This is a genomic window from Nocardia coffeae, from assembly GCF_019890715.1.
Lineage (GTDB): Bacteria > Actinomycetota > Actinomycetes > Mycobacteriales > Mycobacteriaceae > Nocardia > Nocardia jiangxiensis.
Window position 1 is genome coordinate 1 of sequence record NZ_JAINZY010000015.1, and the last position, 57,198, is coordinate 57,198.

The 57,198-nt window shown below is 65.8% G+C and carries 55 protein-coding genes and 4 pseudogenes (1 of these 59 only partly in view); 22 read left to right on the forward strand and 37 right to left on the reverse strand.

Annotated elements, in window-relative coordinates; genetic code table 11:
* Positions 1-1,431 (reverse strand): thiamine pyrophosphate-requiring protein (locus K7711_RS37525; RefSeq protein ID WP_222975962.1); only part of this gene is annotated, 1,431 nt, incomplete at its 3' end.
* A gap of 432 nt (positions 1,432-1,863) precedes the next feature.
* On the opposite strand from K7711_RS37525, the gene K7711_RS37530 reads away from it, so the two are divergent.
* Complete coding sequence (locus tag K7711_RS37530; RefSeq protein ID WP_222975964.1) at positions 1,864-2,817, forward strand: TIGR03557 family F420-dependent LLM class oxidoreductase; 954 nt, start codon at positions 1,864-1,866, stop codon at positions 2,815-2,817.
* 426 nt (positions 2,818-3,243) lie between these two features.
* Here K7711_RS37530 and K7711_RS37535 read toward each other — a convergent pair whose 3' ends face one another.
* Positions 3,244-4,428 (reverse strand): AI-2E family transporter, encoded by a 1,185-nt coding sequence (locus tag K7711_RS37535; protein WP_222975967.1) that lies wholly within the window; start codon positions 4,426-4,428, stop codon positions 3,244-3,246.
* 460 nt (positions 4,429-4,888) lie between these two features.
* Here K7711_RS37535 and K7711_RS37540 point away from each other — a divergent pair, with 460 nt between their 5' ends.
* The gene (locus K7711_RS37540; protein ID WP_222975969.1) at positions 4,889-5,251 is read left to right on the forward strand and encodes a hypothetical protein; all 363 of its coding nucleotides are present in this window, start codon (positions 4,889-4,891) and stop codon (positions 5,249-5,251) included.
* Between the two features lie 939 nt (positions 5,252-6,190).
* Here K7711_RS37540 and K7711_RS37545 read toward each other — a convergent pair.
* The 5 genes and pseudogenes from K7711_RS37545 to K7711_RS37565 all read right to left on the reverse strand — a co-directional run bounded on the left by K7711_RS37545 (position 6,191) and on the right by K7711_RS37565 (position 9,514).
* Positions 6,191-6,610, reverse strand: a complete 420-nt coding sequence (locus tag K7711_RS37545) for a hypothetical protein (protein ID WP_222975971.1) — start codon at positions 6,608-6,610, stop codon at positions 6,191-6,193.
* A 172-nt stretch (positions 6,611-6,782) separates the two neighbouring features.
* Positions 6,783-7,187 (reverse strand): DUF3592 domain-containing protein, encoded by a 405-nt coding sequence (locus K7711_RS37550; RefSeq protein WP_222975974.1) that lies wholly within the window; start codon positions 7,185-7,187, stop codon positions 6,783-6,785.
* Between the two features lie 475 nt (positions 7,188-7,662).
* A pseudogene (locus K7711_RS49410) lies at positions 7,663-7,878 on the reverse strand (alpha/beta fold hydrolase); the annotation flags it as partial.
* 101 nt (positions 7,879-7,979) lie between these two features.
* On the reverse strand, positions 7,980-8,630 hold the full coding sequence (locus K7711_RS37560; RefSeq protein ID WP_222975976.1) for a hemerythrin domain-containing protein: 651 nt from the start codon (positions 8,628-8,630) through the stop codon (positions 7,980-7,982).
* Positions 8,627-9,514, reverse strand: coding sequence for an NmrA family NAD(P)-binding protein (locus K7711_RS37565; RefSeq protein ID WP_222975977.1), 888 nt, complete (start codon positions 9,512-9,514; stop codon positions 8,627-8,629). Before K7711_RS37565 ends, K7711_RS37560 begins: the two co-directional genes overlap by 4 nt.
* A gap of 352 nt (positions 9,515-9,866) precedes the next feature.
* Here K7711_RS37565 and K7711_RS37570 point away from each other — a divergent pair, with 352 nt between their 5' ends.
* The 3 genes from K7711_RS37570 (at position 9,867) to K7711_RS48665 (ending at position 11,405) form a co-directional block, all read left to right on the forward strand.
* On the forward strand, positions 9,867-10,310 hold the full coding sequence (locus tag K7711_RS37570; protein ID WP_222975979.1) for a MarR family winged helix-turn-helix transcriptional regulator: 444 nt from the start codon (positions 9,867-9,869) through the stop codon (positions 10,308-10,310).
* Between the two features lie 314 nt (positions 10,311-10,624).
* Positions 10,625-11,257, forward strand: a complete 633-nt coding sequence (locus K7711_RS37575; RefSeq protein WP_222975981.1) for an NAD(P)-dependent oxidoreductase — start codon at positions 10,625-10,627, stop codon at positions 11,255-11,257.
* Positions 11,258-11,270: 13 nt separating this feature from the next.
* Complete coding sequence (locus K7711_RS48665) at positions 11,271-11,405, forward strand: hypothetical protein (RefSeq protein WP_268929637.1); 135 nt, start codon at positions 11,271-11,273, stop codon at positions 11,403-11,405.
* A gap of 130 nt (positions 11,406-11,535) precedes the next feature.
* On the opposite strand, the gene K7711_RS37580 is transcribed toward K7711_RS48665, so the two are convergent.
* Both K7711_RS37580 and K7711_RS37585 read right to left on the reverse strand, forming a co-directional pair.
* Positions 11,536-12,018 (reverse strand): SRPBCC family protein, encoded by a 483-nt coding sequence (locus K7711_RS37580; RefSeq protein WP_222975982.1) that lies wholly within the window; start codon positions 12,016-12,018, stop codon positions 11,536-11,538.
* The gene (locus K7711_RS37585) at positions 12,015-12,350 is read right to left on the reverse strand and encodes an ArsR/SmtB family transcription factor (protein ID WP_222975984.1); all 336 of its coding nucleotides are present in this window, start codon (positions 12,348-12,350) and stop codon (positions 12,015-12,017) included. The genes K7711_RS37580 and K7711_RS37585 overlap by 4 nt, the downstream gene beginning before the upstream one ends.
* Positions 12,351-12,503: 153 nt before the next feature.
* Between K7711_RS37585 and K7711_RS37590 the strand changes: the two genes are divergently transcribed.
* Positions 12,504-13,091: an alpha/beta hydrolase fold domain-containing protein gene (locus K7711_RS37590; protein ID WP_235748421.1), complete on the forward strand. Its 588-nt coding sequence runs from the start codon at positions 12,504-12,506 to the stop codon at positions 13,089-13,091.
* 262 nt (positions 13,092-13,353) lie between these two features.
* Here the strand turns inward: K7711_RS37590 and K7711_RS37595 are convergent, their stop codons facing one another.
* Positions 13,354-14,085 (reverse strand): TetR/AcrR family transcriptional regulator C-terminal domain-containing protein, encoded by a 732-nt coding sequence (locus K7711_RS37595; protein ID WP_222975986.1) that lies wholly within the window; start codon positions 14,083-14,085, stop codon positions 13,354-13,356.
* A gap of 92 nt (positions 14,086-14,177) precedes the next feature.
* Here K7711_RS37595 and K7711_RS37600 point away from each other — a divergent pair, with 92 nt between their 5' ends.
* Positions 14,178-15,707 carry an FAD-dependent monooxygenase gene (locus K7711_RS37600; protein WP_222975989.1) on the forward strand — a complete coding sequence of 510 codons (1,530 nt, stop codon included), beginning with the start codon at positions 14,178-14,180 and terminating at the stop codon, positions 15,705-15,707.
* A gap of 498 nt (positions 15,708-16,205) precedes the next feature.
* Here the strand turns inward: K7711_RS37600 and K7711_RS37605 are convergent, their stop codons facing one another.
* The 12 genes from K7711_RS37605 to K7711_RS49120 all read right to left on the reverse strand — a co-directional run bounded on the left by K7711_RS37605 (position 16,206) and on the right by K7711_RS49120 (position 29,590).
* On the reverse strand, positions 16,206-17,882 hold the full coding sequence (locus K7711_RS37605; protein WP_222975991.1) for a PucR family transcriptional regulator: 1,677 nt from the start codon (positions 17,880-17,882) through the stop codon (positions 16,206-16,208).
* A 222-nt stretch (positions 17,883-18,104) separates the two neighbouring features.
* Positions 18,105-18,545, reverse strand: coding sequence for a DUF1931 family protein (locus tag K7711_RS37610; protein ID WP_222976360.1), 441 nt, complete (start codon positions 18,543-18,545; stop codon positions 18,105-18,107).
* A 14-nt stretch (positions 18,546-18,559) separates the two neighbouring features.
* Complete coding sequence (locus K7711_RS37615) at positions 18,560-20,209, reverse strand: FAD-dependent oxidoreductase (RefSeq protein WP_222975993.1); 1,650 nt, start codon at positions 20,207-20,209, stop codon at positions 18,560-18,562.
* Positions 20,209-20,475: a UBP-type zinc finger domain-containing protein gene (locus K7711_RS37620; RefSeq protein WP_040828714.1), complete on the reverse strand. Its 267-nt coding sequence runs from the start codon at positions 20,473-20,475 to the stop codon at positions 20,209-20,211. The genes K7711_RS37615 and K7711_RS37620 overlap by 1 nt, the downstream gene beginning before the upstream one ends.
* Positions 20,472-20,924, reverse strand: a complete 453-nt coding sequence (locus tag K7711_RS37625; RefSeq protein WP_222975995.1) for a thioredoxin family protein — start codon at positions 20,922-20,924, stop codon at positions 20,472-20,474. Before K7711_RS37625 ends, K7711_RS37620 begins: the two co-directional genes overlap by 4 nt.
* A gap of 15 nt (positions 20,925-20,939) precedes the next feature.
* Entirely contained in the window at positions 20,940-23,570 is a 2,631-nt protein-coding gene (gene clpB, locus K7711_RS37630; protein WP_222975997.1) for an ATP-dependent chaperone ClpB, read from the reverse strand.
* Complete coding sequence (locus K7711_RS37635; RefSeq protein WP_222975999.1) at positions 23,552-23,872, reverse strand: chaperone modulator CbpM; 321 nt, start codon at positions 23,870-23,872, stop codon at positions 23,552-23,554. Before K7711_RS37635 ends, clpB begins: the two co-directional genes overlap by 19 nt.
* Positions 23,869-24,789: a DnaJ C-terminal domain-containing protein gene (locus K7711_RS37640; RefSeq protein ID WP_222976001.1), complete on the reverse strand. Its 921-nt coding sequence runs from the start codon at positions 24,787-24,789 to the stop codon at positions 23,869-23,871. The genes K7711_RS37635 and K7711_RS37640 overlap by 4 nt, the downstream gene beginning before the upstream one ends.
* Before the next feature lie 6 nt (positions 24,790-24,795).
* The gene (locus tag K7711_RS37645) at positions 24,796-25,293 is read right to left on the reverse strand and encodes a nucleotide exchange factor GrpE (protein WP_222976003.1); all 498 of its coding nucleotides are present in this window, start codon (positions 25,291-25,293) and stop codon (positions 24,796-24,798) included.
* Positions 25,294-25,304: 11 nt separating this feature from the next.
* Positions 25,305-27,203, reverse strand: coding sequence for a molecular chaperone DnaK (gene dnaK, locus K7711_RS37650; protein ID WP_040828723.1), 1,899 nt, complete (start codon positions 27,201-27,203; stop codon positions 25,305-25,307).
* A gap of 881 nt (positions 27,204-28,084) precedes the next feature.
* Positions 28,085-28,357, reverse strand: a complete 273-nt coding sequence (locus tag K7711_RS37655) for a hypothetical protein (RefSeq protein WP_222976005.1) — start codon at positions 28,355-28,357, stop codon at positions 28,085-28,087.
* A 285-nt stretch (positions 28,358-28,642) separates the two neighbouring features.
* Complete coding sequence (locus tag K7711_RS49120) at positions 28,643-29,590, reverse strand: LysR family transcriptional regulator (RefSeq protein ID WP_222976007.1); 948 nt, start codon at positions 29,588-29,590, stop codon at positions 28,643-28,645.
* 216 nt (positions 29,591-29,806) lie between these two features.
* Between K7711_RS49120 and K7711_RS48055 the strand changes: the two are divergent.
* A pseudogene (locus K7711_RS48055) lies at positions 29,807-30,094 on the forward strand (hypothetical protein); the annotation flags it as partial.
* 379 nt (positions 30,095-30,473) lie between these two features.
* Here the strand turns inward: K7711_RS48055 and K7711_RS37665 are convergent.
* The 6 genes from K7711_RS37665 to K7711_RS49130 all read right to left on the reverse strand — a co-directional run bounded on the left by K7711_RS37665 (position 30,474) and on the right by K7711_RS49130 (position 36,285).
* The gene (locus tag K7711_RS37665; protein WP_222976009.1) at positions 30,474-31,412 is read right to left on the reverse strand and encodes a class I SAM-dependent methyltransferase; all 939 of its coding nucleotides are present in this window, start codon (positions 31,410-31,412) and stop codon (positions 30,474-30,476) included.
* A 244-nt stretch (positions 31,413-31,656) separates the two neighbouring features.
* Positions 31,657-31,848, reverse strand: coding sequence for a hypothetical protein (locus tag K7711_RS37670; protein ID WP_222976011.1), 192 nt, complete (start codon positions 31,846-31,848; stop codon positions 31,657-31,659).
* Positions 31,849-32,575: 727 nt separating this feature from the next.
* Positions 32,576-33,124, reverse strand: a complete 549-nt coding sequence (locus K7711_RS37675) for a sigma-70 family RNA polymerase sigma factor (RefSeq protein WP_222976013.1) — start codon at positions 33,122-33,124, stop codon at positions 32,576-32,578.
* Between the two features lie 528 nt (positions 33,125-33,652).
* On the reverse strand, positions 33,653-34,537 hold the full coding sequence (locus tag K7711_RS37680; RefSeq protein WP_222976015.1) for an isocitrate lyase/PEP mutase family protein: 885 nt from the start codon (positions 34,535-34,537) through the stop codon (positions 33,653-33,655).
* Positions 34,538-34,923: 386 nt separating this feature from the next.
* A complete protein-coding gene (locus K7711_RS49125) occupies positions 34,924-35,430 on the reverse strand; it encodes a sensor histidine kinase (protein ID WP_308015127.1) in 507 nt (168 codons plus the stop codon).
* Between the two features lie 27 nt (positions 35,431-35,457).
* Positions 35,458-36,285 carry a HAMP domain-containing protein gene (locus tag K7711_RS49130; protein ID WP_308015128.1) on the reverse strand — a complete coding sequence of 276 codons (828 nt, stop codon included), beginning with the start codon at positions 36,283-36,285 and terminating at the stop codon, positions 35,458-35,460.
* Between the two features lie 120 nt (positions 36,286-36,405).
* On the opposite strand from K7711_RS49130, the gene K7711_RS37690 reads away from it, so the two are divergent.
* From K7711_RS37690 to K7711_RS37710, 5 genes are all read left to right on the forward strand, one after another.
* Entirely contained in the window at positions 36,406-37,023 is a 618-nt protein-coding gene (locus K7711_RS37690; RefSeq protein WP_222976017.1) for a DedA family protein, read from the forward strand.
* Between the two features lie 78 nt (positions 37,024-37,101).
* On the forward strand, positions 37,102-38,349 hold the full coding sequence (locus K7711_RS37695; RefSeq protein WP_222976019.1) for a COG4705 family protein: 1,248 nt from the start codon (positions 37,102-37,104) through the stop codon (positions 38,347-38,349).
* A gap of 7 nt (positions 38,350-38,356) precedes the next feature.
* Positions 38,357-39,307, forward strand: coding sequence for an undecaprenyl-diphosphate phosphatase (locus K7711_RS37700; RefSeq protein WP_222976021.1), 951 nt, complete (start codon positions 38,357-38,359; stop codon positions 39,305-39,307).
* An 89-nt stretch (positions 39,308-39,396) separates the two neighbouring features.
* Positions 39,397-40,227: a COG4705 family protein gene (locus K7711_RS48060; protein ID WP_308015129.1), complete on the forward strand. Its 831-nt coding sequence runs from the start codon at positions 39,397-39,399 to the stop codon at positions 40,225-40,227.
* Between the two features lie 550 nt (positions 40,228-40,777).
* Positions 40,778-41,260, forward strand: coding sequence for an SRPBCC family protein (locus K7711_RS37710; protein ID WP_222976023.1), 483 nt, complete (start codon positions 40,778-40,780; stop codon positions 41,258-41,260).
* Between the two features lie 479 nt (positions 41,261-41,739).
* Here the strand turns inward: K7711_RS37710 and K7711_RS37715 are convergent, their stop codons facing one another.
* On the reverse strand, positions 41,740-42,066 hold the full coding sequence (locus K7711_RS37715; RefSeq protein WP_222976025.1) for a cupin domain-containing protein: 327 nt from the start codon (positions 42,064-42,066) through the stop codon (positions 41,740-41,742).
* A 165-nt stretch (positions 42,067-42,231) separates the two neighbouring features.
* Positions 42,232-42,477, reverse strand: coding sequence for a hypothetical protein (locus K7711_RS37720; RefSeq protein WP_222976027.1), 246 nt, complete (start codon positions 42,475-42,477; stop codon positions 42,232-42,234).
* 29 nt (positions 42,478-42,506) lie between these two features.
* On the opposite strand from K7711_RS37720, the pseudogene K7711_RS37725 reads away from it, so the two are divergent.
* Positions 42,507-42,896 (forward strand): annotated as a pseudogene (locus K7711_RS37725) (COG4705 family protein); the annotation flags it as partial.
* 351 nt (positions 42,897-43,247) lie between these two features.
* Here K7711_RS37725 and K7711_RS37730 read toward each other — a convergent pair.
* The gene (locus K7711_RS37730; protein ID WP_222976029.1) at positions 43,248-43,481 is read right to left on the reverse strand and encodes a hypothetical protein; all 234 of its coding nucleotides are present in this window, start codon (positions 43,479-43,481) and stop codon (positions 43,248-43,250) included.
* Between the two features lie 107 nt (positions 43,482-43,588).
* A complete protein-coding gene (locus tag K7711_RS49415) occupies positions 43,589-43,900 on the reverse strand; it encodes an SbtR family transcriptional regulator (protein ID WP_372460229.1) in 312 nt (103 codons plus the stop codon).
* Between K7711_RS49415 and K7711_RS37735 the strand changes: the two genes are divergently transcribed.
* From K7711_RS37735 to K7711_RS37745, 3 genes and pseudogenes are all read left to right on the forward strand, one after another.
* The gene (locus K7711_RS37735; protein ID WP_222976031.1) at positions 43,794-44,093 is read left to right on the forward strand and encodes a hypothetical protein; all 300 of its coding nucleotides are present in this window, start codon (positions 43,794-43,796) and stop codon (positions 44,091-44,093) included. The two genes, K7711_RS49415 and K7711_RS37735, sit on opposite strands and share 107 nt — an antisense overlap.
* A gap of 5 nt (positions 44,094-44,098) precedes the next feature.
* Positions 44,099-48,847 (forward strand): annotated as a pseudogene (locus K7711_RS37740) (cation-translocating P-type ATPase); the annotation flags it as partial.
* Between the two features lie 120 nt (positions 48,848-48,967).
* A complete protein-coding gene (locus K7711_RS37745; protein ID WP_222976035.1) occupies positions 48,968-49,324 on the forward strand; it encodes a hypothetical protein in 357 nt (118 codons plus the stop codon).
* A gap of 476 nt (positions 49,325-49,800) precedes the next feature.
* On the opposite strand, the gene K7711_RS37750 is transcribed toward K7711_RS37745, so the two are convergent.
* Entirely contained in the window at positions 49,801-50,076 is a 276-nt protein-coding gene (locus tag K7711_RS37750) for a hypothetical protein (RefSeq protein ID WP_222976037.1), read from the reverse strand.
* Positions 50,077-50,131: 55 nt separating this feature from the next.
* Complete coding sequence (locus K7711_RS37755) at positions 50,132-50,674, reverse strand: flavin reductase family protein (protein ID WP_222976364.1); 543 nt, start codon at positions 50,672-50,674, stop codon at positions 50,132-50,134.
* A gap of 177 nt (positions 50,675-50,851) precedes the next feature.
* Between K7711_RS37755 and K7711_RS37760 the strand changes: the two genes are divergently transcribed.
* The 3 genes from K7711_RS37760 (at position 50,852) to K7711_RS37770 (ending at position 53,597) form a co-directional block, all read left to right on the forward strand.
* Positions 50,852-51,325 carry a nuclear transport factor 2 family protein gene (locus K7711_RS37760; RefSeq protein WP_222976039.1) on the forward strand — a complete coding sequence of 158 codons (474 nt, stop codon included), beginning with the start codon at positions 50,852-50,854 and terminating at the stop codon, positions 51,323-51,325.
* A gap of 104 nt (positions 51,326-51,429) precedes the next feature.
* The gene (locus K7711_RS37765) at positions 51,430-52,560 is read left to right on the forward strand and encodes an LLM class flavin-dependent oxidoreductase (RefSeq protein WP_235748428.1); all 1,131 of its coding nucleotides are present in this window, start codon (positions 51,430-51,432) and stop codon (positions 52,558-52,560) included.
* Between the two features lie 71 nt (positions 52,561-52,631).
* On the forward strand, positions 52,632-53,597 hold the full coding sequence (locus tag K7711_RS37770) for a 3,4-dihydroxy-2-butanone-4-phosphate synthase (RefSeq protein ID WP_222976041.1): 966 nt from the start codon (positions 52,632-52,634) through the stop codon (positions 53,595-53,597).
* A 537-nt stretch (positions 53,598-54,134) separates the two neighbouring features.
* Here the strand turns inward: K7711_RS37770 and K7711_RS37775 are convergent.
* On the reverse strand, positions 54,135-54,620 hold the full coding sequence (locus tag K7711_RS37775) for an SRPBCC family protein (RefSeq protein WP_222976043.1): 486 nt from the start codon (positions 54,618-54,620) through the stop codon (positions 54,135-54,137).
* A 156-nt stretch (positions 54,621-54,776) separates the two neighbouring features.
* Between K7711_RS37775 and K7711_RS37780 the strand changes: the two genes are divergently transcribed.
* Complete coding sequence (locus K7711_RS37780) at positions 54,777-55,385, forward strand: TetR family transcriptional regulator (RefSeq protein WP_268929666.1); 609 nt, start codon at positions 54,777-54,779, stop codon at positions 55,383-55,385.
* A gap of 171 nt (positions 55,386-55,556) precedes the next feature.
* Here K7711_RS37780 and K7711_RS37785 read toward each other — a convergent pair whose 3' ends face one another.
* Positions 55,557-55,943 (reverse strand): integrase core domain-containing protein, encoded by a 387-nt coding sequence (locus tag K7711_RS37785; protein ID WP_222976047.1) that lies wholly within the window; start codon positions 55,941-55,943, stop codon positions 55,557-55,559.
* Positions 55,944-56,535: 592 nt separating this feature from the next.
* Between K7711_RS37785 and K7711_RS37790 the strand changes: the two genes are divergently transcribed.
* The gene (locus K7711_RS37790; protein WP_222976049.1) at positions 56,536-56,994 is read left to right on the forward strand and encodes a GNAT family N-acetyltransferase; all 459 of its coding nucleotides are present in this window, start codon (positions 56,536-56,538) and stop codon (positions 56,992-56,994) included.
* 121 nt (positions 56,995-57,115) lie between these two features.
* On the opposite strand, the gene K7711_RS37795 is transcribed toward K7711_RS37790, so the two are convergent.
* Positions 57,116-57,198: the end of a TetR/AcrR family transcriptional regulator gene (locus K7711_RS37795; RefSeq protein WP_222976051.1), read on the reverse strand. 505 nt of this gene lie beyond the right edge of the window; 83 of the gene's 588 nt are visible here — the last part of the coding sequence; the start codon falls outside the window, past its right edge; it ends in the stop codon at positions 57,116-57,118.

A 57,198-nucleotide genomic window follows, 5' to 3' on the forward strand; every position in this document is an offset into this window, starting at 1 on the left:
GTTGTTGTGGAAGATGCACACGATCAACCGCGGATCGCTCCACTGCTCGTGGTAGCGGGCAATGGTCATCAGTTCGGCCAACCCGTTCATCTGCATCGCCCCGTCGCCCACCAGCGCGATCGCCGGGCGGTCGGGGTGCGCGAACTTGGCGCCGATCGCGTATGGGACCCCGGGGCCCATGGTCGCCAGCGTCCCGGACAGCGAGCCGCGCATCGTGCCGCGCATCCGCAGGCAGCGCGCGTACCAGTTGGTCGAGGATCCCGAATCGGCGGTGATGATCGCGTTGTCCGGGACGCGCTGGGACAGCTCCCACACCACGCGCATCGGATTCACCGGCTCGGCATCGAGCATCGACTGGCGTTCGATCGTGTCCCACCAGCGCGCCACACCCCCTTCGATCTTCTCGCGCCAGGTGCGATCGGTCTTGGGTGTCAACAGCGGAATCAACTCCGACAGAGTCTCTTTCGCATCCCCGACAAGATTCACCTCCGTCGGGTAACGCATACCGATCATGGCTCCGTCGATATCGATCTGCACCGCGCGGGCCTGACCGAACTCCGGAAAGAATTGCGCGTAGGGCAGATTCGAGCCGACGATCAGCAGAGTGTCGCAATCGCGCATCAGCTCGTAGCTGGGCCGGGTGCCCAGCAGTCCGACCGCGCCGGTGACGAACGGCAGATCATCGGACAGCACGTCCTTGCCCAGCAGCGCCTTGGCCACGCCCGCTCCGGTGATGTCGGCGAGTTCGGTGAGTTCGGCGGCGGCGCCCCGCGCGCCCTGCCCTGCCAGGATCGCCACCCGCGACCCGGCCTCGAGAATCTCCGCGGCCCGCTGGACCTCGGCCCGATCGGGGACCACCTGGGCGTTGATCCGCGCCGGCGGGCTCGAGGGCACCTGCTTGAACTCGTGCGTGGGCGCCTCGTACGGCTCCTCCTGCAGGTCCGAGGGAATGATCACCGCGGTCGGCGCGCTGCGAGTGCGGGCGATCCGGAAGGCGCGATCCAGCGCGTTGGGCAGCTGGCTGGCGACATTCACCTCGACCAGATAGTCGCTGGCCACATCCTTGTACAGGGCCTGCAGATCGACCTCCTGCTGATAGTTGCCACCCATCGCGCTGCGCGCAGTCTGCCCGACGATGGCGACCACCGGGACGTGGTCGAGTTTGGCGTCATATAGACCGTTGAGCAGGTGAATCGCCCCCGGGCCCGAGGTCGCCGTGCAAACTCCGACCTCGCCGCTGAATTTCGCGTATCCGACCGCCTCGAAGGCGGCCATCTCCTCGTGCCGGGCCTGGACGAACGTGGGTTTGTTGTCCGCGCGTCCGAAAGCGGCGACCAGGCCGTTGATGCCATCGCCGGGGTAACCGAAGACCTGCCGCACACCCCATTCGCGCAGGCGCGCCAGCACGTAGTCGCCAACCTGTTGAACCATGTTCGCTCCTGTCCGTGTCGTGCGGTGCAGTCCGGCGGTGTCGCCGCTACGGCGGGCGGATACCCGGGCGCTCGAGTCCCAATCGCGGTGTGTGCGACCCGATCGCGCGGGTATCCGCGCCGCAGTGCGTCTCCCGTCGACAGAAAGGCCGTCCTCGACATGACAGCGGCCCGGAAAGGCAAGCGCCTCAAGGCATTCGGTCACCGCCGATCCCGCCACCCAGCGCGATTTTCGCCTCGCTGCTCGGCGGGCGGGGCATGTATGAGTCCCACCCCGGCACACACCGCCACGACAGGTCCCCGCGCGGCCCCACCAGCGCACCCCGCTGCCCGTCGGCGATAAACGAGTACTCACGCAGGACATGGGGCGCGGCGGCGGCATCCGGAATCATGATCGGCGAATACCACGATGCCACCCGGGTAACCGCGCGACATGGTCAGCATCGGATACTTCCTCGCCAGCGAGCAATTCGGCCCCGCAGACCTCGTCGACCAGGCCAAACGCGCCGAACAGGCCGGGTTCGAACGCCTGTGGGTGTCCGACCACTTCCATCCCTGGCACGACGCCCAGGGGCAGAGCCCGTTCGTGTGGGGCACCATCGGCGCACTCTCACAAGCCACCGGCCTGCCGGTCACCACCGCGGTCACCTGCCCGACCGTGCGTATCCATCCCGCGATCATCGCCCAAGCCGCCGCCACCGCCGCGGTCCAGCTCGGGGGCCGCTTCGTGCTCGGCGTCGGCAGCGGCGAGGCGCTCAACGAACACATCCTGGGCGATCGATGGCCCGATCCCGCCATCCGGCTCGACATGCTCGAGGAGGCGGTACAGCTCATCCGCCGGATGCACCGCGGCGACACGGTCAGCCATCACGGTACGTACTACGAGGTGCAGGAGGCCCGCATCTACACGTTGCCGGAACAACCTGTGCCGATCTACATCTCCGGATTCGGCCCGCAGGCAACAACTCTGGCCGCACGTATCGGCGACGGCTACTGCACCGTGGTCCCCGACCGGGAACTCATCGACACCTTCCGCAGCACGGGCGGTGGCGACAAACCTGTCCAAGCCGGGGTCAAGGTGTCCTGGGCCGAACAGGAGAACATCGGCCTCGACTCCGCGCACCGCCTCTGGGCCAACGACCTGCTCCCGGGCCAACTCGCCCAAACCCTGCCCCGCCCTGCCGATTTCGAGGCCGCGATGAGTCTGATCGACCACGAGAGCAGCCGGCAGCACTTCGCCGTCGGCCCCGATCCCGAACAGCACCTCGAACATCTACAGCAGTACGTCGATGCCGGAGTCGACGAGCTGTACATCCAGCAGATCGGCCCCGACCTCGACGGCTTCTTCACCACCTACGCAAAGGAAATCCTCCCGGCCCTGCGCTGACCGCCACTACGCCCCACCTATTCGGCACATTCTTGATATTGCGGCTCATCGACTGCCTGCGGCGCGACGGCATGGTCCGCCAGCACCTCGACCAGCGGGGTGAGTCGCCCTGGTTGTGTGGAGTCGAGATTACTGGACTTCAGGCCACGGGTTGTGCGGGCGATTGGATCATCTCGTACGCGATCGGGGACCGCATGCCGAGAGCTGAGTGAAGGCGCTTTCGGTTGTAGAAGATCTCCGAGGTATTCGACCCAATTCCTGACATCCGCCAGTGTTTGCCCGGGTTGCACCTCGTGAAAGTCTTTGCCCGCCCTGGCACGGCGCCGTGCCGTGTCAGGGCCGTGGCGCGGACAGTGCATTTCCGCGCCTGCCCAGTCGCTGGAAACGAGCCGGCCCGCGGCGTCCGGTCACAGCGGGCTCCACGGTTCAGTCGACGGGGGTCTCGTCCAACGACGGGAACACCGTTTCGCGGACTACGAGCAATACGGCCGCGGCGACCGGGATCGCCAACAGCGCACCGATGACGCCGAGTAGCGCACCGCCCAGCAGCACCGAGATCACCGTGACCAACGCCGGTACTCGGACCGCGCGTCCGATAATCCGCGGGACCAGCAGATAGTCCTCGACCAGGCGCAGGCCGATGAAGAAGGCCCCCGTGGCGATCATGACCGGAACCGAGACCGTCAGCGACACCACAGCGACGATGACTCCCGCCGCCGTGGACCCGACGATGGGGATCAGATCCAGCACAGCCACCAGCACCGCGAGTACCAACGCATACGGCACACCGAAGATCAGCAGCCAGATCAATGTCAGGACACCGGTGATCAGCGAGATCACCAGGTTCCCGAGGATGTAGGCGCCGACCTTGGCGAAGATCTCGTCGCCGATCAGGATGGCCCGCGGGCGGCGCTCGCTCGGGAACAACCGGTAAATGGTGCTACGCACACGCGTGAAATCGACCATGAAATACGCGGTGAGCACGAACACGATCGCCGTCGCAGTCACCGCGCCGAAAATAGCCCGGCCGATATCCAGGACGCCACCGGCCAGTCGGGACGTTCCCGTGCTGAGCGAATGACGAACCTGGTCTTGCAGATGGAAGCGAGAATCGACGGTATTGATGATCGGGTACCGCTGCCCGAGATGGTGGAGGTAGTCGGGAGCCTTATGAGCGAACGCGGCTCCCTGCGAGACCAGCGGAGGCACGACCACTGCCAGAAATCCAGCGAACAGCCCGATCGCCAGCAACAGCACGACAGTGACCGCGGCCCATCGTGGCAGCCGCCGCCGGACCAGCAACGACACCGCAGGCTCGAGACCGACGGCCAGAAAGAATGCCACCACGATCAACGTCAGCGCCTGCCCTGCCGCAAGAATCGCCTGGATCAGCGCATACGTGACCGCGACTCCGGCAGCGCCGGTCATCCCGACCAGGAACGGTGAACGACGGTCGAACAACCGCCCGGGCCGTCCCAATGGATGCGCGGGCGTGCTCGCCCGCGCTGCCGCAGCCTCCGCGGCAGTGATCGGCTCTCCTCCACCCCTGGAATGTGGCTGTCCGATAGCGGAATCGTGCCCATCATCCGCCGCGGGAACACTGCTGTTCATACCTCGGCGATACCCGTTCAGCAACAGCCAAACAGCCGGGCCGACCGAGCCCGCACACCCGACCGGGCAGCACCGTCGAACGCATCGCCACCGCAACAACATCCGGTGATCCCCGGCCCCAGGAGCGCGTTTCGACAACATGGCACCCGAATCGCTGCTCGCAAATCTATAAATGGGAACCGTCTCGCACCCGACCGTGGCCGACTATCGCATCGATCCAGTGGACGACAATCGACTGGATCACGCACTGCCACAACAAAATTCAACCGCAGCATTTCCCGCTCATATATTCGACACCAAGAGAGTAGGAACTCGAGCACAGAGAAGTCATTCAGTTCACCGATCGTTCCGGTATCCACAGCTACGAGGCAGCCAACTCTGGTCTAATTTCTCATTCTCCCAGTTCGCGGGCGGTCGAACAGCGTTAGAGTAGACAGGGGCGAGTGCGAGGAGTCGGAAAATGAGCACCACCATTACGATCGTGATCATTGTGGTCGTTGTTGTAATTGTTTTGCTTGTGGCCTGGGGGTTGATGCGCAAGCGACGCGAACATCAGAGAGCCGAAGCTGAAGGTATCCGCGAGCGCGCCGCGCAACAGGAATTCGAGGTCGGTCAACGAGAAGCACGAGCCGAAGAAACCGCTGCCCGGAGCCGCGCGACAAAGGCGGAAGCCGAGGTCAAAGCAGCACAAGCCGAGCAGCTTGCCCAGCAGGCGCAGGTACATCACAGCGATGCGGCTGATTCGCGAACCGAGTTGGACAAGGAATGGGAGCGCGCGGACAAGGTCGATCCAGACTCGAAATCAGACGACACGAAGAGCTGATCCCGGACAGCTGTCCCGCAACCCCTGATCGACGGGCCGCTCGATCGCAGCGCGCCCATTTTGTACCCGGTGTCCGCGCGTGCTGCTTTCACCTGCGCAGACTAGCCCGTGATCGTGACAGCGACGTAGTTGGCCGGAAGTCCACCGCAGTCGATGGGGCCGACGCCACATAGCAGCAGGCCTGTGGGAGGTTGCCGGCGTCTGGCCACTAAGCCAAGCCGTAGAACATCATTCGGCCCGCACCGGAGCCAGGGCACCCAGTGTGGACGCGGGTGATCGTGAAACTGGCCCGGTGGATGACCCCCGAGTACGGCAGGTGCCGCGGTGTGAGGATCCAGACCGCGATGCCGGAAAGGGGTCTGCCACAGCGACGTCACATGCGTAATCAGACGGTGCCACGGCTCCCTGGAGCCGTTGCGCGGCGCACGCGGAGATGCTCGGCTCGTTTGTGATAGTCACTAACCGTGGTGGCCGCCACCGAACCCGCCACCGCCGTGGTGTCCCCCACCGCCATTGTGAGAACCACCGCTGTGGTGATGCCCGCCGAGGTGGTAATTGTGGTGCTGCGGCGGATGCTGAGTCATATTTTGCGTCCAGAGCCCCGCGTTTTCGGGTCCGGGACTACGCCGCCGGGATGCCTTGCCGCCATTGGCGATTCTTCGGACGACGACCACGACCACAGCCACAGCGAGCACTATCAAGGGATACATATGAACCAGAGAGAACGAACCCATGTGGTTAAGCATGTAACCCGTTGCCCTGGCCGGTCAACACTATTGCCCTGATGGGTTGCTGAAGGTCCGGCAGTAGCGGCCGGACGATCCTTCGGGTGTTCATGCGTTCCGGGCCTGGTTTACCGGTGCTGAGAACCTATTGATCTCGCCGGGCGTTGCAGGAAGTTGCGAATGTTCGGATCCTTGTTACGTTTCCGGCTGTAGTTCATCCCATGCCATCCAGGGCGCGGGCCATCGCCAGCACGGAGACTACGAGCCCTCCGATGAAGGTGACCGTCGAGATTGCGAGAGCCGAACCGACCCGGACCCGGCGGCGCAGTACCAGATAGACCGCCGCGGCAACGAAGAAGGCGAAAAATGAGAAGACGAAGCCTAACCACGCACCCACGCCCATCAAGATCACGCACCCCACCGTGGCCAGCGCTGCGCCCCGACCGCCGAAGTCACGACGAGTAACCACATAGGTAACCGTGCCGGGCAACGCGATCATTGCGACGAGCCAAGACAAAGCCTCCAGAATTGGTGGGTGCCCCGGCAGCGTCCCAATGACCTCGACTCCGACAACTCCGATAACCGTGACGCCGAGCGCCAGCGTCAGCGGCCCCATCATTGTCCGATCGATCATGTGGTGATTTCCTGTCTCCAGTCTCGTGAGCCGACCATAGGATGGTGAGTCGGTGCCACGGCAACCGCTGCCGCTCAGTACCGATTCCCCCGGTCAATGTTTATCGGTTAGCGCGGAATCTGTTCAGCTCCTGAAGGAGAACATCAACACAGAATCCGGAACCTGACCTGTCTCACCGGTTTTGACAGAGCACCTGGATCCCGTAGGAAATGGATATCGTGCCGGCTACGGCCGGGAACAAAAGGGCGAACCGCAGTTTGGAGGCCAGGTCGAGGCGTCCGCTTTTCGGCACGCCGGGGAGATAGACCACCGGGGCCCGGCCACCGACGGGCAGGCCCTTGATACCGGAGACCGCTGCCCGGAACTCCTGCAGGGTGCCCTGCGCATCAACGAATTGGACCATCGCGTGAGAGCCACCCTCCGTACCCATCTGCCTGTTGTGGCGGACTACCACTCCCTCGGTACGGATCCCCTCGCGTCGCAGGCGGCGCTGATATACCGCCTCGCGGACGGCGTACCCGAGCAGCAGGAGCCCTGCGACTGTCGACAACAACGGCCCCACCAACAACAGGCCCACGATGCATCCTCTCCTTCGCATCCCACGGTTTTGCCGCGTCTTCAAGGTATCGGACGGCACGAAATCCACTGCCACGACGATGGTTTCGCTCAGGAAACCTTCAGCACGCCGACGGGTCCACTACGACCCAGGCGCGGGGCCCGAGCGAGAATACGAGCAGCAGCCCGGCTGCAGGCCACACAGCCACCAATATCAAGGCCGAACGCGGCCAGGTCGCTGCCGCCTACACCGCCAACCCCGGCCGGTTCCGGCGGCCACCCCGCCCGAACTACCCAGGACCGCCTGGATCAACCAGCTCCTGAAGGAGAACATCAACACAGAATCCGGAACCTGACCTGTCTCACCGGGTTTGACAGAGCATCAGGATCCCGCAGGAGATGGACACGGCGTCGGCGCGCGCCACCCGCGGCACGCAGATGGAGTAGATCACCTTGGCCAGGCGGCCGATCGGTGCATTCGCGGCGCCCGTAATCACCTAGCCGCCCCAGCTCGGGCCGACCAGTACGACCTCACCGGGGTCGCGGCGTTCGACCACGGTCACGACGTGATCGGTCGCATCCGAGAGCCGGAGTCCGGCGCGATCGTCGCCGTCGGCAAGGCCGGGCGGGGTGACCCTAGCGGCCGCATAGCCGACCTCACGCAGCCGCCGGGCGACCGGTTGCCAGGCCCAGCCTCCCTGCCAGGCTCCGGGGACGAGGACGAAGGTGGGTGGACATCGTGAGAGTCATGGTGGTCGCACCTCTGGCTGGGGAAAGGACGGGTTTGGGCTGTGATGCCGGGTCGCGAGCTGGGTCAGCCGCGGAGCGCGGTGGTTTCGCGGGTGAACTGGCGGTGGCCGATCAGCTTGTAGGCCAAACGGGCTGGGGCGGGTATCACCCGCATGAACCTCTGACGTTCCGCGTCGTCGGCTTCCTCGGTGATGTGGCCGAGGATGATCAGTCGCCGGGTGAGCGGGATCGCGCTCATGCCGTGCTTGCCGAGTGCGTCCCATTCGCTGTGCGTCAGGGTGACCGAGACGACCGGGAGCAGCTTCTGCTCCTCCTCGGCCAGGTGATCGATCAGTGTCGGCATCGTGGCTTCGATGCGGGCGGCGATCTTCTCGCCGGTGGCTGGGTCCGCGGTCGCTGTCCACACCGGCAGTTCCGTGTTGAGGGCTGTGACGGTGTCGTCGACCTGTGCGTGCTGTACGTCCATCCGGTCCATCAGATCCGGGTCGAGCGTGGTTCGCTTGCGCAGCAGGGGAAAGAGCAGTTCGTCCTCGCCGGTGTGGTGCGTGTGCAGGAAGTCCAGCATCTCCCGGGCGTGCGCGCCGACGACCTTCGATCGTGCACGGTCGTTGGCCGCGGAGCGAAACAGTCGGGGGAGCTGGCCGAACTCGCGCCGAATAACACGGTGGATCAGAACCATCCCGTGGGTGTCGACCCCGGGGCCGGAGGTCCTCACCGTGCCTCCTCGATGGTTGCGGCGTTCTGGACGGCTTCGGGAGTGGGGAACTCGTTGTGGTGGGCCTGGGGCCAGGCGGTGAAGCTGCGTGCCGGGCGGCCAGTGACTGCGGTGATGTCACCTGTCGGTTCGGAGTTATACGGTTCCACGGTGGAGCGGAAGAGCTCGATGACGGCGTGCGCGAGTTCCTTGGGCATGCCGTAGGACACCATCTGCGCGAGCGCGCTGGCCGGGTCGGCTTCGGCGTAGCGCAGGTCGCGGCCCAGCACATGGCTGAGAATTGTGACCTGGTCGCAGGGGCTGAGTGGTTCGGGGCCGGTGAGCTCGTAGACACGGTGATTGTGGCCGTCTTGGGTGAGGCAGGCCACGGCGACCGCTGCGATGTCCGCCGGGTCGACGACAGCGGCTCGGCCACCGGCGAACGGGGCGTACACGACCTGGTCGGCCGCGATCATTCCCGCCCAGTTGAGCGCGTTGGACATGAACGCGGTGGGCCGCAGGAACGTCCACCCGATGCCGCTGTCACGGATCGCCTCCTCACCGGCTCGGTGCAAGGTGGTGATCGGGTCGGTGGCGTCGTGTCCGACGTTGCGCACGGACAGCTTGACGATCCGCTCCACGCCCGCTCGCTGCGCCGCGGCTATGAGTCGGTGATCGTGTGCGGCGATGTGGAGCCCGTCGGTCAGCAGGAACACCGCGTCTACACCGTCCAGCACGGGTACCAGATCGCTGTCACCGAGGTCGGCCACGATTTTCTGGGCGCCGTCGGGGAAAACCGCGGCGGGATTGCGGGTGAGAACCCGCAGGTGACCTGCCTGGGTGGGCAGGAGCGCGGTGATGACTTCCGAACCGACAGTGCCGGCAGCTCCGGTAATCAAAATCATGAGTTCTGGTCCTTTGTTCGAGATTGGGTTTCGGGGTGAGTTGGGAGTGCGCGCAGCGCCCGCGGGACGGACCCCGCCCCGCGATGATGCGGTGGGCCAGGTGACCATCATTTGGCATCCATGAGCACCAGATCGACCGCCACTCTCCAAATTAGTCAGCTTTCATTACTAATATAGTCATACATCCGAACCGGTAGCAACGCCAGCAGATGCGAGGTCGCCGAGGGGCGGGCGGCGCATGCGGAACGCGGCGTGCACAGCTTCGCGGCCCGCGCCGCCGCCGCGGTCGAATCGGCGGCGGCGTAGGGTGTGAGCCTCGCGGAATCGGGCGGGCGATGGAGCTGGGAGCGGCATGGACGACGAGCAGCGGGTTGATCTGGGGACGTCGTTGTTCATTCCGTACCGGTACACCGAGGACCGGATTTTCCGAGCCCTGCGCGATGCCGGATACGACGACTGGACCCTCGCTCAATGCCGAGTGTTCCAGCGCGTCGCCCAGGACGGTTCGCGCCTCACAGACCTCGCTGACCAGGCGCAAATGACCAAGCAGAGCGCCAGTGCGATGGTCGATCAGCTGGAAAATCTGGGCTACGTCCGCCGGATCCCGGACCCCGCGGATGGCCGCGCCCGACTGATCGTGATCGAGCAACGTGGCCGCCAGGCGGTCGAGGTGGCCAAGGCGACACGCGACGAGATCCTCGCGGAGTGGAAGCAATACCTGGGCACCCGCAACTTCACGCTGCTGCAGCAGATCCTGGATCAACTCCGCGAGATCACAGACCCCTACGCGCGGTAGACCCGCCCACGCCGAGCTGTCCGCACCGATACCCGCAGGCCCCGACCTGCCGCAACCGGCGGGCACCAACAGACCTCGACTCCGCGTTGACATAGTCAGGGTAACTGACTAAGTTAGTTGATGACCCTGACGATGTTCCGGTGATGGGCGGCTGATTGTCGCGGTGCACAGCGCTCAGACGAGCCGGACCGCTGCCGCACAGGCCGCTGCCCGCAGAGGCATGAGGGGTCCGACACGGCATGGGCGGGAATCGGGCCTGTGCCGCTCAGCCGCACCAGCACGCTCATTCATCCTTCGATAGAGAGCGAAGTATCGTGAAGTTTCTTGTTCTTGGAGCAACCGGGCGCACCGGCGTCCTCTTCTCGAAAAAGGCATTGGACCAGGGGCACCAGGTCACTGCCCTCGTTCGGCGGGCCGACGCCACCGTTGATCCGCGCGCTCGAATCGTCGCCGGCGACGTCACCGACGCCACCGTGATCGCGACGGCAGCCCGAGGCCACGACGCGATCATCAGCACGCTCGGAGTGACGAACGCCCGCAAGACCCCGACGCTGATCACCGACACCGTCCGCGCAGTCATCGCATCGGCGAAAACATCAGGCGTTGACCGTTTCGTCCTCCTGTCGGCGTTCGGAGTCGGCGACTCCCTCGCCAAAGCCTCATTCCTCGTCGGCCCCATTTTCCGAACCGTGCTTCGGAAAACCTACGCAGACAAAGCCGCATCGGAAGTGCTCTTGAGGGCCAGCGATCTGAAATGGACCCTCGAATACCCCGGAGCATTGAACAATGGTGACAGCACCCGCTACAACGCCGTTGCGCTCGCAGACGTCACGAAATTGCCGATCTTCCCCTCGACCTCTCGCGCAAACGTCGCCGACTTCCTCCTCCACTCCGCCGTGGAAGACACCTTCATCCGTCAGATCGCCGTGGTCACCGACGCCGAATAGGTTCTCGTCGATCATGGACACACTGAACGTTGCCTCGGCTGCAGATGCGCCCGGCCTCGAGCGATTCGCCGCCGGGCCGTTGCACGACGACATCGGTGCCGTGGGCGCATACGCCGATCAGTTCGGCGGACGGCACCCACAGGAATAGGTCGTTTGGGGTACACCCGCTTGTCGTGGGACCAGTTCTTCGCCGACAGCGCGGACGCCCGCCCGAACCTCGACGGCGGCATTCCGGTGATGCGGATGCTTCCGCCATCGACCGCACCATCAGCGCAGGTTCACGCGGCGGAGGCGGCCTTCGCATAGCCGTCCTTCAGTGCCGGCCAGCCGCCATCGGAGCCGACCGCGTCGCGCATGGATTGCCAACCCTCGCCGTGGTTTTCGAATTCGGAATGCACCAATGTGACCGCGGTGCGCCCGCTATCGACAGCGGTGAAGGTGACGTCGACGCGGCTGGTCTTGGCCTGGTCGGGCTGGAACTGCCAGTCCAAGGAAATGTCCCAGGAGAAGGCGAAGTAGGTGGGACGATCCCATACGAGCACCCGACCCCACGGGCATTCGGTGCCATCGGTCTCACGGCCGAACAGCCGCCCGCCGACGCGAGGCTCGACGACAGCCTCGGCCAGAGCGCCCGCCCCGATGTGATGTTCACGGGGCCACCAGCTGTTCATACCAGTGGTGAACACGTCGTATGCCTTCTCGATGGGCGAATCGACGGTGAATTCGACGCGTACTTCATTGTCGTTCAACTGCTCGGTCATGACTGCTCCTCAGGTTCGCCCGTGCGGGCCGGTTTGTTCACCTCGTCGCGAAAAGCCGACATCGCTGTCGACCAAAAGTGGGTGAAATACGTGCGCAACACCTCGATTCCAGCCGGGTTGAGCCGGTAGATCCGGCGGGTGCCCGCCGCTTCGTCGACCACCAAGCCCGCTTGCTTGAGCACCTTCAGATGCTGCGACACCGCGGGCCGGCTCACCGGCAGTTCTGCGGCCAGTTCGCCGACCGCGCACGGCCCGCGACCGAGCCGCTCGAAGATCGCCCGCCGAGTCGGATCGCCCAGCGCGTCGAGCGCTTCACTTTGGTAAGTCCCCACGAACAGTAAGTTTATACTTACCTATATCGCGCACACAACGCTGGAATCCGACCTGTCATCACACTGACAACTGTCGCTTTGGGGTACACCCCAACACCGCACCTGTGACCGGGGGGTGGATGACGTCAGATTAGATGGACCACGTATCCAATCCTGGGCCCCGCTACCGGCAAACGCCTCGCCGCCGACGACGGCTGGGACGTGCTCGGGCACGTGGTGCGGAACGCTGGGCAGTGGGGCGTCGACCCGGCGCGCACGGCCGTCTTCGGCGAGAGCTTCGGCGCGCTGATCAGCGCCCTGACCGCGATCCGGGCCCGGAACGCCGGCCTGCGGCTCGCCGCGCAGGTGCTGGTCAATCCCGCAGTCGAGGTGACCCGGACGATGTACGACTATCCCTCCATCGCCGAATACGCATACAGCCCGACTCCCGCCGCGCCGGTACTGCGGCTCTTGCAGCGGCTCGCCGTCCCACCGGGAACCGACGCCCGCGCATTCTCGCCGCTGTATGCGGACGACCTGAGCGGGCTCGCCCCCGCACTGCTCATTGTGCCGACCCGGGACGCACTCGCCGATCACGGCCGCCGCTACGCCGAACGACTGCGGGCGGCCGGGACGTCCGTGCGGCTCACCGAATACCCGGGAGCACGGCACGCATTCCTCACCCTGCCGGGCGTGGAACCGCAGGCCGAGGTTGCCCGGTCGGAGATCCTCGAGTTCCTCCGCGCAGCCCTGGCAGTGTGACGCATCGTCGCGGCGGCCGCCGCGACGGGAACACTACGGGCCGACATCACGCACGAGACCGCTGCCGACGTCTTGTGGCTCCAGATCCAGCCAGCCAACTACCGACGCCTGGTACGCGAGCGCGGCTGGAGCCACCACGCATTCGAACGCTGGCACGCCGCGACCATCATCGATGCCCTACTGGAACCCCACGAAGCCAGCGGACAACAGGTCCCGGAACCCACCTGAGCACCGGTTGGCACTGAGGACCGGCGGTGCGAAGTTACTGCGTGCCCTCGGTTATGCAATCGCCTCTTCCGCGCTGTTCGCCTTGCCCGAAACCCGAGGAAACGGCCTTACCTGAAGCCTTTTGACGCTCTTCATCCATCAGGGCGGTGAGGCCGGCGACCGTGATGCGCAGGGCGAGTTGGAAGCGCTGGTCTTGACCGGTGGCGGTGATGGCCCGGAGCCCTCGGGCGCTGAGAGGGTATCGGGTGGGGTCGGCCGCCGCGATCGAGTCGCGGGGGTGGTCGGCGCCGTTTTGTAGTTCGGCGAGTGCTTGTTCTTCGACACAGAAGCCGACGACGAAGTGCCGCACCAGCATTGCGCACTGGGGCGCGAGATCCGTTGAGGCGCCGGCGTCGTACAGGGCCTGCAGAAATGATTCGGTGATCTCGAAGGTGGCGGGGTCGGAGGCCAGGAATCCGGCGAACGCCTGCCCGCCGTCTCGGTGGCCGAGCATGGCCGCGCGGAGCGCGGAGGCCCAACTGGTGAGGATGTGCTGCCAGGGGGCGCGGCGGTCCGCGGCGGTCACCGTGGCCGCCGCATCGGCGCTCATGGCGACCGCCATGGCGCGCAGGATTTCCCGTTTGGATTTGACGTGCCAGTACAGGGTCGGCGACTGGACGCCCAGTTCGGCGGCCAATGCGCGCGTGGTGATGGCATCGATGCCGCCGGCGTCGAGCAGTCGCAGCCCGGCTCGGGCGATGGCCTCTCGGGTCAGTTTCTTCGCCACCTCGCCAATCTATCACTGCACCAGTACTATCTATCAACGATAGAGAAACACCGATCGATGATTGAGCACCGAGAGATATCGAGGAGTTCGAGATGTGCAGTGACAACCCCATGGGCCCGGTGATCGTCGCGGGGGCCGGACCCACCGGCCTGACCCTGGCCGCCGAATTGCGCCGCGGGGGGATCGAGGTGATCCTGCTCGAGCGGCGTCCCAGTCGTGACATGGAGGGATCTCGGGCCGCCGGGATGCAGCCGCGCACCATCGAACTGCTCGATCAGCGCGGTATCGCGGACCGCTTCCTCGCCGCCGGTCCGCAGGTGCACGACCTGGGAAGTTTCGGCGGGATCATTCTCGACCATTCGGCGCTACCCACCCGTTTTCCCTACCTGCTCAACATCTTCCAAGCCGACGTCGAGCAGATCCTGGAAGATATGGCCGCCGAGCTTGGCGTCGCTGTGCAATGGTCCACCACGGTCACCGGGTTCGATCAGGACGCCACCGGCGTCGATGTCACCGTCGAAGGCCCACACGGGCCCGCGACACTACGCGGCAGCCACCTCGTGGCGTGCGACGGCGGGCGCAGCACGATCCGCAAGCTCACCGGAGTCGACTTCCCCGGCACCGATGCCACGATGGCGTGCCTGATCGGCGACGTCGAACTCGACGACCCGCCGCCGCGACGACTGTTTCTGGATCGCCGCGAACTCGGCACGATCAGCGCAATGCAGTTCCGGCCCGGCTGGTATCGGGTGATGACGTCCGAATCCCAGCGCCGCGCCGCGCCCGACGCTCCGGTAACCCTCGAGGAACTCCGGGCATCGACACGCCGGGTGGTGGGCACCGACTTCGGTATGCACAGCCCGCGGTGGCTCACGCACTTCGGTGATGCCGCCCGGCAGGTCGAGCGCTATCGGATCGGGCGGGTATTGCTGGCCGGCGATGCCGCACACATCCACTTCCCGTCCGGTGGGCAGGGCATGAACATGGGCATGCAGGACGCATTCAATCTCGGCTGGAAGCTCGCCGCCGTGGTGCGCGGCGAGGCGACCGATGCGCTGCTCGATACTTACCACGATGAACGCTATGCCGTCGGCGCCGCCACCCTGAAGATGGTCCGAGCCCAAACGGTGCTGCTCGGGCCGGGCGTGCCGATCTCGGAACTGCACGCCGTCTTCACCCGCCTCATCGGTTTCAACGAGGTCAACACCTATCTCACCGCAACCCTGTCGGGCCTGGACATCCGTTATCCCGGCGCGGGAGCACACCCGCTGCTGGGGCGCCGCGTCCCCGATGCCGACATAGGCACCGGCGGCGAGGCGACCACGATCTATCGGCTCCTACATCCGGCAAAGCCTGTGCTGCTGGACCTTTCGGGCACCGCAATGCTCACCGACGCCGTTGCCGGATGGGCGGGACGAATCACCACCATCACCACCACCGGCACCACCGACCCGTGGATGCTGGCCGACGGCGGCACCGTCGCTTCGCCCTCGGCGGTGCTCCTCCGACCCGATGGCTACATCGCCTGGATCAGCGACGGTGCACCGGACCTGGCAGCGCTGCGCAACACCCTCACCACCTGGTGTGGCGCAGCCGCCGATCACTCCCCTGCCGTGAGCTAGCGACCCACGCCGATAACACTGGCGGGCAGCCGATTAGGGAGCCTCCCATCGCGTTCCTGGACTCGATCCTGGCCGGGATCAAGCCCCACCACCAGTCTTGAGTAGCTGATTATTGGATGAGCGACCCGAAGGAGGAGCGCTCGGAACATGGCTCAGTTGCGGTGGTGATCATCGCGCCGGTCGGTGACTGCGGCGCGAATGGTTTCAGTCGAGATCAACCGATCCCACCGCGGTCCTCGACAACGCCTGATGACCGATCTGAACGCAGGAGGCGTGCACCGACACTCCGGATCGGCCGCCGAATCCCGTTGAGCCGACGACAATGACCGTGTCTCCGGCCGGGATGGTCACCTCGTTGCGGCAGGACGCTCAAGAGGTGATTGACACAGTGTCACAACGGTTTCGGGCTGATGGAAATCGTTGCCTCTTGATGGGGTGCCATCGATCTGCGGGACGGGGCTTCGATCCGTCGGGCGAACTGGCTGGTGGTCGCAACTGTCACGGGGCAGCGCCGGCGGACAGGAATTGCCATGCGCGCGTTGCGGCTTGGAGATTGAAGCGGATGTTCGGATCACGTAGGTCGAAGCCGGTGAGTTCGCGGATGCGGCCGAGGCGATAGCGCAGGGTGCTGCGATGGATGTGTAGTACGGCAGCAGTATCGTTGTAGTTGCCGCCGCACTCGAGATACTGGGCCAGGGTGTGCACGAGGTCCGAATGCCGCATGGCGTCGTACTCCAGAAGGGCACCGAGCCATTCGTGTATGAAGCGGTCGACCTGACCGTCGGCGTGCGCCGCGTCGACCAGACGATAGAAGCCGAGTTCTTCGAATGCCGTCGCGCCGTCCGGCATTCGCGACTGCAGCCGGATGTGGACGGCACGGTGGGCATCGGCGAACGAGCGCACGAAGTCGCTCGGCTGCTCGCACCGGCCGCTGATTCCGATGGTTATCGGCGTGGCGTCGAGGCGTTCGTGGATTGCGTGGTGGAAGGCGCCTGGATCCGGTCTGCGGTCGGTGATCAGCACGACCGCGCCGCCGTGGCGGCCCTGGATGTATTGCAGGCTCAGGGCCGACGCGGCGCGGCTCGCGGCGTCGGCGATCGAATCGTCGGCGCGGCCTGCGCTGTGCACCACGACGACATAGTGCGTTCCGTGCAGGTCGTGTCCCAACGCTTCGGCGCGGGCGTAGGCACTGTCGTTGTCGGTGCCGGAGGCGAGATCGTCGACGAGCTCGCGATGTAGCCGCAGTTCGATCTCGGCGAGAGTGCGTTGATGTGCGAGTTCGAGGGCGAGCATGGTGCTGCCGTAGACCAGTGCGAACAGCTGAGCATCGACGACTCGATGGTCCGGGTCGATCAGTGCGACCGTGCCGAGGACATCGCTATGCGGTTTCACCAGCATGATCACCCGATCGGGGAGCCGTAGCGGCGCATTGTGGGTCGCGAGTCGATGCAGCAGTTGATCGCGCTGCTCCGGTGCGGCTTTGGGATAGGGTTCTGGTCGGCCGGGTCCGGACCAGGCGCGCAGATTGCCGAAGGGATCTTCGACCGCGACGGGCAAATCGGTCAGCTGGGCGAGGGCGTCGGCGATACCTTGTTCGCCCTGTCCGTACGCGGCGGCCCCAGCGAGCACCTCATGCACCCGCGTCTGCTGTTCGAGGCGTCGCACCGTAGCGGCCAAGTGCTCGTTGGTCTCGGTGAGTTCGGTCGCGTGGGCGCAGGCACGTTCGTACATGGTCGCGTTGCCCAGCGCTGAACCGGTGAGCTGCGCGAGCACTTCCAGAAGGAATATCTCGTCCGGCCGTGGCTCGCGGTCGGAGCCGACAACGAGCGAACCGACCGCTCCGGACGAGGTCCGCAGGACGAACGCCCACCCCCATCTCTCGCCGTCCAGGTTCACGCTGCCCTGGCCGCCTTGGGCGCTGACCTGCGCGTCCAGGCCGGGCTGTGCAGGTCGTGTCGGCGAGGACCGCGTGAATTCGTCGTCCACCCGGCGATAGCTCGCCAGCGTGCGACACGAGCCGAGGGACGGGACGGCCGCATGGGCCATGCGAAGTATTTCCACTTCGTCGTGCTCGCCCGACAGCGCCGCCGACAGCGCGCACAACCCGTGCAGTGACGCCAGGTGCGCACGCGCCGGGCCATCGACGATCGGGTGACTCAACAATTGCTGATTCATGGCGGGCCTGGCCCATCGTGGTTTTCGGTCGAACCCGGCGCTGCGACGGCCTCGGCCACGCCCACCCGGCTAATTTCGGCCGATCCACTCGCCGTCACGCGCACCGACTCACTCCGAGTGACGGACATCCAAATGCAGACTAATTCTGTGGACGTTGGCAATCAATGATACGCCGATCGATGCGGCGTTTGCAGCCCATGACGAATATGCATCGTTGCGGCATCAGAGCAGCAGATGAAATATTTCGAACACGGCGGACCATTCGGCGGTTCCCGGATTTTTGACCTTGGGTGCGATCGTGACGAACGTTTGCGCGAGCGCCACGCTGAGGCCGCCGGCGATCAGCGGCAGTCGGCGCTCGGTATCCTCCGAAAGGGCGAGGTCGAGCGGGGGGCGCGCGGCGAGTTGGTCGAGCAGCGGTTGCAGCTCGATCTCCTCATCCAGCTTCTCGAACCGATGGATGCTCTGCTGCAGTCCCGCGGTGATCGGAAGATCCCACGATTCGATCACATCGCGCGAGTTCGCCTTCGCTGACGCCTTGGCGATGATGAACAGGTCGTAGATCTTGTCGTCGATGAATTCGGTGTAGCGCTTGAGATCATTGCGGTCCACCTGCAGCCCGGCCGCGGCACGAAAGAAACGCTGAAATTTGACAACGCCCATTACCGGCATTTCGGTCAGCTCCTCTCGAAGTATTCGTGAATGTGGCGCACCGCCATCGCACCTTCACCGACGGCGGACGCGACTCGTTTGACCGAGCCACTACGGACATCGCCCACCGCGAAGACGCCGGGCCTGCTTGTTTCGAGTGGTAGCGGTCGACGTCCGGAATCGCGTCGCTGCTCGGCCGGGTCGTGCGCGTCCGGGCCGGTGCGGACGAAGCCGTGCGCGTCGAGCGCGATGGTGTCCGCCAACCACGCGGTGCGCGGGATGGCCCCGATGAAGACGAACAGGGCGCGGACCGCGAGCTTGTCCCGCTCCCCGGTGCGATTGTTCTCGACCACGATTGCTTCGAGGTCGCTGACGCCGGTGACCTCTCGCACCTCGGTGTTGCGGTGCACCGTCACACGCGGGTGTCGCTCGACCTGCTCGACCAGATACCGGGACATGCTCTTGCCGAGATCGCCATCCCGGATGAGTAGGTGCACGTGCTCGACGTGACCCGCGAGAAACACCGTCGCCTGCCCTGCGGAGTTACCGCCGCCGACGATCGCCACCGGGTCCACACCGCACATCGCCGCCTCCTGATGGGTCGCGGCGTAGTACACGCCGGTGCCTTCGAAGCGCTCGATCCCGGTCACGGCCAGTTTGCGATAGCGGGCGCCGGTGGCCAGGACGACGGTGCGGCCGAGCAGCGTGCCGCCCTCGGCCAGCCGCAGCAGATGGTGTCCATCCTCGGCTTCCAGCCCGACTACCTCCGCGGACACCAGCAATCGAGCACCGAACTTTCCGGCCTGGATGACCGCTCGCTCGGCCAACTCGGTGCCGGAGATGCCCGCGGGAAAACCCAGGTAGTTCTCGATGCGCGAGGACGTGCCTGCCTGCCCGCCCGCCGCGATCGCCTCCAGCACCGAGGTGTCGAGCCCGTCCGATGCGCCGTACACCGAGGCGGCCAGGCCGGCTGGGCCGGCACCCACCACGATCAGGTCGCACACCTCGCGCAACATGGTCGGCACCGGTAGGCCGATGAGGTGCCCCAATTCGGCATTCGTCGGATTGCGCAGCACCCGCTCGCCACGCCAGATGACGACCGGGGTGTCCTCGGGTGCGACACCGAGATCACGCAGGAGCTGTTCGGCCCTCCTGTCGCGCTCGAGGTCGATCCAGGTGTGCGGCAGTCGGTTTCGCACCGCGAACTCGCGTAGCCGCAGGGTGTCGGGCGAGTAGCAGGAGCCGATGATTCGGAACCCGGAGACGATGTCGAGCAGCTGGCAGCGCCGGATCAGATACGCGCGCAGAATGAGATCGCTGAGCACCGGGTCGTGTTCGACCAGCGCGCGTATCCGCTGGACCGGGACGACCAGCACCTCGCCGTCTTCGGTCATCTCCGCGGTGTAGAACGCGACCTGACCTTCCAGCAGGCCCAGCTCGCCGAGGAATCGGCCGGGCCCGTGGATGCGTAGCACCCGGTGTTGCCCCGCATCGTCGTCGACGATCGCGACGGTGCCGGACAGGATCACGAAGAACTCGTCGCTCGGCGCGCCGGCGCGAACCAACGTCTCACCGGCGCGCACGGCTCGCTGGGCGCCGCCGACGGCGAGCGTCGCCACCTGCGCCTCCGACAATCGCGGATACGCACCGACCTCGTCGGGGGTTTCGACGTTCATCAGACGAAGTTCTGGTGGACGTAGCACCAGCGCCAATTCTCGCCGGGTTCCATCGATTGGACGATGGGGTGGGCGGTCCCGGCGGCGTGGGCTCGCGCGTGCCGCATCGGGGACGAGTCGCAGCACCCGACGTGCCCGCAGGTCAGGCACAGCCGCAGATGCAGCCATGGCGTGCCGAGCCGAAGACACTCCTCGCAGCCCTGTGGTGTCCGCGGCGCCACCGGCCGGATCGCAGCGATATGGGGATCGGTATGGGTGGAGGTCATGCGGTCACCCCCTTGTCTGCTCGATCGGACAGGGCCTGGTCCAGCCATCTCCGCAGTTCCGGTATCGGAGCAGCGCCCGCCTGCCGGGCCAGCGCCTCGCCACGGTCGAGCACGAGCAAGGTCGGCACCGCCCGCACGACCAACCGCTCGGCGGTACGCGGTGCGGCATCGACGTCGACCTTGACCAGCTTCAACCGACCTGCCCGTTCGGCCGCGAGCTGTTCGAGTGCCGGGCTGACCATCAGACAGGGCCGGCACCAGGTCGCCCACAGGTCGACCAGGACCGGCACCGAAGAGTGTGCGGTCACCTCGGTGAAGTCGTCGTCGCCGGCCGCGACGATCCACGGCAGCGGTTTGTGGCAGTTACCGCAGCGCGGTGTGCCTTCCGCCGCGGCCGCAACCCGATTGAACTTTCCGCAGTTGGGGCATTTGATCTTCGCGGTTTCCATGGTCGTACCTCGTTTTCATGCCGCGATCGCGGCCGCGGTGTACGCGACCGCTAGATCGGCACCGTCCACGGTGACAGTGACGGCGCCGCCCTGACCGATGTCGCCGCGCATGAGCGCCCGGCCGATCTTCGTCTCGACTTCGTGCGCGATGTAGCGGCGCAACGGCCGGGCACCGTAGACCGGATCGAATCCGTGCTGGGCGATGAGCCTGCGCGCCTGCGGGGTGATATCGAGACTGATCTGCCGTTCGGCCAGCCGACGTCGGAGTTCTTCGAGTTGTAGCTCGACGATGTGCTCGATCTGCGGCAACGTCAGCGGCGTGAACAGCACGATGTCATCGACGCGGTTGAGGAACTCGGGGCGGAAGTGCCCGCGCAGCTCGGCGAGCACCCGATCCCGTGCGTCCGGCTTGATTTCGCCGTGCGCGGTGACACCGTCGAGTAGGTGCTGGGAGCCGATATTCGAGGTCATGATCACCACGGTGTTGCGGAAATCGACCTGTCGGCCTTGCGAATCGGTGATCCGGCCGTCGTCGAGCACCTGCAACAGGGTATTGAACACATCGGCATGCGCCTTCTCGATCTCGTCGAACAACACCACCGAGTACGGCTTGCGGCGCACGGCCTCGGTGAGCTGCCCGCCCTCGTCGTAACCGACGTAGCCGGGAGGCGCACCGATCAACCTGCTGACCGTATGCCGCTCCTGGTACTCGCTCATGTCCAGGCGCACCATATTGTCTTCGCTGTCGAAAAGCGCCGCGGCCAAGGTTTTCGCGAGTTCGGTCTTGCCGACGCCGGTGGGTCCGAGGAAGATGAACGATCCGATCGGCCTGCGTGGGTCGCGGATGCCCGACCGGGCGCGGATCACCGCGTCCGCGACGAGTTGCACTGCCTCCTCCTGCCCGACCACCCGCTCGTGCAGGATTTCATCGAGCCGTAGCAACTTCTCCCGCTCGCCCTCCTGTAGCCGGGCCACCGGGATTCCGGTCCACGCGGCGACGATTTCAGCGATCTCCTCCTCGGTGACAACCTCGCGCAGCAGCGGCTGCTTGCCCTGCTTGGACCGCAATTGTTCCTCTGCCGCTTGCAGATTGCGTTCCAGGTTGGTGATCTCGCCGTAGCGCAACTCGGCCGCGCGGTTGAGGTCGTAATTGCGTTCGGCCTCTTCGGCTTCGTGGCGCAGTCGCTCGAGCTGTCCGCGCAATTCCTGCACCCGCCGGATCGCCTGCCGTTCGGCGTCCCATTGGGCGTGCCTCGAGTCGGCCTCGGCCCGCAGATCGGCGAGTTCTTTTCGAAGCTCCTCGAGGCGAGCCTTGCTGGCCGCGTCGGTCTCCTTCGACAGTGCCGCCTCTTCGATCTCGAGCCGGGTCACCTTTCTGGTGAGTTCGTCGAGTTCGGCCGGCATGGAGTCGATTTCGGTGCGCAGCCGAGCACATGCCTCATCGACCAGGTCGATGGCTTTGTCCGGCAGGAAGCGGTCGGTGATGTAGCGATGCGACAGTGTCGCGGCCGCCACCAGCGCGCCGTCCTGGATCTTCACGCCGTGGAAGACCTCGAGCCGTTCGCGCAGGCCGCGCAGGATGGACACCGCGTCCTCCACGCTGGGCTCATCCACCAGCACAGTCTGGAATCGACGTTCCAGTGCCGCATCGGATTCGATGTGCTTGCGGTACTCGTCCAGGGTGGTGGCACCGATCATGTGCAGCTCGCCGCGGGCGAGCATCGGCTTGAGCATATTGCCCGCGTCGAGAGATCCTTCACCGCCGACCGATCCCGCGCCGACCACGGTATGCAACTCGTCGACGAAGAGGAGAATGCGGCCCTCGGCCGCCTTCACCTCCGACAGCACAGCTTGCAGACGCTCCTCGAACTCACCACGGTATTTCGCCCCCGCGACCAGCGAACCCATGTCGAGGGAGAAGATCGTTTTGTCGCGCAGGCCTTCGGGCACATCGCCACGGACGATGCGCTGGGCCAGGCCCTCCACGATCGCGGTCTTGCCGACGCCGGGATCGCCGATCAATACCGGATTGTTCTTGGTCTTTCTGCTCAAAATCTGTGTCACCCTGCGGATCTCGGCGTCTCGGCCGATGACCGGGTCCAGCTTGCCCGCGTTTGCTTCGGCGACGAGGTCGCGGCCGTATTTGTCCAGTGCCTCGTAAGCGCCCTCCGGTGTCGCCGAGGTCACTCGCTGATTGCCGCGAACCGTGGTGAGCGCCTGCAGGAACGACTCTCTGGTGATGCCCTGCCCCGCGAGGATCCGGCCCGCCGCAGTGCCCGATCCTTCTTCGGCCAGCGCCATTACCAGGTGCTCCACCGAAACGTAGGAGTCCTTGAGCCGCTTGGCTTCTCGTTCGGCCGATTCGAGCAGCGCCGCCAATCGCTGGGTGACCATCACCTGCCCCGGTGCGGCGCCCGGACCACTGACCTTGGGCCGGCGGGCCAACTCGCGATCCAGGTCGGCGCGCAACGCGTCGAGATCCGCACCCGCTTGGTCGAGCAGCCGGGGCACCAGCCCGTCGCGCTGGTCGATCAAGGCGAGCAGCAGATGCTCGCCGTCCACCTCGCTGTGCCCCGATCGCGTCGCCGCGTTCTGCGCTTCGCTCAAGGCTTCCCGAGATTTCTCCGTCAGCTTGCTGGTGTCCATCGCGACGTCCTCCTTCGACGAGGATCGGCTTCGAGTTCTTCGATTCGCTTCAGCAGATCGAGCACCAACCCGATTGCCGCATAGTTCAATCCGAGCCCGGACCGCAGGCGCTGAATTCGGGCGACAACCGCCACCGCGGACGGCTCGAAGCACAGTTCGGTACCTTCGCGGGCACCGTCGAGCAGTCCGAGCGCGACCAATTTGCGCACCATGTCCGGATGCAGACCGGACCGCCGCGAAAACTCGTCGAGCCGCAGCCCCGGTCGCCGCACGAGCAGGTATCGCGGTGTGGGCGCACTCATTGCTCTCTCCTCGGATCGAAGCTGGATTCGGCGGCCAACTGCTCGAACAACTCCCGTTCCCGCGCGGTCGGTTTCGTTGGCACCATGACCTTGACCTCGGCGTACAGGTTGCCGTCGGCGCCGCGAGCGTTGGGCATGCCCGCGCCACGCAATCGCAGCTTGCGCCCGGTCGAGGAGCCCGGCGCCACTTTGACCTTCGCCTCGCCGCTCGGGGTGGGGACCGCGACAGTGGCGCCGAGCACCGCCTCCCACGGGGAGACGGGCAGGTCGAGGTAGATGTCGCGGCCGACCAACCGGAAGCGCGGATGCGACTTGATGCGCACGACCAGGTAAAGATCCCCGGCAGGCGCATCACCACCGCCTCGCCCGCCCTGCCCGGCCAGCCGGATCCGCTGGCCGTCGATCACCCCGGCCGGGATATCGACGTCATAGCTGCGCCCGTCGAGCCCGAGCCTGCGCTTGCCGCCGCGGTATGCCTCCTCGACGGTCAGCTCCAGGACCGCCTCCTGATCGGCACCCGGAATCGGTCCGTACCCGCCGCCGCGGCCACCGAAGATATCGCCGAATATGTCGCCGACGTCGACGTTGCCGTCGAAACCGCGACCGAAGTGCACGCGGGTCCCGCCCCCGAAACCGCCTCTGCCGCCACCGAACCCGCCGGTGGCCGCGCCGACCCGCTCGTCGTAATCCTCCGGCACCCGCCGGAAGTCCTCACCGAAGCGGTCGTAACGACTCCTCGTCGACGGATCGGACAGCACCTCGTACGCCTCGCTGACCTCCTTGAACCGATCCTCCGCCGCCGGATCGGAATTCACGTCCGGGTGATATCGCCGCGCCAACTTGCGATATGCCTGCTGAATCTGGTCCTTGTCGGCGTCGCGGGAAACCCCGAGGACGTCGTAGTAGTCGCGCGCCACCGACGCTCACCCCTCGCGTCTGCTGACGATCACGGCCGCCGGACGCAGCTGCCGTCCGTTCTCGCCGTATCCGGGGCGAACCACCTCGACCACGGTCCCCGGCGGGAAATCGGGCCGGTCGACCACGCTGACCACCTCGTGCATTTCCGGGGAGAACGGCACCCCCACCTCCGAATGCCTTGGGTAGCCGAGCTGTTCGAGTACCTGCACCGCTTGGTCCCGGATCGCGCGGACGCCCGCGACGAGTGGGTCCGCCTCGCCGTTCGCGTGCGCGAGCGCCAGTTCCAAGTTGTCCAGCATCGGTAGCCAGGCGGCCGCCACCTTCGATCGTTCGGCCGCGCGTTCTCGATCGAGATCTTTGGCATAGCGCTTTCGTAGGTTGTCCAGATCGGCGGCTGTGCGGCGCCAGCGATCTTCCAACTCAGCGATCTGGGCGACGGGTGGTTCCGGCGCCGCGCCCGGATCAGGTGCATCGGCAGTCGACTGGTCTGCGGAGGTATCCATCGGAAATCCCCTCAACTCCGGTCGAACTCGGCGTCTATCACGTCGTCGTCACCGGGTGAGCCCGCGCCCCCGCCCGTACCGGCGGTGCCCGCGTAACTCGATTGTCGGTCGCCACCGGATTGCGCGGGCTGCAACCCGTACTGCAATTGCTGCAGTTCCGAGGTGAGCGACTGCACCCGATCCAGTGGCGCTTCTTCTTTGACGGCCTGCCTGGCGTCGGCGATCAGCATCTCAGCGCGTGCCCGCTCGTGCGGCGGCGCGCTGTCACCGAGTTCGGCCAGGCGCCGCTCCACCTGGTACGCGGCCGAATCCAACGCGTTGCGGGCATCGACGGCCTTGCGCAGTTCCTCGTCTTCGCGGCGGTGCTGCTCGGCCTCGGCGAGCATCCGGTCCACCTCGCTCTGGTCCAGATTGGATTGCTCGCTGATGGTGATGCTCTGCTCTTTGCCGGTGTCCTTGTCGCGCGCGGTGACATTGAGGATGCCGTTGGCGTCGATGTCGAAGGTGACCTCGACCTGCGCTTGGCCGCGGGGCGCCGGCCGGATGTCCTCCAGCCGGAACCGGCCGAGTACGCGGTTGTCGGAGGCGCGTTCGCGTTCGCCCTGGAGTACCACCACATCGACCGCGCGCTGGTTGTCCTCCGCGGTGGAGAAGACTTCGCTGCGCCGGGCCGGGATGGTGGTATTGCGCTCGATGATCTTCGTCATCACCCCGCCCTGGGTCTCCACGCCGAGCGACAGCGGCGTGACGTCCAGCAGCAGCACATCGGAGACCTCGCCCTTGAGCACGCCCGCCTGGACGGCCGCGCCGAGCGCGACGACCTCGTCGGGGTTGACGCTCATATTCGGATCCTTGCCGCCGGTCAGCCGCCGCACCAGCGCCTGTACCGCCGGGATGCGGGTGGATCCGCCGACCAGGATCACCTCGTCGATGTCGTTGGCGGTGATCTTGGCGTCCTTCATGGCCTGCTCCACCGGGCCGAGGCAGCGCTGCACCAGATCCGCGGTCAAGTCCTCGAACTTCGAGCGCATGATCGTGGTGGTGAGGTGCTTGGGTCCGTTCGCGTCGGCGGTGACGAACGGCAGATTCACCTGTGTCTGTGTCACCGAGGACAGCTCGACCTTGGCCTTCTCCGCTGCCTCGAAAAGTCGTTGCAGCGCTTGCGGATCGGCACGCAAGTCGATGTGCTCCTCGCGCTGGAATTCGTCAGCGAGATAGTCGACGATGCGCCGGTCGAAGTCGTCGCCGCCCAGATGGGAATCACCCGCGGTGGAGCGGACCTCGACCACTCCGTCACCGACGTCGAGCAGGCTGACATCGAAGGTGCCACCGCCGAGATCGAATACGAGCACCGTCTCGTGGGTCTGCTTGTCCAATCCGTACGCCAAAGCCGCGGCAGTCGGCTCGTTGATGATGCGCAGGACATCGAGTCCCGCGATCCGGCCCGCGTCCTTGGTGGCATTGCGCTGTGCGTCGTTGAAGTAGGCGGGCACCGTGATCACCGCTTCTTTGACCCGCTCACCCAGATATTTGCTCGCGTCATCGACCAGCTTGCGCAGCACCAGCGCACTGATCTCCTCAGGCGCATACTTCTTGCCTCGCACATCGAACCGGGCAACCCCGCCCTCGCCCTCGACGACGTCGAAGCTCACCGCCTTGGCTTCCTCCGATATTTCGTCGAAGTGGCGGCCGATGAATCGCTTGGCCGAATAGATCGTGCCCTTCGGATTCAAAATCGACTGCCTGCGGGCAAGCTGGCCGACAAGCCGCTCACCACTTTCGGTGAACGCAACCACCGATGGTGTGGTGCGCGCGCCCTCGGCATTGGCGATCACCACCGGCTCGCCGCCCTGCCAGCTCGCGATGACAGAATTCGTCGTCCCCAGATCGATCCCTACAGCAGTGGCCATATCAATTCCTTCGGATCGGCGCGACCGGCCGGCCGCCGGATATTCGACACCGCCAATCCTTCCGGCCACACCACAGGCACGACACGGTCCGACAAGGCGAAAAATGCGAAACCGATTGGTCCCGCCGGAACAGGGACGATCACGGTGGATCGCGACGGGGTTGCCGCGCGATCGACCGCACCGTCGAGTAGCAAGACCGGTCGACCTACCACCCCCGGTGGCGCTGCCGCTGGGCACTGCGGGCACCATGGTCGGTCCGCTGCGCCAACCTCCATAGCGACCAGCCTGATCAGCGGCCGAAGCCAAGCGTCGATCACCCCGTTACACAGCCCGGGCTGGGGAATCACTCTCTACCAAGCGACATGTCGACGGCGAACACCTCTCAGTTACCGAGATGCGCAAACGCACTCATCTGGCGCATACCGGTCATTCGGGAACGCGGCGTCGACCGACCGACAGTGTGCTAACACGTTCTACTTCGGGTTGCCGTCGCCGGTCCCACGACTGGCAACACAGTGCCCGACGGTGGCAAACGATAACTAGCCCCACACGTCACGAACACGTTCGCCACGTTGCTACCAGCGGAAAGGGTCCAGAATTTGCGGGATTGGGCGCAAAGCTGGGCGACGGCCGGGAGTTCCACCGCGAACAATCGGACTTCGAGGGATCACCGACGCGACCGATGTCGTGCGAGCGGGTCGTGCAGAAGTTCCACTGGCTCAGCGAGCCGTTCGCCGATGCCGCACAGCGCGCGGAGATCGTCGCTGCAGTAGAGCACCTGGACCAGACCCCCCATCGCCGAGCTGACCGGGCTGCTGGGCTCGGTGCACCCGACACCGCAACATCCCCGCACCAGGGAGCGGCTGTGACTGTCGTACCAGTCACGCCGATCGCCGTCGACTTCGCGATTCGGGCTGCGGTTGTGGCGGAATGAGTTCGGTCCAGAATTCGTGGCGCACCGCATCCCATAGGTTCGTCAGTTCTGGAAACAGTTCGCGAGCTCGCGCCAGATCAGGGAAGTGGTCCGGAGCGAAGGATGCGACCGGCCTCCCGTCACACGCATGGTTGACGGCCATGATTGCGATCGTGTGGTGCTGGATCAAGCGCCAGGTTACCTGCATGCCGTCGACTTCGGTTCGACGCACATCATCCATGTCCGACACCCTGTTGCCGCCATCGGCGGCTCGCGCGTTCGACAGTGACCGAGGGTGTGGTCGGGCCTGAGGGCCAACACAGGAACCCGCACGCTGAATCGGCGCTGGATCTCCAAGCCCATGGTTCGGCCGCCGCCACAGTCTCCGCGAGATCGTCAAGAGTCGTGCATGTCATGGATGCTCTGTCCTTCCGAGAGCCCCCGGACGCGATTCAAGCCTGCTTGCGACAGAGAGTCCAGGACGAAGCTCCTAGCTCTGGTTGGCCGGACTTTCCACTGCAATCGGCTAATCGCCGCTTATGAGTGCGTCGCGGTGCGGGTCGTCGGCCGGTGTCCAGGATGAGCCGGGCGGAGGGAGGGGCCAGCGGTAGCTGCGGGCGAGACTGAGTAACGACTCGACAGCGTGCCGGACACTCACGCGGTCGTCGTCGGCGCGGTGCAACAGTGACCACGTCCACAACGGAATCGGGTCAGCGATCGGGCGATGACCGAGACCGGGCGGCGCGACGGCGGTGTGGCGTTTGGGGGAAGCGAGGACGGGCGCGTTGATTTCACGGACGTGAGCGTAAAGTGCGTCTCCGGTTATACCGCCGTCGTCGATCTTCGCGATGCTCGCGCCCACGTGGATGGCGAATTCAGTGGCGAACCGGTGCCATGACGACCAGGCCCAGTCGTCGCTGTCGATCAGTACGGTGATGTCGGCTGCGGATACCGGCTCGGTTGAACTCATCCCGGGGCAGACCGTCTCGAGAGGTTCCGCGCGAACCAGATGCGCGCGCAGGCCGTGTGCACGGGCACTGTGCGCGCTGATCCAGGCCAGCGCGAGGTCGAGGCTGCCTCTAGCGACCCGGTCGGCCTGCACGTGAGACGGCAGCACCCAGTCGTCGATTCGCAGTGCCACCGTCGGGCCGACACAGGCGATTACGTTGTCAGGGAGCCAACTGGCATAACCGAGGCGGAGGGGTATCGCTTCGGCCGCCCGGAGACGGACCCGTTGCCGCGCTCCGCCGGTGAGAGCCAGGATCTGACGTGCGTCTTCGAGTAGGGATCGCCCGGCTTCGGTCAGTTGCACGCTGCGTCGATCTCGGCACAACAGTTGCGCCCCGAGATCCCGCTCCAGGGCGATGATCTGCTGGGACAGCGCGGGGCCCGAGATGTGGACCCGCGCAGCGGCGCGGCCGAAGTGGAGCTCCTCGGCGACGGCGACGAAATAGCGCAGCTGCCGTAGTTCCATCAATCGATGGTAGGCGTCCGAATGCGGCCGGTGCGTCCCGATTGTCCCTAACTGTCGCACAGTCCGGCTCGTCCGTACCCAAGACGCTTGCAGGGGGATTGTGAGCCGCGCACCTTCGGTACAAGCAGTACCCACCGCAGTAGCAGCAGCTGATTCCGAACAGGCCCGAGCCGGGCCTGGTTCGGCCACGAACTACCGGGATACGCACTGCTACAAGTGATTTCATGCAATGCAAGCAACCGCGATGGTCTTCTTCTCCGGCGGCACCTACTCGATTCCGCTCACATCGGCGATATCACCGGCGCGCTGGGCACGATCGGCCGACACGACAGCACCGAGGGCCGCACGCGCCGGCAGCTCTTCCGAATGCTGCTCGCGTTCTTCGGCCCGGGACTGATCGTCATGGTCGGCGACAACGACGCCGGCGGCGTGGCCACCGACGCTCAGACCGGGCAGAACTACGGCATGGCACTGATACGGCCCCTCGCCCTGTTGATCCCCATGTGGTGCGGGTGCGCTGACCGAGTGTGGTGGCTGGGACCACGCAGCACGACATCGATCCAGCGACAAGGTGGTCGGGACTTAATGAAAGCAGCGCTCACGCGAGCGGTGGGCACGACATCCTCCAGCGATCCTGGCTCTCCCCGGGCGCACCGGTAGGGCACTGCATTCCTGCAGGACCAGAGGTCCAGGCGCTGTCGCCCCGAGCCCCGGCTCCTGCCCAACCTGAACGGGGTAGAAGCCGGGACTGGGCCCGAGTGAAGAGTTGGAAGGGGCCATCGGCGACCGGTGAGTCTCGGCGTGGCCCTCGACCACATGGAGATCCTGCAATCGGCCGGAAACTCGGTCGCTGAGCCATCCCCCGGTAGTGGCACAAGTGTCGTCATGCCGGTTCGGCGATCACCGTAGCCGGGATGTCGCGAGGCAGAGAGCGTGGCACGGGTTGGTGCGGTGCGGCGAGCTTGGTGCAGGTGAACTGGACGACGTCGAGTTGGCCGCTGCGGAAGTGGTCGGCGCATCCGGTCATGGAGCTGATGTAGGCGTTGTAGGTATCGGGCCCGGCGAGGTCGATCGCGCGGTCGCGGTGCTCGTGCAGAGCGGAGGTCCAGCACTGCAGTGTGGTGGTGTAGTGCTGGCCCAGTCGCTCGAGTCTGGTGATGGTGAATCCGGCATCTTCCGCGTACTCGGTGACTCCCTTGGGGTTGTGGCCGGTCGGTGGCAAAAGTCGGTCGACCGGGAAGATGGTCTCGGGCGCGGTCGAATCGGCAGCCGCGACGCGAGTCTGGTCGGTATCGGAACGATCCGGTGCGACGACGGTCTGTACCAACAGCACGCCGTCCTCGGGCAGGGTCCGGTAGGCGAAATCGAAGAAGTCGGGGTACCGCTTCGAGTGGAAGTGTTCCAGCCTGCCGATACACACGATGCGATCCGGGCGGCGGCCTAATTCCTCCCACCCTTGCCGACGTACCCCGCCGTAGGGGTGGCCGCGGATCAGCCGGTCCACGAGCTGGTCCCGGACATACCGGTACTGGTGGCGGTTGCCGGTCAACCCGATCGCGTTCACCCCGTAGTCGTCCATGGCGCGCAGCATGGTCGAACCCCAGCCGCAGCCGACGTCCAGCAAGGTCATCCCCGGGCGCAGGTCGCACTTGTCCAAGGCGAGGTCGATCTTCGCGAACTGGGCTTGTTCCAGGGTGTCGTCCGGGTGAGTCCACAGCGCGCAGCTGTAGGTGCGGGTCGGGTCCAGGAACTGGGTGAAGAATTCGTCCGGGAGTTCGTCGCAAGATCGGATCGCACCAAGCATGGGTGTGGCAACAGTCATGACGGCGGATCCTTTTCGCAATCGGGCAGTGCCGTGGGCGGATGGTGAGGTAGCCCGCTGCCTGCGTGACCGGCACCAGGGAGGTCGAGCACTCCTGCCGAGCCTAAGCAACCTCACAGGCCGGACTGAATGCATGTGAGCAGGATTTCACCCAGATGTAACCGTGTCAGATGCGCTATACGGCCTGCTCACGACCGAACTTGCGGGACGCGTCGGTGTCGCTCTCGAGACACCCCGCGGGTCGTTACTGCTTCTTTCGATGTCGGCCACCCGTTGTGGCCTGCCCGGTCTCCCCGCTCCAGCCACCGGTGTAACGAAGTAATTCCGCTGTCGGGTTCTCGACGCTGGCGCGCAGCCGCGCACAAAATGCATCCAGTGACCCGTATCGAGCCTCGATCGTTGCCGCCAGGTTCAACGCCGCCACGTCCTGAACCATTCGAATCCCCTCAGCATCAGGCGCGTGCCGGCCACCTGGTCAATGTTGGTCCCTGTGAGCGGAGTTCACCGGAGTCGTTGTGCCCTGTTGGGGCTGGTTACCGGACGGTAGAGTCACCGGACATCACTTTGCGCCGACCCGATGTCGTCACGAACGCCGAAGGGACGAGATACTCGGCTCACGCGGTCACGATTGCTGGTTATCGGGATCGACGATCGCCGTGATGCGCTGCGCCGCGGTTACGACGCGCCGAGCACCATCGGGCTGTCTATAGGGAGGATCGGCACGTTTGCCCGGCACGCTGGTGCACGGCAGCGGGGAGTGCTCTCGGTGGTACGGTCCCGGGCCTCCACATGGGGACATCTCCGGCGCCGTGCAACAGGATGCGGCCAGCCGAGTCGGGTAGCTCGCGTAGGAAACGCTCTACTTAGGCGCGGTTCGGTTCTGCGAGCCGGAACCGGTGATCATCCGGCTCGCACTAGGGAAAGCGGTTGAGGCTCATCGGGTCCGGCGCATCCCAAGTGCCATCATGTTGCTCCAGATCGTCGCGGGATGAGCGACATCCCCATTGACAACCCGCGGTGTGATGATCATCCACACACCACCGGAGACCGCGATATCGAGCCCGGTCAGAACATCAGGCCGGTGACCGCTTGAGCGGCCGGTTCCATCGCGCCGGGACGTCACGGCGCGCGCTTGCCTGGGCTTGGCCTCGGGTCAGCGTGGGCTAATCGGTTGGCGCGGTGATGCCTTGGGCTTTGCAGGCATCTCGGAGCGCGTGCAGGGCGTAGTGCAGTCGTGATTTGACGGTGCCGGGTGGGATGGCGAGTTCGATGGCGATGGTCTTGATGGTTGCGCGGCGGTAGTAGGCGTGCACGATGACCTCACGGTGTTCGTGGCCCAGAGTTGCCAGGGCCTGCTGGATGACCCATGTGTCGGCGAGGTTCTCGCACGGGTCCTGGGCGGGGCGGTCGAGCAGTGTATGTGTCTCGGTGGCGAATTCGTGGCGTCGCCGGGCGCACCGCAATTCGTCGTAGGCGAGGTTGCGGGTCACGGTGAACAGCCACGCGCGCAAATCTGTGACCGGCCCGTTCAGCATTGCCGGACGCTGCCACAGTCGGATCAGGGCATCTTGAACGATCTCGTCCGCGCGGCCGTGATCGCCGACGAGGCGACAGGCGAAGCGGCGCAAGGTGTGGTGATAGTGCTGTTCGACTTCATCCAGGCGCTGGGTTCGATCGTGAAGACCGCTGACGGTGGTGTCTGTCGCGCTCACCAGGTCGGCTCGGGTCCCGGTCCGCTGCGGGGTACCACACGGTGGCGGGAAACTCGACTGAGGCGTTTGCCGGTAGCAGGGCCCAGGATTGGATACGTGGTCCATCGTGATGTCTCCATGCTCGAACGAGTTGCCTGGGTGGGCGATACCCGGGATCGAGAAAAATACCGCTCCGTCGGATGCCGGTGTCAGCTGACGGCCGTACCGAACCGGTGCCCGACCCCATAGGTGCAAGGCCACGCCCGCTGCACCACCGAGAACGACCCGGACAACCGCGCGGCCGCCGCTGCTGGCGCTCATGCGGGCGCTGAGCGATGACGGTGCAGGTGCTGTTGATCGACCGGCCCGCCGGACTGTGGCGGGAAACGCTGGCATACCCGATCGACGAGTTCGGTGGAGGCCGTGCCGAGCCCGGGCGCGGTCACGAGTGAGCCCGGGCTCGGGTCTTCTACACGGGGTGCCGAGAGACATTCGGTCAGGCCGATAGTCGGCGGCAACAAGTCGTAGGGCCGATCCGTGTTCTCCGCGTCACTGCTGCGATGCCCCCGTCAGCCCGGGTTCCCGGTCCCGACTGCGGGGGTGATGCCGGGAAATATTGTGTTCGAGCAGGGCGATCGACTCGGCCACCCCGACCTCGCCGTCGCCGATCGGGTCCAGGCGCCCGTCGTTGGCACGCAGTTGCCGCAGTGCGTGACTCATCGCGGTGTGGGCGGCGAACAGGCACGGGGTGGAGTAGATCGCGACGTCGACACCGAGTTCGTCGAGTTCGGACAATGACAGTCGCGGTGAGAGCCCGCCCGCGATCTGGTTGAACAGCAACGGTTTCGAGCCGATCACGCCACGTACTTTGCGGATCCATTCGATGCTGCGCACCCCGTCGACCAGCAGCACGTCGGCGTCGGTGGCGGCCAGCGCCTCGGCGCGGCGCAGGATCTCGTGTTCGTCGGTGGCATCGGTGCGGGCCACCACAACCAGGTCGGTACGGGTCGCAAGTACCAGCTCGAGCTTGTCGAGGTACTCCTCGAGCGGGAGGATCTGTTTGCCGGAAACGTGTCCGCAGCGCCGGGGCCGTTTCTGGTCTTCCAGGATCACTCCGGACGCGCCGATCGTCTCCAGGTGCTCGATGACGTGGCAGGCGACTTCGGGGTCGACGTAACCGTCGTCGATGTCGACCAGCAGATGCTGGCGCGGGAACGCCAGCCGCAGGCGTTGGACGAAGCCGACCATGTCGGGCCAGGCGATGTATCCGATGTCAGGCAGCCCGTAATAGGAGGCGGCGAAACCGAATCCGGACACGAACATGCCGTTGTAGTGCTGCGCGGCGACGGACGCGGAGTACATGTCGTAGATTCCGATCAACGGGGTGACCCCGGCGTCGGAGATCTCGGTGCGCAATGCGGTGCCGTAGCTCATGTTTTCGTGCCTTCCCTGTATACGAAACGGTCTGTCTCCGGGGTGGACTGGGGCGGCTCGCTGCGTGAGGACGTGGTTGTTCACTCGGCGCACCGCGGTCCCGATGGGTCGCCGCGCGCTGTGGCGTGAGAGGTACCGACCTCCTCCCGGTCGGTCAGGGTGTCCCGGCAGATGCGTCACACCTGCCGGTGTTGTGGTGTCGGAAGCGATCCGAGGCGGAATCCCATGACGCGAACCTGTCAAACGTGTGCTGAGGAAACGCTGAGACGCACACTGACCGACGTGCGCGTTCGGATCCGCGGTGGATGGGCGGCACCGTGAACGGTGATGCGCACACTCGGGGTTACTGCGAGCAGTGACCGCGCAATACCCGCAATCGCATTCGGTCAGGTGCGCAGGGGCAGGGTTACGCGTAATCGTGCTCCGCCCAGTGGTGATTCGCTCACCTGGACGGTGCCGTGGTGTGCGGCAACGATTTCGGCGACGATCGCGAGCCCCAGTCCGGTACCTCCGCTGCTGCGCGCACGGTCGTGTTGAAGGCGGACGAACCGGTCGAAGATCCGGGAACGGTCCGCGGCGGGGATCCCTGGTCCGTCGTCGTCGATGACCAGCAGCGCTGCGCGGTCGGTTGTGGAGGTCGTGACGGCAACGGTCGAGTGGGCGTGGGTGAGGGCATTGTCGATCAGGTTGCGTACGACACGGGTGAGCGCTTGTGGGTCGCCGATCACCTGTGCGGGGTGCAGTTGCGCCGTCACTTCCACTGCCGGGGTGCGTCGTTGCAGTCCGAGGACAGTAGCGGTGATGTCGTCGAGGTCGACGTCGGTAGTGCGCAGGGTGAGGCTGTGATCGTCGGCCGCGGCCAGGGTGAGCAGGTCGTCGATGAGGTTTTGCATGCGCAGGGCCTCGGGTAGCAGGGTTGATCAGATCAGGGCTTCGTCGAGGGCCTCGGGGTGATGGTGGGCCAGTTCCAGGCCCGCCACGACGGTGGCCAGCGGACTACGCAGTTCGTGTGAGGCGTCGGCGAGGAAGCGCCGCTGGGCGGTGTGTCCTGTCTGGATGCGGGCGAGCATCTCGTTCATCGTGGTGGCCAGTCGCGCGATCTCGTCGCGGGTGGCTGGAACCGGAACCCGTTGTGCGAGTTCGGAAGTACCGATATCAGCGACCCTGGCCCGGATCGCTTCCATCGACGCCAGTGACCGTCCGACCAGCGCATAGGTCGCTGCCGCAGCGGCCAGGACGACGATCGGTGCGCTCAGGGCCAGTCCGAGGGTCACATCGTGGAGTGCGTCCTCGGCCGGCTCGCCGCTGACCGCGGCCACAACCGTGAACGTTCCCGCCGAGCTGTGCACCGTGCGCGCGGAGACTCGCAGTTCGGTGTGCCCGTCGACGGACAACGCGGTCACCGGGCCGGACGACGGGGGCAGGAGCGCTCGGTCGGGCGCTGCGGGCGAGGATCGGACGGGCGCTCCGGTGGAGTCGAGGATCTGCACCGCGTCGATGTGCGAGGTGGCCGCCAGCAGCGCCGGATCCAGCGCGGCAGGAGTTTCGGTGTGCAGCTGCGCGGTGATTTCGGTGATCCGCGCGAGCGCAGGGGCATCGACCGAGCCGTACAACGACCGGTACAGCAGCGACAGCATGAGGACAGCGCCGAGCAGCACCACGACCGCGACCACTCCCGCCGCGGTGAGCGCCGAGCGCACCCGCAGGCCCCACCGCGACGGGGCCCAGAGGATGCCGAGGTTGCGCATGCCAGGCATTCTCGACCACACCGGATCGAATCGGGGGCTCGATCTCAGCGGATTCTCAGCACTGTTTTGTCACTGTGGCGCCGTGTTATCGAATTCCGTGCCTATATGTGAGGCGATGCCGTGCAGCATCTGATCCTCACCTACGGTCTCACCGCGATCGTGCTGCTGATGGCTGCCGAATCGGCGTGTATCCCGATCCCGTCCGAAGTCACCATGCTGTTGGGTGGGGCCTTGGCAGCGGGTGCGGTCAGCGGACCGCACCCCAACCTGATCGCGGTCATTGCCGCCGGTACCGTCGGCAATGTCCTGGGCAGCTACCTGGCCTGGCTCGTGGGCCGCTACGGCGGCCGTGCGGCTCTGCATCGCTGGGGCCGCTACATCTTGCTGCGCACCGAGGACATCGACCGCGCCCAGGACTGGTTCGTGCGCCGCGGCGCGTCCTCGGTCTTCTGGGCCCGGCTGTTGCCCGGCATCCGCACCTTCATCTCCTTGCCCGCCGGCATCGCCGGCATGTCCGCGGCCCGATTCGGGCTCTACACCCTCGCGGGCTGTCTGCCGTGGACCGCGGCCCTGGCCGTGGCCGGGTACGGGGTCGGCGCGAACTGGCATCACCTCGCAGACACCCTCCGGGGCCCGAGCTACCTCGTCGCGGCGCTGGTGGTGCTGGCGATCGCCATCGCGGTCGTCGTGGTTGTGCGGCGTCGGCGTCGAGCCGCGGTCGGTTCGACCGAGCAGTGAGGTGACCGCCCTAGGCTGTTCGTCGTTTCTCAGCGTCGTCACAGCCGCGGGACCGTAGGTTCGCCGACCGTGACGGAGATGACGAACTCCACGGTTGATTCGACCCGGCGCCTGCTGAGCAAGGTGCCCGAGGTCACGGTGTGGTTCTGGATCATCAAGATCCTGTGCACCACAGTAGGAGAGAGCTTCGCCGACTGGATCAACACCTCCCTCGGGGTGGGATTGGGGCTCACGGCGCTGCTGTTCACCGTCGTGCTCGCCGTCGTGCTGGTCTGGCAGCTACGTGTGGGCCGGTATGTGCCGTTCGTCTACTGGTTGACGGTGGTCGTGCTCAGCGTGACCGGGACCCTCTACACCGACATCCTCACCGACAACCTGCATGTGCCACTCGCGGTGAGCACCACCGTCTTCGCCGCGGCCCTGGCCGTGGTGTTCGGTGTCTGGTTCGCCCGGGAGCGGACCCTGTCGATCCACTCCATCGTCACTCTGCCTCGCGAATTGTTCTACTGGCTGGCGGTTCTGGTCACTTTCGCCCTCGGCACCGCCGCCGGTGACTGGACACTGCAGCTGACCGGCTGGGGGCCGGGCACCTCGGTGTTGTTGCCCGCTGGCCTGATCGCCGCGATCGCACTCGGGTGGCGACTGGGAGCCAACGCGGTGCTGTCGTTCTGGCTCGCCTACATCCTCACCCGCCCGCTGGGCGCGAACCTCGGCGACTGGTTCGCCTCCTCGCGCGCCGATCACGGCCTCGGGGCCGGCACCGCAGTGACCAGCGTGATATTCCTTGCCGCCATCCTGGCCACCGTCGGCTACCTCACCCGCACCCGCGCCGACGTCATCGACACACCGCAAACAGCTACTGCGTCACCGGTTTCCGCCGCGAACCCAGCGCGCGAGCGGCTCATGCTCGCCTACTACGCACTCGTCGCGGTGGTGGCCGGGGCGCTGCTGGCGTGGGCTGCCGCGCAACCACATTCCAGCGCAGCCGGAGACGACGAGACCGCCGCCACGCCGTCCACAGCGACCGTAGCCTCCGGCCCGGTGACCGCGCACTTTCCCCCGGCCGATATCGCCAACTACCGCACCATCACCCGAGACACCCTCACCAAAGTCCAAGCCGGACAACAGGCCGACGCGAAGACGCGGATCAAGGACCTGGAAACCGCGTGGGACAAAGATCAGGACACGCTGCAACCGATGGACGAATCCGCCTGGGACACCCTCGATCACCAGATCGACGCCGCGCTGCACGCCGTGCGTGCCACCACACCGGATCCCGCGGTCGAGTCCCGGGCACTGACCACTCTGCTGAACAGTCTCGGGTGAGTCGGTCATGGCCATCACTTATCTGGAATCGATCGTTGTCGGGGCACTGCAAGGGGTCAGCGAGCTGTTCCCGGTGTCCAGCCTCGGACACAGCATTCTGCTGCCCGCCTGGATCGGCGGCCGATGGGGCAAGGACCTCGACATGGCCGCCACCGGCTCGCCCTACCTGGCACTGCTGGTCGCCATGCACGTCGCCACCGCACTGGCACTGGTCGTGTTCTTCTGGCGAGACTGGGTCCGCATCCTCGGCGGCCTGTGGGATGTGGTGCGCACCCGCCGGATCCGCACCCCCGAAGCACGCTTGGGCGTCTTGCTGGTGCTGGCCACGATCCCGGTCGGCCTGGCCGGTCTGTTGCTGGAGAAAGCAGTCCGCAACTACCTCGGCACCCCGATCCCGACCTCGATATTCCTGGCGCTCAACGGTTTCGTGCTCCTGGGCTCCGAACTACTGCGCAACCGCGAGGACAAACGCGAACCGATCCCGACACCCCACGGCCGGGCTGCGGACCTCGCCGTGCAGGACACGGCGGTGCTGCCGATCCTCGACTACGACCGCGCCTCGGACGTGCGGCTGTCGCGGCTCTGTGTCACCGACGCGCTGATCATCGGATCCGCCCAGATCGCAGCGCTTTTCCCGGGCGTCAGCCGCTCCGGAAGCACTATCGTGGCCGGCTTGTTCAAGGGCATGAAACACCAGGACGCCGCCCGCTTCGCGTTCCTGCTCGCCACCCCGGTCATCCTGGCGGCCGGTGTGCTGAAGACTCCGGAGCTGTTCACACCGGCCAACCACGACATCCTCGGGCCCGCGCTGGCGGGCTCGGTGGTCGCGGGAGTGCTGGCGTATCTGTCGGTCCGCTTCCTGGTCAAATACTTCGAGACCAAGACCCTGACCCCGTTCGCGATCTACTGCCTGCTCGTCGGCATCGCCAGCCTCGTCTACTTCACACTCCACCGCTGAGTTCGGACCGGCGACCGCGACGTGCCGACGAAATACCTTTTCCGCTAATACTTTTCAGCTCCATTCCTTCTGATGCAAAGGGTCTCGCTGTGAGTTCCGTACCCGATCAGTCCGGTTCGTCGTCCCTGCTCACGCGCGCTGGTGCGCTGCGCGTGCCGCAGATCGCCGCCGCGTTCTGGATCGTCAAAGGATTGTCCACCGCCATGGGTGAATCCAGCTCGGACTACCTGGTCACCAGGATGGACCCGCCGATCGCGGTCGTTCTCGGGTTCGTCGCCTTCCTCGCGGCGTTGACCCTGCAACTGCGTGTCGGCCGCTACGTCGCGTGGACCTACTGGCTGGCCGTGGTGATGGTCGGTGTGTTCGGCACCATGGCCGCGGACGTCATGCACGTCGCCCTGGGTATTCCCTACCCGGTCTCCACCGGCTTCTACGCCGTCGCGCTGGCCGTGGTGTTCCTCGTCTGGCATCGCACCGAACACACGCTGTCGATCCACACGGTCGACACACCCCGGCGTGAACTGTTCTACTGGGCCGCGGTCGCGGCGACCTTCGCGATGGGCACCGCCCTGGGCGACTTTACCGCCTACACACTGCATCTGGGCTATGCCGCCTCCGCAGCGCTGTTCGCCATCCTGATCCTGATCCCGGCCGTCGGCTACCGCTGGCTGGGATGGAACCCGATCCTGTGCTTCTGGAGCGCCTACGTCATCACGCGCCCCCTGGGCGCCTCGATCGCCGACTGGCTCGCCAAACCCGCCCGCGATACCGGCCTGGGCCTCGGCGACGGCCCCGTCGTCACCGTCCTGGGCCTGTCGATCCTCGCCCTGGTCGCCTACCTGGCCCTCACCAAATCCGATGTCCAGCAACCTCTTCAGGCCGCCGCCTCGGACCGTGAGGACCCCGCCCTGCGCGGATAACCGCCGACGCCGGAGCCGCCGCGCGTGACCGGCGAGATTCGCGCTCATCAGTGCCATCGGCGTCGTCTCATTCGGCAGCCAATCCTCCCCAGTACGTGAACATGACTGTGCCGCAGACCGATTCATTGTTCGAGCTTCAGAGGTGAACAACCAGCGCTTGCAGATTGCTACCTGATCGCAACGCTTCGCTTGTCCGATTCGGCGCCTGCAGTTGTCTGTTCACCACCGCCATCACAGAGGACAGGTCATCGAGAGAACTGGTTCCAAACTTGTTGCCGGACCGGCCGATCATGGCGACTGACAGTCGAGCGCGTCCGCTGGGTGGCCGATGAGCGGACAGTGGGCCGCGGTGATGGGGTCGTCCGCCTCGTATCTCGAAACGGCAAGCCAGGCAACATCGCCGGAACGGATAACCGCCGACACGCCGATTCCGAGAGAAAACGCAACACCCGTTTCGTGCGGAAGGGAAATCTGGCACGGGGTGTCAGTGGAATTTCCGCGAACAGTGAGATTCACCGTCGGCTCAGCGGGCCTTGTCTACACTCGGGCCATGAGCAGGACCGACCGCGCCAGCCGCCTCATCGCGGCGCCACCGGAGATTGTCTACGGCGCTCTGCTGGACCGGGAGTCCCTGGAGACTTGGCTGCCTCCCGACGGCATGCGCGGGCGGATCCAGCGCTGGGATCCCAGCCGCGGTGGCGGGTTCCGGATGGTCCTTACCTACCTCGATCCCGTCGATGCCCCCGGCAAGAGTTCCGATGCGACCGATGTCGTCGACGTCGGGTTCGCCGAACTGGTACCGCCCGAGCGTGTGGTGCAGCAGGCGGTGTTCGAGGCCCAGGACCCCTCGTACGCGGGCACCATGACGATGACCTGGCAGATCACCGCCACCAGTGCGGGAAGCGAGGTCACCGTCACCGCCACCGACGTGCCACCGGGCATCGACCAAGCGGCCCACGAGGCCGGGATCGCCTCCTCACTGGCCAACCTGGCCTCGTATGTCGAAGCGGCCGACCGGTTTACGGCTGGGTGACGCTCCGGTCCGGCCGTGCCTTACGGCTGGCAGATACTCGAGCCACGGTCTCGATCCTGGCGGGTAACGCATCGGCAAGATCGCCTCGGCGCCGCTGCCGGCCACACCTCCCCGGCGACCTCGCCCCGCACACCGACCAGGCATCGGCGGTGTGGTCGTTGCCGATCCAGCGTCGCCACGATCTCGACGCCACCATCGTCACCTTGGCGCCCGGCACGAGCACCACGCCTCGTCCGGGCCCGGAGGTGGACACCCTCGTGCACGTTCTGGCCGGGACGGGCACGGTGACCACGGAGCTGGGTGACCTCGACCTGGATCCCGCCGCCCTAGTCTGGTTGCCGCGCAGCGCGCCGCGCGCATACAGCGCAGGCTCGGACGGGCTGCGGTATCTGCGGGTACGAGTACGACCGCACCAGCAGTCGCCGGTGCCGACCCGGACGGGCCGTAGTGACCGGCAGCGCCCCGGCCCGGTTGGGCGGCTACTTCGCGACTGTCAGCAGCACCGCGCTGTCTTCGACAGCTTCCAGGCTGTGCCGGGCCTGCGGCACGACGATCAGATCACCGCTGCGGCCCTCCCACACGGCCTGCGGACCGTGCAACCGCACGCGGCCACGCAACACGAATACCGTTGCCTCGCCCGGGCTTTCGTGCTCGGCCATCGACGTTCCCGCCGCCAGCGCGACCACGGTCTGGCGCAGCCGATGCTCGTGCCCGCCGTACACCGTGGTGGCACTGCGCCGCGCCGACAACGACCTGGCACGCGCCAACTGCTCGCGAGCCAGCGCATCCAACGAAAACTTCTCCACCGACCAGTCCTTCCGTCGCCTTCGCCGACCTACACCGCGGTCACGGCGTCGACCTGCGCCTGCACCCCACCAGGCCACTTAAATTCTCAACACCTGGGACGCCACCGACCCCATCGGGCCCCTCATCCCCGACCACACGTAGTCAAGCCGACCCGACCGTGCCACTCACCAACATTGCAGCAGCCGAGATGGAGTGACCCGATACCCCAACAGATCCGCGTCGAACACGTCATCGATCACGAATACCAGGTACGCATCGACGCCGCCGACGGTGAGACCGTAGTGTCCGCGTTCGTCGTCGACCCACAAGTCCTGACCGAACTCGGATTCGCACCCGGCGACGAACACCGCGTCGTCGAACACACCGCAGCATTCCCGACAGAACACCAACCAGTCATCGACTTCCCCCAACTGGTCTACCTCGACGAGGTCGCCGCCGCCTGGGCACCTCGACCGGCGACTTCCTGTCCGACAGCTCCGGTCCGGGCTACTGGGGCAGCGCCGTACTCATCGCCGCGGTCATGGCCGCGATCCTGGCCGCGCACTACTTCACGAAAATCCCCGGGGTTCTGTTGTTCTGGATCGCGTTCGTGCTCACTCGTCCGCTCGGAGCCACCGGCGGCGACCTGCTGTCCAAACCGCACGCGTCCGGAGGTCTGGCACTGGGCACCTACGGGACCTCAGCCGCGCTGCTGCCCGTCCTCATCGCCGGGATCGCGTACAGCCACCACCAGCACCGCCGCGAGCGCAGCTCCGCCGAGGTCGAACCCGTACTGAACGAGGAGCCCAAAGTCGCCGCCGACAGCGCCGAGCCCCGGACAAACCCCTGACCGGTCCACCGACTTCTCTACATCACCCACATCTCCCGGAGCCACTTCAGGCGATGACACGACCGAACGTGCCCCGGGCCCACCAGCCTCAGCATGAGGTATCAGCCGCGCCCCATGCGTGGGTGAGGTCGGCCGGTATGCGGCTGCGCGGGAGTAGCAGGTGTTTCGCCTCCCAGAAAAGCCCCGGGTGCGCAGTAATGTGACCGATGCCACCAGGAGCGATGCAGGGAGTCTCTGCCCGGCTGGCTCACCGGTGGGACAGCGAGGAACTCCGCGCGGGCCCCGACACGCCCTCCCTGCGGGCTTGCGATTCCAATCTGCGCGGAGTTCCTCGCGCCCGAGCCGCGGGTTTCAGGCGTACTCGATCACCGTGCGACCGGCCGACGCGCAGAAAAGGGGCTCCAGCACATGCAGACACTGGCAACCGACGGCAGTGACGGGGCCGTCCTGCGGTTGCTGGAGCAGATCCAGGTCTGTTACGGGTCGCTGGGGACCTTGCGTGCCCGGCTGCGCTGCGACCTCGAGGACCCCACGATCGAACGACCACCCACCCTTGAGGTCAACCGCACTCTCGACGCCGAGCATGACCGGCCTCATCGATCCGGATCTCCCGTTCCGCTGCGGTGCCATGGGTGCTGTCGCAACGGTGCTGGTGACACTGTCCAGGGTTCATCCATGCCACGAACACGCTCCTACGTCCAGTCAGTTGGTACGCGTAACCCGTTGAGTGCCAAGGTGATCAAGCGATCCGCCTGGCCGGGACCAACATGTTCACGTGCCCAGGCCGCGGCATTGATGAGTGTGAACAGATCGGCAGCGGTGGCATCGGGCCCGAGCGCTGCTGCATGGCCGGCACGGTCGAGGAGTTCCTCGCCGATATCGTTCCAGGCAGGATGCGTGCAGCTCGCTGCCGTCGTCGTCCAGGCTGTGCACCAGCACCTCGGCCGGGCCCCGGTACGTGGCAGCGTGCCGGACCACCGCGCGCACCCACTCGGCCACAGCATCGGCCGTGACCAGTCCGCCGCGCAATCGGTCACCGCGCTCGAACAGGTCCTCGTTGCGCTAGGCCAACAACGCGGCAACCAGCGCGCGGCGTGGTCGTTGCACGGCGCGCGCAATGGTGCGCGGCTGAGCAAAGTTCTTTTCCACGTGCCTAGACTGAGGCGAATACATCGACTGATCACCCGGGAAGCCTGAGAGGCATGCGGAGCATTGGGTTCGGTGAGTTTACGAGCAACGCTGCATCGGTAGCGTCGTGGGCTGCTCGCGTGGGAGCCGGGACGATAGTTGCTGCGCAGGTGCTGGTGGGTCCGGTGGTCGGCCCGGTTCGTACATCGGCGCGCGTCGTGTTCGGCGGTTCGCCGGGAAACGGACAGGATGATGCGGGTTCGCTGGTGGCGTGGCTGGCGGGGCCAAGGCTGCATGTCGATCTCGACCCGGTGTTGCCTTTTCCGGCGTGGGTGCAGTGGTCCGCAGCGTTGGAGCAGGCGGTGCAGGCTGTTCCGGGGGTGGTGTCGGCCCATGTCGAGGGGGTTCTGGGGCGGTTGGTGATCGAGCGGGAGGAGACCGCCGATCTCGAGGAGATTCACCGGGCGATCCGCGGTGTGGCCGAGGGCGTTGCGGGCGCGGGCCGTCAGCCGATGAGGGCGGTGGTACCGGCGGCTGATCCGGGGGATCCGCTGGCGTTGGTCGTTCCGGTGGTGGCTGCGGCGATGGACGTGTTGGCGGTGTCGGGGGCGGTTACCGGATGGCTGGGCAGGGTTCCTCGTGCGCCTCGCGCCGCGCGGGCCGCTGCGGCGGTGATCAAGCATCAGCCCAGGGTGGTTGCGGTGCTGGAGGCTCGGCTCGGGCGGGTGGGTACCGATCTGCTGCTGAACGCGATCTCCGCGACAACTCATGGGCTCGCACAGGCACCGGGCAGCCCACTGCTGGATCTGATGCAGCGCACAGCGCAGATTTCCGAGGCGCTGGCACATCGGCAGACCTGGCGAACGCGTGAGCCGGGCCTTGCCGATGCCGAGCGGCCGCAGGGCCCGGCAATGGCGGTGATCTCGGCGGCGCAAGACTCCGACGGCCCGCGGCACAGCTGGGCGGTCGCCGCGGCCGGAGAGGCATCGCATGTGGTCGTCGACTCGACCGTCGACGTGTCGGTCGATGCCGCCGCCTCCGCAGTGGTCGGCGCAGTCGAGGACTACGCCGACCAGTCCGCCAACGGTTCACTCGTGGCGGCCGCGGGGGCTCTGCTGGCGGGCGGCACGGTCGACGATGTCGCCGATGCGGTGCTGGCCGGGGTTCCCAAGGCGGCGTACATGGGGCGGGAAGCGTTCGCGGCGGTGCTGGGCCGGGGGTTGGCCAAGGCGGGGCTGCTGGTCCTGGACCCGGGCGCGTTACGGCGTCTGGACCGGGTTCGGGTAGTCGTCATCGATGGCGCCGCGTTGCGTGGCGACACCCGCACGGTGCTCGATGTCCAGGCGCACGTGCCGGGGTGGGACGACGAGCGGGTGTACGAGGTCGCCGATGCGCTGCTGCACGGTGAGAAGGCTCCACCGCCGGACCCTGACGAGTTACCCGCCGAGGGCGCCGGTTTGAACTGGCATCAGCGGCCGGACATCACGACACCGGCGCTGGGAGTCGAGTATGCCGACCTGCTGGTCGACGGGCGGGTGGTGGCCACCCTCGCGGTCGGCTGGGAACCGGACCCCTATTCGATTCCGTTGGTGGAGACGGCTCGTCGCAGCGGCGCGCGAGTGGTGTTGCGGCATGTGGGCGGCACCGAAGAATTGGCCCCGTCGGTAGCGGCCGCATACGAGCCGGGCACTCCTCTGCTGGACATAGTGCGGGATTTGCGAGAGGACCGCGGCCCGGTCATGTTGATCTCTGCGCTGCACCCGGACTTCCTATCTATCGACACGTTGGCCGCGCTCGCTGTCGCCGATATCGGGCTGGCGTTGGACGATCCCGCGGCGGCGACGCCCTGGACCGCCGACCTCATTGCCGGCACCGATCTGGTCGCGGCGGTGCGGGTACTCACGGCTCTGTCGGCTGCGCACCGAGCCACCGAGTCCGCGGTGCGGTTGGCCAAGGCGGGTAGCACCCTGGCGGGGTTGCTGCTGGTCACGGGAGAAACCGGTCGACGTGGCCGGCTCGGTCTGGGGCAATGGCTCAGCCCGGTCAACGCTGCGGGCGCGAGCGCCTGGATTTCCGGCGCGTGGGCTGCTCACCGGGTCATGCGGCTGCCGGACCCGCCGCCTCAGCCGCTGACCGCGTGGCATGCCCTCGATCCCGAGATCGTGTATTCGCGAGTGTCCGGCGCCATGCCCGCATCGCTGCCGTCGGTGAGCTCGCAGTGGTACCGGGTGCTGTCCGAACTGTCGAAAACCGGTGCCGGAGAGTCCCTTCGACGTCCGGCCGCACTGCTGGTCAGGCTGGCCGATGCCACCCGTCGTGAATTGAGCGATCCGCTGACTCCGATCCTGGCTGTCGGTGCGGCGGCGGCCGCGATCTTGGGCAGCAATGTCGATGCGGTGCTGGTTGCCGGGGTGATGAGCGTGAACGCGATGGTGGGTGGGCTCCAGCGTCTGCGCGCGGAGAAGGCCACCGAGGCGCTGTTCGCCGAACAAGAACAGGCTGTGCGGCGGGTGGTGGTCCCCACGGTGGCGACCACAGCGCGTCGGCTGCACGCAGCGCGTAATTCGGGGCGTGTCGTGGTTGTCCCGGCTACCCGATTGCACCCCGGCGACGTCCTGGATCTGCGTGCACCGGAGGTGATCCCGGCCGATGCCCGGTTACTGGTCGCCGACGATCTGGAGGTCGACGAGTCGTCGCTGACCGGCGAGTCGGTTCCGGTGATCAAACAGGTCGAGGCGGTGGCCAACGACGCCCCCGACCGAGCCAGCATGCTGTTCGAGGGCAGCACGATCATTGCCGGGCACGCCCGCGCCATCGTCGTGGCCACCGGGCCGGCCACCGCCGCGCACCGCGCTATCTCCTCGGTCTCCGATGCGGCTGTGGCTGTGGGGGTGCAGAACCGGCTGCGCGAGCTCACCGCCAAGGTCCTGCCGCTGACTTTGGCGGGGGGTGCCGCGGTGAGTGGTTTGTCGCTCGCGCGTCGGGGAACGCTGCGTCAGGCAGTGGCCGACGGGGTAGCGATCGCGGTAGCGGCGGTCCCGGAGGGGCTGCCGCTGGTGGCCACCCTCGCCCAGCTGGCCGCCGCCCGTCGCCTGTCCCGCCTCGGCGTGCTCGTCCGCACCCCACGCACACTCGAGGCCCTCGGACGAGTCGACACGGTCTGCTTCGACAAGACCGGAACATTGACACTGAATCGGCTCGCGGTCGTGACCGCGGTCCCACCCGGCTTCACCGCTGATCGCCCCTACCTGGAGATCACTGACCCGCGAGCCGCCGCGGTGGTGCGCTGCGCGGCACGGGCGTGTCCACGTCCGGAGAACGGTGAGGGGCACGCCCATGCCACTGACGAGGCGATCCTGACCGCCGCCGCACGCGTCGGCGAAGAGGATCCCGAACCGGCCACCGTCGCGGAGGTTCCCTTCGAATCCAGCCGCGGTTACTCCGCCTCGATCATCGCTTTCGTCGGCACCGAGTCGGCTTCGCATGCGCAGCTGGTCCTCAAAGGCGCGCCGGAGGTGGTGCTGCCGCGTTGCCGGTTCGACGTCGGCGGCCCCGGCCGTGCCTCAGCCGAGGACCTTGTGCACCACTTGGCCGATCAGGGCCTGCGAGTGCTCGCTGTCGCACAGCGCACGACCGATGCCGTTCACGAGGAGGAGGTGAACGATCCGGACCTGATCGATGCACTCGCGACCGACCTGACCCTCGTCGGCTATATCGGACTTGCCGACACCATCCGCGACTCGGCGCGCCCGCTCCTCGAACAGCTGGTGGCCGCGCGCCGCACCACCGCGCTGATCACCGGTGACCATCCGGTCACTGCTCGGGCGATCGCTCGCCAGCTCGGCTTTCCCGCCGACGCGCGCGTGGTCACCGGCGCCGAACTCGCGGACGCCGACGAGGATGCCCGCTCGACGCTCGCCGGCTCGGCCCAGGTGTTCGCTCGGGTCAGCCCCGAACAGAAGGTGCAGGTGGTCTCGGCGCTGCAACGGTCCGGCCGCGTCGTGGCCATGGTCGGCGACGGAGCCAACGATGCCGCGGCGATCCGCATGGCCGATGTCGGGGTCGGCGTGACCGGGCGCGGGTCCTCGCCCGCACGCGAAGCCGCCGATCTCGTGGTGACCGGCGAGAACCTCACTGTCCTGCTGGATGCCCTCGTCGAAGGCCGGAACATGTGGGCCAGCGTCCGCGATGCCCTCACACTGCTGCTCGGCGGGAATGCCGGCGAGGTCGCGTTCACCATCCTCGGCACCGCACTCGGCCGCGGTGGTGCTCCGGTCAGCACACGCCAACTCCTGCTGGTCAACCTACTCACCGACATGTTCCCCGCGCTCGCCATCGCGGTCTCGCCACCGGGGCGCGCCGACGACGCGGACCCGGCCGAGGCCACGTGCGCCGCTGCGGTGTCGGTGCTGTCGGCCCCGGCTCCCTCGCTCGAACGACCACTGATCCAGGCCATCGCGCGTCGAGGAGCCGCCACCGCGGCTGCGGCCACCGCCTCCTGGGCGATCGGGCAGTGGACACCGGGTACCCGGCGGCGTTCTGCCACAATGGGATTGACCGCCCTGGTCGGCGCCCAACTTGCCCAGACCCTGGTCCTGCGCCAGGAAAGCCCGCTCGTGATGGCCACCGCCGTCGGCAGCGCCGCGGTGCTCGTGGCGATCGTCGAGACTCCTGGCGTCAGCCATTTCTTCGGGTGCACCCCGCTGGGACCGTTGGCCTGGGGCGGAGTGCTCACCGCCGTCACCGCCACCACCGCTGTAGTGGTGTTCGCACCGGCCTGGTTCACCCGACGAACCGACGCACTGATCGAACGAGCCGAACGCTTGCCGACCATCCCACCCACGCGCGACCATGAACAAACCACTCGCTTCGCACCACCGGATCCGGTTCATACCGGTGGTGACACAAACCGGTAGTTCTCGCACACGGACAGGACAACCACCATGCCTTCCCGCAGTAGAACCACCAGCAACGACCGCCCCGCCTCGGCGCCTCGAGCCGAATCCCACCCCGCGCCGGCCGCGCCCGCCGCGACGCTCAACCTGCCGTACCTCAGCGCCGAGGTAGCGATTCCCGGCCCGGGCATCAAGATCACGGCAGGACCGGTCAATCTCGCCATCCCCACCCGCTACCTCTACTACGGAGGATTGGGCGCACTCACCATCGCCGGTACCGTCGAGTGGCCCATCACCGGCGCACTCGCCGCGACAGGCCTCATCATCAACCGCATCCGCAAACCCGCCCCCGAACAACCCGACACCGCCCAAGCCGGAGCGCAGAAGAAGCCATTCCACCAATAGACCAACAGCTGTATCCGCAGCGCCGCACCGGTAGAGCGGCACGTCCACCGGTTGGGCTCGTGCCCGACCGGGATCGAGTCCGAGTATCCCAGGGCTGCTTTCTCGTCGGCTGCACCAGCAGTCTTGGTGTGGCCCTCCTGGGGCCTCGCGTCCCGCACGGTGCCTGCCGGGAAAGCTCAACAACAGCAGCCCAGCTCGAAGTAGCGTGCCTTCCCAACCGACACGTTCGTCGACGGGGATACGCCGGTGCCGGTCATCATCGCAATGGGCCACACAAATGCTCGGAGGGCTGTCGGCTCGGACGTTGCGTGCTAGGTGGAGGCATCCACGCGGCCGCTGTGCTGCATGCTCGCCCAGGTCCAGAAGGTCGAACGTCACCGACGGTATGGTCTCAAGCCCACTGCGGAGCGAGTCTAATGCCGGTGACGAGGTCGGGTTCTATCGCGATCAGCTCATCTGGCCGACCAGGTCGCCCGTCAGTCGGCTGTGGTCGTCGGCCGAGATCCGTGGTCGCGGATGTGTCCTTGGACGTACTGTCCGTCGTACCAGCCTTTGCCAGCCGCATACGCGAGCATCGCGTCGAAGTCCCGGCGCCAATTCTCGTCGTTCGGTCGCCCCTGCCGAACAAGCCAGTCGACAGCGGCGAACGCAGAATCAGCCGCAAGGTATCCAAGGTTTTCGCTCCTGAGGACGGCGTCGGCTGTGTCCCGATCGACGGTCAACAAGAAGTCGAACTCATCCAAAGTGGACATATCGTGTGCGGTTACGGATTGGCTCGAGACGCTCACATACATTCTGGAATGCCCTTCAGTTCGTTGCCCATGCATCGGGTGCGGCCACTCGGTGAAAGTTGCTGTCGTGGAAAACCAGGGGCGACACCGCAGTGTCTGCTCGGACGCCGTTGACCTCGAGAACTACGATATCGTGATCGCCAACCCGAACTTGTTCGTAAATTGCGCAGTTGAGCCACAACGCGGACCCATTGATGAACACGGCATCCGACTCGTCCCGGACCCATTGTACGGCTGCGAATTTATCGGTCCCGCGAGATGCGAGAGCCTTCGCAACCGGCGCATGCGCGTCAGCCAGGACGCTGACGCCTAACGTGCCGGCACGTTTCAGCGTCGGCCATGTCGTCGAGGTGAGTGCCACACATACCGACACCAGTGCTGGGTTCAATGAAACGGATACAAAAGAGCTGGCGGAGATTCCTGTCGGCTTTCCATCGACGACAGCGCATACGGCGGCAACGCCGGACGGGAAGCGACCGTAGGCGGATCTGAGGACCTCGGGAGTGAGATCGTTACCTGATGTGAATCCTGGGTCGGCGGGCCTCGAATCGGTCGGCATCTGCACGCCCTTCCATGCAAAACTGAATCAAGTTCAGTTAGGTTAGCACATACCATCCGCATGTCAGACCACCTTCGAGCTGCCAACTCGACCATCCGCGAGACCCTTGACGAGACCTGGATCACAGGTATAACGTCAGCCTCCTGAAATGAGTTCAGTTAGGTTCAGGAGCGCAGGGTGCCGACAGACGACGAACTGAGAGCAGCGAACATCGACATCGCCCGTCGATACCTCGACGCGATCAACGCCTGGGACTTCGAGGAAAAGCGGCGGCTACTCGCCGACGACGTCGTCTTCGAAATGCGTTACGCGCCACCGGGCTTCGACAAGCGAATTACAGGCAAGGAAGATGTTCTGGCGTTCGTTCAGAAAATGCCGGTCTTCATCGTCACCGAAGGCTTGTACGATATCTCCCTCGAGACGTATCACTCGGATCCGGGCGAGGTGATCGCCGAATACAAGAGTGATATGACCTTGGTGGTTCCGGTCGAGATGAAGAACGAGTACGTAACTCGCTTCACGATCAGAGACGGCAAAATAACTCACTTCCGTGAATATTTCGACCCCATCGTTCTCATAGAGGCATTGGGAGGGCGGATCGAACCGGGGAGCATCGAGGCGACACTCGCCAAGTACGCAGCACCGAACTGAACGAGCCCGACCTATTTCGAACAACCCGCACGATTCTTCCGATACGACGAACACCGAGGTGCCGCATGTCCGAGTCCTACTACCCAACGTCCTTCGGTGTCTTCATGGCGCCTTTCCACAAAATCGGCGTCAGTCCTTCGGTGCTATTCGAGCGTGACCTCCAGGTAATCGAGCTCGCCGATCGGCTCGGATTCCAGGAGGCGTGGCTCGGTGAGCACCACTCGGGTGGCCACGAGCCGATAGGCTCGCCGGAGATGATGCTCGCGGCAGCCTCGCAGCGCACCAACACCATTCGGCTCGGTACCGCCGTCAACTCGCTGCCCTATCACAATCCGTTCCTGCTGGCTGAGCGACTGGTGATGCTCGACCACCTCTCCCACGGTCGCGCCATGATGGGATTCGGGCCCGGCCAGCTGCTTTCGGACGCGCACATGCTGGGCATCGACCCCAGCAGGCAACGGGACATGATGTTGGAGGGTGCTGAGGTCATCGTCCGTTTGCTGCGAGGCGAGACAGTCACCGCGAAGTCGGACTGGTTCGAACTGCACGATGCCAAACTGCAGGTCTTGCCGTACTCCGTCCCCGAACTGGATGTGGTGGTCGCCGCCGTCACATCACCCTCCGGCCCGGTGACCTCCGGCCGTCTCGGCGTCGGCATGATCAACCTCTCGTCCACGAACCCGGCGGCGTTCGATGCGCTGAGGTCACATTGGAATATCGCGGAGACCGAAGCGGCCAAGGCCGGCCGAACCATCTCCCGGAAGAACTGGCGACTGTCGGCCATCTCGCATATCGCGGAAACAGAGGACCAGGCGCGTGAAGACTGTAAGCACGGGTTCGAAGAGATCTGGAACTACCTGGCACATATCTCACCACTCCCGGCATCCGACAAGCCGAACGTCGAGGACATGATCGACGAGGCCATCGCGGGGGGATCGGTACTGATCGGAACACCCGATACCGCAATCGAAACGATCCGCCGGCTCGCTGATCAGACCGGCGGATTCGGCAGCTTCATCATGACTCTGACCGACTTCACCACATACGAGCGCCAACTCAATGCAGTACAGCTGTGGGCCGAGCATGTGATCCCCGAGTTCCGTGGACAACTGAAGCCGATCCGCGAACACAACAAGTGGGTACTCGACGGCGAATGGAAGGCCGAGACCATGGCCGCCATCAATGCCGCGACCGCCAAGTACGAAGCCCAGCAACAGACCGGCGCCAGTAACTGATCCACGGGCACGATCCGCAGGAGAGGCGCCCTGAAGTGAACCGCGGCGAAATTCGATCACCCCCTCGGCGAGTGGAACTCGTCGAATCGACACCCCACAACGACGAGCAGGACAGCACCGGAGTGGGCACCGCCGCCCGCAGCTCGGCCTGCGGCAGGGCCGTCATCATCGTCGATGATCCACAGTGGCCCCAGTGGAGTGAAATCGTTTTCCCCGCAGACCGGTTCAGCACCTCGGACGCAGTATTCGCGATCCGCCACACTTCGGGATTACTCCAAGTCGCGCTACCAGCGCGTTCCTGCGACAAGCTGAACCTCCCACCGCAACAAGGCACCGTGAGGGGCAGTGCCCAATGTGTCACCGTCGATGCCGCCACCGAGATCAGCACCGGAATATCCGCCGCCGACCGCGCCCGAACAATTCGGCTCCTCGGCTCCGACCATTCCGCTCCGGACGCGTTCACTCGGCCAGGCCACGTTATTCCTCTCCGGACCGCCCCCGACCGCGATCCTGGAACCTTCCGCGTACCCGAGGCCGCCCTCGAGCTGATGCGGCTCGCCCGCCGCCCACCAGCGGCGGCCATAGCCACCCTCGTCAGCGACGAGCACCCCGCTCACATCGCCACCGGAGCCGAAATCGTCGTGTTCGCCCAGCTCCACGAACTCCCCATCGTCACGCTGAGCGATCTGGCCAAGTCCGCATTCGCGACACGTCAGCGTGACACTTCCCAAAACAGCAGCCAGCTTCGCAGTAGCGCAACAACTCTCGACGCAGTCGACCTCGACGGCACAACCCTCCCGTGCCTCATCGTCGGAAGCGTCGCGGACGGTCGCGACATTCCGCTCGTACTCATACCACCGCACCGAATACTCGACGAAGCGCTGGCACCCCGAATCCAGCAACCATGCATCCTGCTCGGCGTACCCGAAGCCCAATCCGATACCACCCTCACCAAAATATTCACGCAACTGGAAGCACGCCAAGGCGACATCTACTCATTACTGCGCAGAAAAAATTGCCTTTCGGTTGTCCACTGATCCGGCCCTGCGGCCGTGGTAATGCGACACATTGTCGTCGTTGCAACGGTCGTCGGCGGCGCGGAGGCTCGATCGTGAACATTTTCCCCGAGACCGTTCGGCACCCCAGAGAAGAGACACCTCGTATGACAGATCTCTCGAACAAAGTCGCGCTAGTCACCGGCGGAGCCCGCGGACAAGGGGGACTGTCTGAGATTCCGACACTCCCGATCCCGGCAGGATCTCGCTGGTCATGAGGTTTACGCCAGCGATGGTGCGACCGCGCTGAACGCGCGGTAATGCCGATGGGCGGACGGTTCGGTGGGTCTGGATTGGCTCGGCCGCGGATGGGCGGTTACAGCACTTCCGAAGCGGCAATCGGGGGCCTGACATGGGCTTTGGTGGAGGCGGTGGTGCGGTTCACATCATCTGGACCGAAATCACGGGGGCGGGTCGAGGGGGCTGGGGGTGTACTGAGTCATCAGCGATCCGAAACCGTTGGCACTACCGCCATCTCGAACAGCTCCGTACCAGGGTGCGGGTCGATTGGGATCCGGGTCAGGACAGCGCTTTCGGCCGCAGTGTGCTGTCGGGTTTCAGGTGTCCGTCCGGGTCGAGGTCGGCGAGCACGGCGGGCAGGCCGCTGGAGAGCATCGTGCGGCGGACCTTACCCAGCAGTGTGGATAGCAGCAAGCCGCTGACACCGGTGTATCCGGTGTGCTCGTAGGTGAAGCGGGTGCCGTCGGCGTGGGGTTGCAGGCGGTATGTGACCGTGGTGAGCTGACCGTTCTCGCCGCTGGTCCAGGTGTAGCGGAACAAGCGCGGTCGGTCGATGTCGAGAACCTCGCAATCTACGACGCCGTTCCAGCCTGGCGTCGGCTTACCGATGAACTGGAACCGGGTGCCCGGTTCGGGCCGGAAGCCGACGGGACGACCGCCCCGGCCCGTCGCAGTCCACAGCGGGACCAAGTCCGGGTCGGTAACCGCGTGCCAGACCTGAATCGGCGAGTAGGGGTAGTCGCGAACGATGTGGATGTCGCTCATCGGGTGCTCCTGAACAGCGGGAATGATCAAAAGTTTCTGTGACTGTAAAATAGTAGCAGAAACTTTCAGTGACTGAACTAATATGGGCTCATGGCTGGGCGGAATGCTACTGAGGCGGTCCCGATGGAGGGTGTGCGGCAGCGCAAGAAACGGTTGATGCGCGAGCGACTGTCGGACACCGCTACCCGGATGTTCCTGGCGCGGGGATTCGACGCCGTCACAGTGTCCGAGGTGGCCGCCGCGTGCGGGGTGTCAGAGAAGACGGTGTTCAACTACTTCCCGAGCAAGGAAGCGCTGATCCTGGACCGGCTCGAGTCCTCGGTCGATTCGATCCGCGACGGACTGGCCAACTCCGCAAACCCCCCGGTCGCAACACTTGTGCGGATCCTCGAGCAGCAAACACGCGCCATCACGGCCACTCTGGTGTCCGGTCGGTCCGAAGATGCCGTTCGGATCCGACGCTTCGGCGACCTGTTACACAGCACTCCTGCGCTGCGCGCGTACCAGAGCGACATGACGGGCCGCTTCGCAGAGGCGGCTGCGGCCACACTCGCTGCTCGGGCCGGCTTATCCCCCGGCGATCCAGAACCGCAGATCGCCGCGCATGCGCTACTGGGTCTGTGGCGTGTGCAAGCCGACAGCCTGCACCGACACCTCGCTCAGGACCACTCGCCCGAACTCGTCTGCGAGGCGGTCATCGCAGATCTTCACCGCGCCGCCCGACTGCTGGAAAACGGTGTCGGCGCATGGGATCGGTCGCATTGACGAGCAATCCACGCACCGCAGCCGGAAACCGCACAGAGCCCACCTTCGCCACTTCGGCAGGCACAAGGCCCGTTCGATGCGAGCGTTGGACGCCGCGCCACCCCTCCGACCGCCAGCCTCGGTTGTGTACCACATTTCGTACCATTCGATAACAGCCGCTTATCGAGCGTTTTACCGCTGGTCATCGCTGGTGTAGGCCGATTCAGGTGTTCGGTCGCCGAGCGCCTGGTGCGGCCTGATCGTGTTGTAGATAACCCGGAATCGGTGAACCTCCATGTCCAGCGCATCGCCGTCGGCGATCACGCCACGGAACAAATGCTCGTATTTCACGGTGCCGAACCACCTTTCGATCACACCGTTCATCTGAGGTGACCGCACCCGCGTGCGAACGTGGCGCAGCAGCGGGTCAGCTCCGGCGAACGCGGTCTTGAACACCTCCCCACGAAAGCACGGACCGTCGTCCGACACCACCGCGATCGGCGCGGGCACCATACCGACCACCTGTCCGGCTGGCCCGATAACCTCGGCCAGCCCGCGATCGGCACGCAGGTCGCCCACGTCGAGGATCCGCTCGACCTCGGTGACCGCGAGCCGCAGACACGCCAGCGCGTCGGCACCGCGGGCCGTCGAAGTCACGGTAACGGCCAGGCAGTACTTCGTCGCGTAGTCGATCACCGCGCAGATCCGCCAGAACATCCGGCATGCAACCCCGCCCAGCTCCGTACGACACGTATTCCAGACATGCCGAAAGCACTGGTGTGCCCGGGATTCTGTCGCGCTCACCGAGGTGTCCGAGAGCCGATCGTGCAACGCGAGGGTATGCACGTTTGAGACCGTATGGGTGACGCGTGAGAGCGGTTCGAGGTTTGGCAGTGGGGTGCGGGGCATACCGGGCTATTGCTGCGCAGCTGGGGCGGGGCCGGCGGCGAGAACGAAACCTACGCCTCCGGCAGGGCAATGAGCAGAGCCGGGACGACATCCGGCTGCAGGTCCTGTGGGTAGACGTAGACGGCGTGCTCGAGCCGACGATGCGCGGTATTGCCGATTTGCGTATGCCGAACCGCGGACCGCAGCACATGGCGTATCGGCGACCTCGCATACTGCGAGAAGGGCTGTGCACGACTGTGGTCAGCTCGGGTGTACTGACAGTATGACGATCGCACCGGTAGATCTGAATACTGCTGGTCCTGCCGATCTGGCCGCAGTGTTACCGCTGGCCATGGCGTTCTACGCGGAGGACGGCCTCAGTACCGACGAGCGTGCGCTGCGCCGCAACCTCTCGGTGTTGCTGGCATCGCCCATGGCGCGGGTCGCCGTGGTGCAGCTGGAGGACCAACTACTCGGTTTTGCTGTCACCACAACCAGTTTCGGTCTGGAGGATGGGCTGATCGCCGAACTGGAGGATCTTTTCGTAGTGCCGATGGCACGAGGACAAGGGCTGGGCGGCCGGCTGATCGCCGACAGCGTCGTCTGGGCGCGCGAGCAAGGTTGCCGGTCCTTGGAGTTGGTCGTGGCGCCGAGCAGCCGAGACGTCGGCCGTCTGCTCGACTACTACCGCGCACACGGTTTCCTGGACGAGGGCCGCCGCCTGATCAGCCGCCCGCTCTGAATCGACGAGCCTGCGCTCCGGCCCAAGACATCTCCGAAATCGGCTATCCGCAGGCCCGCTGAGTTGAGAGCGTGTCCGGAAACTCTGGACGGGCATCCGTCCGAGTTCTTGGACCCACTTCTTAAAGCGTGGTCAGCCAGTGGGTTAGGCGGCGGGCCGCGGTTGTGAGGATGGTGGGGTCGCGGAGAGTATTGGACAGCAGAG

Coding starts and splice junctions, on each gene's coding strand:
- K7711_RS37530 (WP_222975964.1), top strand. CDS start 1,864: ATGGTCAGCATCGGATACTTCCTCGCCAGCGAGCAATTCGGCCCCGCA.
- K7711_RS37535 (WP_222975967.1), bottom strand. CDS start 4,428: ATGAACAGCAGTGTTCCCGCGGCGGATGATGGGCACGATTCCGCTATC.
- K7711_RS37540 (WP_222975969.1), top strand. CDS start 4,889: ATGAGCACCACCATTACGATCGTGATCATTGTGGTCGTTGTTGTAATT.
- K7711_RS37545 (WP_222975971.1), bottom strand. CDS start 6,610: ATGATCGATCGGACAATGATGGGGCCGCTGACGCTGGCGCTCGGCGTC.
- K7711_RS37565 (WP_222975977.1), bottom strand. CDS start 9,514: ATGATTTTGATTACCGGAGCTGCCGGCACTGTCGGTTCGGAAGTCATC.
- K7711_RS37570 (WP_222975979.1), top strand. CDS start 9,867: ATGGACGACGAGCAGCGGGTTGATCTGGGGACGTCGTTGTTCATTCCG.
- K7711_RS48665 (WP_268929637.1), top strand. CDS start 11,271: ATGGACACACTGAACGTTGCCTCGGCTGCAGATGCGCCCGGCCTCGAG.
- K7711_RS37580 (WP_222975982.1), bottom strand. CDS start 12,018: ATGACCGAGCAGTTGAACGACAATGAAGTACGCGTCGAATTCACCGTC.
- K7711_RS37600 (WP_222975989.1), top strand. CDS start 14,178: ATGTGCAGTGACAACCCCATGGGCCCGGTGATCGTCGCGGGGGCCGGA.
- K7711_RS37605 (WP_222975991.1), bottom strand. CDS start 17,882: ATGAATCAGCAATTGTTGAGTCACCCGATCGTCGATGGCCCGGCGCGT.
- K7711_RS37610 (WP_222976360.1), bottom strand. CDS start 18,545: ATGGGCGTTGTCAAATTTCAGCGTTTCTTTCGTGCCGCGGCCGGGCTG.
- K7711_RS37615 (WP_222975993.1), bottom strand. CDS start 20,209: ATGAACGTCGAAACCCCCGACGAGGTCGGTGCGTATCCGCGATTGTCG.
- K7711_RS37620 (WP_040828714.1), bottom strand. CDS start 20,475: ATGACCTCCACCCATACCGATCCCCATATCGCTGCGATCCGGCCGGTG.
- K7711_RS37625 (WP_222975995.1), bottom strand. CDS start 20,924: ATGGAAACCGCGAAGATCAAATGCCCCAACTGCGGAAAGTTCAATCGG.
- clpB (WP_222975997.1), bottom strand. CDS start 23,570: ATGGACACCAGCAAGCTGACGGAGAAATCTCGGGAAGCCTTGAGCGAA.
- K7711_RS37635 (WP_222975999.1), bottom strand. CDS start 23,872: ATGAGTGCGCCCACACCGCGATACCTGCTCGTGCGGCGACCGGGGCTG.
- K7711_RS37645 (WP_222976003.1), bottom strand. CDS start 25,293: ATGGATACCTCCGCAGACCAGTCGACTGCCGATGCACCTGATCCGGGC.
- dnaK (WP_040828723.1), bottom strand. CDS start 27,203: ATGGCCACTGCTGTAGGGATCGATCTGGGGACGACGAATTCTGTCATC.
- K7711_RS37655 (WP_222976005.1), bottom strand. CDS start 28,357: ATGGATGATGTGCGTCGAACCGAAGTCGACGGCATGCAGGTAACCTGG.
- K7711_RS49120 (WP_222976007.1), bottom strand. CDS start 29,590: ATGGAACTACGGCAGCTGCGCTATTTCGTCGCCGTCGCCGAGGAGCTC.
- K7711_RS37665 (WP_222976009.1), bottom strand. CDS start 31,412: ATGACTGTTGCCACACCCATGCTTGGTGCGATCCGATCTTGCGACGAA.
- K7711_RS37670 (WP_222976011.1), bottom strand. CDS start 31,848: ATGGTTCAGGACGTGGCGGCGTTGAACCTGGCGGCAACGATCGAGGCT.
- K7711_RS37680 (WP_222976015.1), bottom strand. CDS start 34,537: ATGAGCTACGGCACCGCATTGCGCACCGAGATCTCCGACGCCGGGGTC.
- K7711_RS49125 (WP_308015127.1), bottom strand. CDS start 35,430: ATGCAAAACCTCATCGACGACCTGCTCACCCTGGCCGCGGCCGACGAT.
- K7711_RS49130 (WP_308015128.1), bottom strand. CDS start 36,285: ATGCGCAACCTCGGCATCCTCTGGGCCCCGTCGCGGTGGGGCCTGCGG.
- K7711_RS37695 (WP_222976019.1), top strand. CDS start 37,102: ATGACGAACTCCACGGTTGATTCGACCCGGCGCCTGCTGAGCAAGGTG.
- K7711_RS37700 (WP_222976021.1), top strand. CDS start 38,357: ATGGCCATCACTTATCTGGAATCGATCGTTGTCGGGGCACTGCAAGGG.
- K7711_RS37710 (WP_222976023.1), top strand. CDS start 40,778: ATGAGCAGGACCGACCGCGCCAGCCGCCTCATCGCGGCGCCACCGGAG.
- K7711_RS37730 (WP_222976029.1), bottom strand. CDS start 43,481: ATGCTCGGCGTCGAGAGTGCGGTTGACCTCAAGGGTGGGTGGTCGTTC.
- K7711_RS49415 (WP_372460229.1), bottom strand. CDS start 43,900: ATGCTGTGGCCGAGTGGGTGCGCGCGGTGGTCCGGCACGCTGCCACGT.
- K7711_RS37745 (WP_222976035.1), top strand. CDS start 48,968: ATGCCTTCCCGCAGTAGAACCACCAGCAACGACCGCCCCGCCTCGGCG.
- K7711_RS37750 (WP_222976037.1), bottom strand. CDS start 50,076: ATGTCCACTTTGGATGAGTTCGACTTCTTGTTGACCGTCGATCGGGAC.
- K7711_RS37755 (WP_222976364.1), bottom strand. CDS start 50,674: ATGCCGACCGATTCGAGGCCCGCCGACCCAGGATTCACATCAGGTAAC.
- K7711_RS37765 (WP_235748428.1), top strand. CDS start 51,430: ATGGCGCCTTTCCACAAAATCGGCGTCAGTCCTTCGGTGCTATTCGAG.
- K7711_RS37775 (WP_222976043.1), bottom strand. CDS start 54,620: ATGAGCGACATCCACATCGTTCGCGACTACCCCTACTCGCCGATTCAG.
- K7711_RS37780 (WP_268929666.1), top strand. CDS start 54,777: ATGCGCGAGCGACTGTCGGACACCGCTACCCGGATGTTCCTGGCGCGG.
- K7711_RS37790 (WP_222976049.1), top strand. CDS start 56,536: ATGACGATCGCACCGGTAGATCTGAATACTGCTGGTCCTGCCGATCTG.